At 49.5% G+C, this 57,671-nt stretch carries 55 protein-coding genes, 2 pseudogenes and 1 riboswitch (1 of these 58 running past the window's edge); of the genes and pseudogenes, 4 read left to right on the forward strand and 53 right to left on the reverse strand.

Going from position 1 to position 57,671, the window contains the following annotated elements; translation table 11 throughout:
- Window positions 1-96 precede the first annotated feature (96 nt).
- The 32 genes and pseudogenes from FFM82_RS02555 to dnaE form a co-directional block, all read right to left on the reverse strand.
- Window positions 97-315 (reverse strand): annotated as a pseudogene (locus FFM82_RS02555) (alcohol dehydrogenase catalytic domain-containing protein); the annotation flags it as partial.
- 208 nt (window positions 316-523) lie between these two features.
- Window positions 524-2,026: a S41 family peptidase gene (locus FFM82_RS02560; RefSeq protein WP_137644311.1), complete on the reverse strand. Its 1,503-nt coding sequence runs from the start codon at window positions 2,024-2,026 to the stop codon at window positions 524-526.
- Window positions 2,027-2,055: 29 nt separating this feature from the next.
- Window positions 2,056-2,277 carry a YozE family protein gene (locus FFM82_RS02565; protein WP_137644312.1) on the reverse strand — a complete coding sequence of 74 codons (222 nt, stop codon included), beginning with the start codon at window positions 2,275-2,277 and terminating at the stop codon, window positions 2,056-2,058.
- A gap of 10 nt (window positions 2,278-2,287) precedes the next feature.
- The gene (locus tag FFM82_RS02570) at window positions 2,288-2,932 is read right to left on the reverse strand and encodes a YpmS family protein (protein WP_137644313.1); all 645 of its coding nucleotides are present in this window, start codon (window positions 2,930-2,932) and stop codon (window positions 2,288-2,290) included.
- 22 nt (window positions 2,933-2,954) lie between these two features.
- Window positions 2,955-3,893, reverse strand: coding sequence for an SGNH/GDSL hydrolase family protein (locus tag FFM82_RS02575; protein WP_137644314.1), 939 nt, complete (start codon window positions 3,891-3,893; stop codon window positions 2,955-2,957).
- A 94-nt stretch (window positions 3,894-3,987) separates the two neighbouring features.
- Window positions 3,988-4,836 (reverse strand): DegV family protein, encoded by an 849-nt coding sequence (locus FFM82_RS02580; RefSeq protein ID WP_137644315.1) that lies wholly within the window; start codon window positions 4,834-4,836, stop codon window positions 3,988-3,990.
- 105 nt (window positions 4,837-4,941) lie between these two features.
- Window positions 4,942-5,430 (reverse strand): dihydrofolate reductase, encoded by a 489-nt coding sequence (locus tag FFM82_RS02585; protein ID WP_137644316.1) that lies wholly within the window; start codon window positions 5,428-5,430, stop codon window positions 4,942-4,944.
- A 114-nt stretch (window positions 5,431-5,544) separates the two neighbouring features.
- Entirely contained in the window at window positions 5,545-6,495 is a 951-nt protein-coding gene (locus tag FFM82_RS02590) for a thymidylate synthase (protein ID WP_137644317.1), read from the reverse strand.
- A gap of 11 nt (window positions 6,496-6,506) precedes the next feature.
- Window positions 6,507-8,405 carry an ABC-F family ATP-binding cassette domain-containing protein gene (locus FFM82_RS02595; RefSeq protein WP_137644318.1) on the reverse strand — a complete coding sequence of 633 codons (1,899 nt, stop codon included), beginning with the start codon at window positions 8,403-8,405 and terminating at the stop codon, window positions 6,507-6,509.
- Window positions 8,406-8,581: 176 nt separating this feature from the next.
- Window positions 8,582-9,049: a hypothetical protein gene (locus FFM82_RS02600; protein WP_137644319.1), complete on the reverse strand. Its 468-nt coding sequence runs from the start codon at window positions 9,047-9,049 to the stop codon at window positions 8,582-8,584.
- 56 nt (window positions 9,050-9,105) lie between these two features.
- Window positions 9,106-10,329: a CCA tRNA nucleotidyltransferase gene (locus tag FFM82_RS02605; protein WP_137644320.1), complete on the reverse strand. Its 1,224-nt coding sequence runs from the start codon at window positions 10,327-10,329 to the stop codon at window positions 9,106-9,108.
- Window positions 10,326-11,111: a 4-hydroxy-tetrahydrodipicolinate reductase gene (gene dapB, locus FFM82_RS02610; protein WP_137644321.1), complete on the reverse strand. Its 786-nt coding sequence runs from the start codon at window positions 11,109-11,111 to the stop codon at window positions 10,326-10,328. The genes FFM82_RS02605 and dapB overlap by 4 nt, the downstream gene beginning before the upstream one ends.
- Before the next feature lie 141 nt (window positions 11,112-11,252).
- Window positions 11,253-12,050 (reverse strand): Cof-type HAD-IIB family hydrolase, encoded by a 798-nt coding sequence (locus FFM82_RS02615; protein ID WP_137644322.1) that lies wholly within the window; start codon window positions 12,048-12,050, stop codon window positions 11,253-11,255.
- A gap of 55 nt (window positions 12,051-12,105) precedes the next feature.
- Window positions 12,106-13,374, reverse strand: coding sequence for a tetratricopeptide repeat protein (locus FFM82_RS02620; RefSeq protein WP_137644323.1), 1,269 nt, complete (start codon window positions 13,372-13,374; stop codon window positions 12,106-12,108).
- 180 nt (window positions 13,375-13,554) lie between these two features.
- The gene (hbs, locus tag FFM82_RS02625; protein WP_003640587.1) at window positions 13,555-13,830 is read right to left on the reverse strand and encodes a non-specific DNA-binding protein Hbs; all 276 of its coding nucleotides are present in this window, start codon (window positions 13,828-13,830) and stop codon (window positions 13,555-13,557) included.
- Between the two features lie 253 nt (window positions 13,831-14,083).
- On the reverse strand, window positions 14,084-15,394 hold the full coding sequence (gene der / locus FFM82_RS02635; RefSeq protein ID WP_137644325.1) for a ribosome biogenesis GTPase Der: 1,311 nt from the start codon (window positions 15,392-15,394) through the stop codon (window positions 14,084-14,086).
- Window positions 15,395-15,486: 92 nt separating this feature from the next.
- A complete protein-coding gene (gene rpsA / locus FFM82_RS02640; RefSeq protein WP_137644326.1) occupies window positions 15,487-16,773 on the reverse strand; it encodes a 30S ribosomal protein S1 in 1,287 nt (428 codons plus the stop codon).
- A gap of 90 nt (window positions 16,774-16,863) precedes the next feature.
- The gene (gene cmk, locus FFM82_RS02645; protein WP_137644327.1) at window positions 16,864-17,547 is read right to left on the reverse strand and encodes a (d)CMP kinase; all 684 of its coding nucleotides are present in this window, start codon (window positions 17,545-17,547) and stop codon (window positions 16,864-16,866) included.
- 32 nt (window positions 17,548-17,579) lie between these two features.
- Window positions 17,580-18,200 carry a LysM peptidoglycan-binding domain-containing protein gene (locus tag FFM82_RS02650; RefSeq protein ID WP_137644328.1) on the reverse strand — a complete coding sequence of 207 codons (621 nt, stop codon included), beginning with the start codon at window positions 18,198-18,200 and terminating at the stop codon, window positions 17,580-17,582.
- A 61-nt stretch (window positions 18,201-18,261) separates the two neighbouring features.
- Entirely contained in the window at window positions 18,262-19,701 is a 1,440-nt protein-coding gene (locus tag FFM82_RS02655) for a RecQ family ATP-dependent DNA helicase (protein WP_137644329.1), read from the reverse strand.
- Window positions 19,688-20,725 carry a YpbB family protein gene (locus FFM82_RS02660; RefSeq protein WP_137644330.1) on the reverse strand — a complete coding sequence of 346 codons (1,038 nt, stop codon included), beginning with the start codon at window positions 20,723-20,725 and terminating at the stop codon, window positions 19,688-19,690. Before FFM82_RS02660 ends, FFM82_RS02655 begins: the two co-directional genes overlap by 14 nt.
- Window positions 20,726-20,848: 123 nt before the next feature.
- Complete coding sequence (locus FFM82_RS02665) at window positions 20,849-21,433, reverse strand: ECF transporter S component (RefSeq protein WP_137644331.1); 585 nt, start codon at window positions 21,431-21,433, stop codon at window positions 20,849-20,851.
- A 125-nt stretch (window positions 21,434-21,558) separates the two neighbouring features.
- A riboswitch (FMN riboswitch) is annotated at window positions 21,559-21,679 on the reverse strand.
- A 55-nt stretch (window positions 21,680-21,734) separates the two neighbouring features.
- Window positions 21,735-22,451: a pseudouridine synthase gene (locus FFM82_RS02670; protein ID WP_137644332.1), complete on the reverse strand. Its 717-nt coding sequence runs from the start codon at window positions 22,449-22,451 to the stop codon at window positions 21,735-21,737.
- Window positions 22,451-23,059: an SMC-Scp complex subunit ScpB gene (gene scpB, locus FFM82_RS02675; RefSeq protein WP_137644333.1), complete on the reverse strand. Its 609-nt coding sequence runs from the start codon at window positions 23,057-23,059 to the stop codon at window positions 22,451-22,453. Before scpB ends, FFM82_RS02670 begins: the two co-directional genes overlap by 1 nt.
- Window positions 23,046-23,813: a segregation and condensation protein A gene (locus FFM82_RS02680; RefSeq protein ID WP_137644334.1), complete on the reverse strand. Its 768-nt coding sequence runs from the start codon at window positions 23,811-23,813 to the stop codon at window positions 23,046-23,048. Before FFM82_RS02680 ends, scpB begins: the two co-directional genes overlap by 14 nt.
- A complete protein-coding gene (locus FFM82_RS02685) occupies window positions 23,779-24,162 on the reverse strand; it encodes an N-acetyltransferase (RefSeq protein ID WP_137644335.1) in 384 nt (127 codons plus the stop codon). The genes FFM82_RS02680 and FFM82_RS02685 overlap by 35 nt, the downstream gene beginning before the upstream one ends.
- Before the next feature lie 14 nt (window positions 24,163-24,176).
- Window positions 24,177-25,067 carry a site-specific tyrosine recombinase XerD gene (xerD, locus tag FFM82_RS02690; RefSeq protein ID WP_137644427.1) on the reverse strand — a complete coding sequence of 297 codons (891 nt, stop codon included), beginning with the start codon at window positions 25,065-25,067 and terminating at the stop codon, window positions 24,177-24,179.
- A 7-nt stretch (window positions 25,068-25,074) separates the two neighbouring features.
- The gene (locus FFM82_RS02695) at window positions 25,075-25,962 is read right to left on the reverse strand and encodes a CvfB family protein (protein WP_137644336.1); all 888 of its coding nucleotides are present in this window, start codon (window positions 25,960-25,962) and stop codon (window positions 25,075-25,077) included.
- 19 nt (window positions 25,963-25,981) lie between these two features.
- Complete coding sequence (locus FFM82_RS02700; protein WP_137644337.1) at window positions 25,982-26,440, reverse strand: DUF441 domain-containing protein; 459 nt, start codon at window positions 26,438-26,440, stop codon at window positions 25,982-25,984.
- Between the two features lie 148 nt (window positions 26,441-26,588).
- A complete protein-coding gene (pyk, locus tag FFM82_RS02705) occupies window positions 26,589-28,349 on the reverse strand; it encodes a pyruvate kinase (protein WP_137644338.1) in 1,761 nt (586 codons plus the stop codon).
- A gap of 81 nt (window positions 28,350-28,430) precedes the next feature.
- A complete protein-coding gene (gene pfkA, locus FFM82_RS02710) occupies window positions 28,431-29,393 on the reverse strand; it encodes a 6-phosphofructokinase (RefSeq protein WP_137644339.1) in 963 nt (320 codons plus the stop codon).
- Between the two features lie 113 nt (window positions 29,394-29,506).
- Window positions 29,507-32,857, reverse strand: a complete 3,351-nt coding sequence (gene dnaE / locus FFM82_RS02715; RefSeq protein ID WP_137644340.1) for a DNA polymerase III subunit alpha — start codon at window positions 32,855-32,857, stop codon at window positions 29,507-29,509.
- Window positions 32,858-32,986: 129 nt separating this feature from the next.
- On the opposite strand from dnaE, the gene FFM82_RS02720 reads away from it, so the two are divergent.
- On the forward strand, window positions 32,987-33,187 hold the full coding sequence (locus FFM82_RS02720) for a YjzD family protein (RefSeq protein WP_137644341.1): 201 nt from the start codon (window positions 32,987-32,989) through the stop codon (window positions 33,185-33,187).
- A 55-nt stretch (window positions 33,188-33,242) separates the two neighbouring features.
- On the opposite strand, the gene clpB is transcribed toward FFM82_RS02720, so the two are convergent.
- The 4 genes from clpB to FFM82_RS02740 all read right to left on the reverse strand — a co-directional run bounded on the left by clpB (window position 33,243) and on the right by FFM82_RS02740 (window position 38,953).
- Entirely contained in the window at window positions 33,243-35,849 is a 2,607-nt protein-coding gene (gene clpB / locus FFM82_RS02725) for an ATP-dependent chaperone ClpB (RefSeq protein WP_137644342.1), read from the reverse strand.
- A 114-nt stretch (window positions 35,850-35,963) separates the two neighbouring features.
- Window positions 35,964-37,202 (reverse strand): peptidase T, encoded by a 1,239-nt coding sequence (gene pepT / locus FFM82_RS02730; RefSeq protein WP_137644343.1) that lies wholly within the window; start codon window positions 37,200-37,202, stop codon window positions 35,964-35,966.
- Between the two features lie 31 nt (window positions 37,203-37,233).
- Complete coding sequence (locus tag FFM82_RS02735; RefSeq protein WP_137644344.1) at window positions 37,234-38,259, reverse strand: Nif3-like dinuclear metal center hexameric protein; 1,026 nt, start codon at window positions 38,257-38,259, stop codon at window positions 37,234-37,236.
- The gene (locus FFM82_RS02740) at window positions 38,246-38,953 is read right to left on the reverse strand and encodes a tRNA (adenine(22)-N(1))-methyltransferase (RefSeq protein ID WP_137644345.1); all 708 of its coding nucleotides are present in this window, start codon (window positions 38,951-38,953) and stop codon (window positions 38,246-38,248) included. The genes FFM82_RS02735 and FFM82_RS02740 overlap by 14 nt, the downstream gene beginning before the upstream one ends.
- Before the next feature lie 198 nt (window positions 38,954-39,151).
- Here FFM82_RS02740 and FFM82_RS02745 point away from each other — a divergent pair, with 198 nt between their 5' ends.
- Together FFM82_RS02745 and FFM82_RS02750 are read left to right on the forward strand one after the other, a co-directional pair.
- Entirely contained in the window at window positions 39,152-40,342 is a 1,191-nt protein-coding gene (locus FFM82_RS02745; RefSeq protein ID WP_137644346.1) for an O-antigen ligase family protein, read from the forward strand.
- 69 nt (window positions 40,343-40,411) lie between these two features.
- Entirely contained in the window at window positions 40,412-41,272 is an 861-nt protein-coding gene (locus tag FFM82_RS02750) for a helix-turn-helix domain-containing protein (protein ID WP_170178187.1), read from the forward strand.
- A gap of 165 nt (window positions 41,273-41,437) precedes the next feature.
- Here the strand turns inward: FFM82_RS02750 and FFM82_RS02755 are convergent.
- From FFM82_RS02755 to rpsU, 14 genes and pseudogenes are all read right to left on the reverse strand, one after another.
- Window positions 41,438-42,058, reverse strand: a pseudogene (locus tag FFM82_RS02755) (anion permease); the annotation flags it as partial.
- Window positions 42,019-42,582 carry a tyrosine-type recombinase/integrase gene (locus tag FFM82_RS02760; protein WP_137644348.1) on the reverse strand — a complete coding sequence of 188 codons (564 nt, stop codon included), beginning with the start codon at window positions 42,580-42,582 and terminating at the stop codon, window positions 42,019-42,021. The pseudogene FFM82_RS02755 and the gene FFM82_RS02760, both read right to left, overlap by 40 nt.
- 172 nt (window positions 42,583-42,754) lie before the next feature.
- Window positions 42,755-43,150, reverse strand: a complete 396-nt coding sequence (locus FFM82_RS02765; protein ID WP_137644349.1) for a MarR family winged helix-turn-helix transcriptional regulator — start codon at window positions 43,148-43,150, stop codon at window positions 42,755-42,757.
- 440 nt (window positions 43,151-43,590) lie between these two features.
- The gene (gene rpoD, locus FFM82_RS02770; protein WP_137644350.1) at window positions 43,591-44,700 is read right to left on the reverse strand and encodes an RNA polymerase sigma factor RpoD; all 1,110 of its coding nucleotides are present in this window, start codon (window positions 44,698-44,700) and stop codon (window positions 43,591-43,593) included.
- An 11-nt stretch (window positions 44,701-44,711) separates the two neighbouring features.
- Window positions 44,712-46,565 carry a DNA primase gene (gene dnaG, locus FFM82_RS02775; RefSeq protein WP_137644428.1) on the reverse strand — a complete coding sequence of 618 codons (1,854 nt, stop codon included), beginning with the start codon at window positions 46,563-46,565 and terminating at the stop codon, window positions 44,712-44,714.
- Between the two features lie 243 nt (window positions 46,566-46,808).
- Window positions 46,809-48,893 carry a glycine--tRNA ligase subunit beta gene (gene glyS, locus FFM82_RS02780; protein ID WP_137644351.1) on the reverse strand — a complete coding sequence of 695 codons (2,085 nt, stop codon included), beginning with the start codon at window positions 48,891-48,893 and terminating at the stop codon, window positions 46,809-46,811.
- Window positions 48,893-49,792, reverse strand: coding sequence for a glycine--tRNA ligase subunit alpha (gene glyQ / locus FFM82_RS02785; RefSeq protein WP_137644352.1), 900 nt, complete (start codon window positions 49,790-49,792; stop codon window positions 48,893-48,895). Before glyQ ends, glyS begins: the two co-directional genes overlap by 1 nt.
- A 286-nt stretch (window positions 49,793-50,078) precedes the next feature.
- Complete coding sequence (recO, locus tag FFM82_RS02790; RefSeq protein ID WP_137644353.1) at window positions 50,079-50,861, reverse strand: DNA repair protein RecO; 783 nt, start codon at window positions 50,859-50,861, stop codon at window positions 50,079-50,081.
- Between the two features lie 18 nt (window positions 50,862-50,879).
- Window positions 50,880-51,788 (reverse strand): GTPase Era, encoded by a 909-nt coding sequence (gene era, locus FFM82_RS02795; protein WP_137644354.1) that lies wholly within the window; start codon window positions 51,786-51,788, stop codon window positions 50,880-50,882.
- Window positions 51,789-51,802: 14 nt separating this feature from the next.
- Window positions 51,803-52,216, reverse strand: a complete 414-nt coding sequence (locus tag FFM82_RS02800) for a diacylglycerol kinase family protein (protein WP_137644355.1) — start codon at window positions 52,214-52,216, stop codon at window positions 51,803-51,805.
- Entirely contained in the window at window positions 52,200-52,679 is a 480-nt protein-coding gene (ybeY, locus tag FFM82_RS02805; RefSeq protein ID WP_137644356.1) for an rRNA maturation RNase YbeY, read from the reverse strand. The genes FFM82_RS02800 and ybeY overlap by 17 nt, the downstream gene beginning before the upstream one ends.
- 11 nt (window positions 52,680-52,690) lie before the next feature.
- Complete coding sequence (locus FFM82_RS02810; protein WP_137644429.1) at window positions 52,691-53,626, reverse strand: PhoH family protein; 936 nt, start codon at window positions 53,624-53,626, stop codon at window positions 52,691-52,693.
- A 317-nt stretch (window positions 53,627-53,943) separates the two neighbouring features.
- The gene (locus tag FFM82_RS02815) at window positions 53,944-54,387 is read right to left on the reverse strand and encodes a GatB/YqeY domain-containing protein (RefSeq protein WP_137644357.1); all 444 of its coding nucleotides are present in this window, start codon (window positions 54,385-54,387) and stop codon (window positions 53,944-53,946) included.
- Window positions 54,388-54,430: 43 nt separating this feature from the next.
- Entirely contained in the window at window positions 54,431-54,619 is a 189-nt protein-coding gene (rpsU, locus tag FFM82_RS02820) for a 30S ribosomal protein S21 (RefSeq protein ID WP_003638914.1), read from the reverse strand.
- Window positions 54,620-54,849: 230 nt separating this feature from the next.
- Between rpsU and FFM82_RS02825 the strand changes: the two genes are divergently transcribed.
- Window positions 54,850-55,662, forward strand: a complete 813-nt coding sequence (locus FFM82_RS02825; protein WP_137644358.1) for a pyruvate, water dikinase regulatory protein — start codon at window positions 54,850-54,852, stop codon at window positions 55,660-55,662.
- 61 nt (window positions 55,663-55,723) lie between these two features.
- On the opposite strand, the gene FFM82_RS02830 is transcribed toward FFM82_RS02825, so the two are convergent.
- The 3 genes from FFM82_RS02830 to FFM82_RS02840 form a co-directional block, all read right to left on the reverse strand.
- Complete coding sequence (locus FFM82_RS02830) at window positions 55,724-56,446, reverse strand: SDR family oxidoreductase (RefSeq protein WP_137644359.1); 723 nt, start codon at window positions 56,444-56,446, stop codon at window positions 55,724-55,726.
- A 55-nt stretch (window positions 56,447-56,501) separates the two neighbouring features.
- Window positions 56,502-57,401 (reverse strand): deoxyribonuclease IV, encoded by a 900-nt coding sequence (locus FFM82_RS02835; RefSeq protein WP_137644360.1) that lies wholly within the window; start codon window positions 57,399-57,401, stop codon window positions 56,502-56,504.
- A gap of 92 nt (window positions 57,402-57,493) precedes the next feature.
- On the reverse strand, window positions 57,494-57,671 hold the 3' end of the coding sequence (locus FFM82_RS02840; protein ID WP_137644361.1) for an ABC transporter permease. 641 nt of this gene lie beyond the right edge of the window; the window shows 178 of its 819 coding nt (coding positions 642-819); its start codon lies beyond the right edge, outside the window; its stop codon occupies window positions 57,494-57,496.

Raw genomic sequence — 57,671 nt, forward strand, 5'->3', positions numbered from 1 at the left:
TGCTTGGCTTAAAGTCGTGTCCACCACGTTCCAGCCGCTTTAGGACCAACCGGCAAGGCGGAAAGTTTCCACTATCCGGGCTTGACTAATCGTAGGAAACGGGGCGATGACAAAATCACCCGGCTTAACGGTCGTAATGGCGTCACCCACTTCCTCAACGATCCCAATGGCTTCGTGCCCGTCGTTGACCGAATGGGGCGCCTTTTGATCGCCCTGCGCGTAGGACCAGAGATCCGACCCACAAACACAGGTCCGGACAATTTTAATAATCACGTCATCCGCGACCTTAAGGACGGGTTGAGCCACGTCTTCCACTTCAACTTAACCAGCTTTTTCAAACACTGCAGCTTTCATTTGAATCACCATCAATTGCTACCGTTACGGGTAAGCAACCGTTTCCTTTCATATCAAATTCACTACCATTATATCGTTAACTTAACTAAAAATAAACGGTCGACCCTTGCCGTATCAGGCCACAAAAAATGCCCGTACCGGGCAACCGGTATGAACATTTCAAATCAGCTTATTTAGTTTTAGCAATCAACTTCATCGCGGCGTCGTACGCCTTATCGTTGGCGTTGATTTTCCTAGCGAGTTCGGTCTCAATCGCGGCTAAGGTCTTCTTGTTGACCTTACCATCCGCCGTTAACTTAGCGTGTTTCTGGTAGGCTTTAACCGCTTTGGTCGTTGAAACTCCGAAGTAACCGTTGGGCTTAGCTTTCAAGTAACCGAGCGCCTGCAAGTACTGCTGGAAGGTCTTAACGTTGGCGTTGACCTTGTCCGCCTGCAAGTCGCTTAACTTGCTGACGATCGTCAAGCTGGCGTAACTTGGTTCGGTTGCTTTAACATCCGGCGTCAGCCCCTTCTTGTTGATCCAGTTACCATTTGGCGTTAACCACTTAGCCACCGTGATCTTCATTTCGGTCTTGTCGTTAAACGAGGTCACCGTTTGAACGGTCCCCTTACCGTACGACTGGGCGCCGACTAATTTGACGCCGGACGCTTGGTGGAGGGCCGCCGAGAAAATTTCGGCAGCCGATGCACTACCCCCATCGATCATGACAACCGTTGGCTTCGTAACCTTGTAGCCACCGTCATACTTCTTGCCGGCGACGTATTTCTCACTTGAGCCATCGCGGGATTGCACCTGCATGATGGTCTTACCGTTCTTAACGAACATTGACGACATCTTCAACGCCGCCGTCATCAACCCACCCGGATTACCGCGCATGTCGATGACCAACTTCTTAGCACCCTTTTTATCGAGCGCCTTTAAAGCGGTCTTAAATTCCTTGGCGGTGTTGGTCGAGAAGGTCGAGACCGTCACGTAACCGATCTTCTTATCACCACCAACCAGTTTGTAATCCACGGTCGTAACCGGAATCTTTGCCCGCTTGAGCTTAACGGTAAACGTCGACGAGCCGCGTTGAATCTTCAACTTAACGGTCGTGCCGATTTTCCCGCGCATCAGGTTGACCGCTTCGGTCAGCGTCTTACCTGCAACCGACTTGCCGTCGACCGCCTGGATAACGTCCTTTGGCTTTAAACCAGCCTTTTTAGCGGGAGTACCCGCAATCGGTGAGATGATTTGAACGTAATGGCCCGACTTTTGAACCTGGGCCCCAATACCGGAAAACGAGCTATCGATCGTATCGTTTAAACTTTCGGTCTCGCTCTTATCCATGTACTCGGAAAACTTGTCGCCCAGCGAATTAACCATCCCGTTGATGGCGCCGTTGGCAAGCTTATTCTGGTTAACCGGTTGATAATAATTATCACTAATGGTTTCGTAGACCGCCTGAATCTTTTTCATCGCCTGGTTAGTTTGTTGCATACTGGCCAACTGTTGGTTGACCGAGCGACCAATAAATAACCAGGTCCCGCCGACCCCCACGATTAGGGCCACGATAATTGAAATTAAGTAGGTCCACAAACCGACCCGTTTCTTAGGCCGGTGGGACTTTTTCTTCAAGTGCGGATTAACTTTCTTATCCGGATCTTGTGGTTGTTGCTGTTCCTCTGACATGCCGAACTTCCTCCCTACAACGCTATTATTTAGGCTTCACTAGCCAGGTATTCCTGCCACGCCTCGTCAAAAATCGTCATCGTAGGTAAGTAACCGGCGTTTAGTTCCAAGTACTGCGAAACCTCGTGGAAGTCCTTACTTTGTTTTGGAAACGATTGGTCAAAGAACGCGTTATTGGCAAACTCCGCGACCGCTTCGGTACTGTCGGGGTTGCGTTGGGTCATTAAATACTGATAAAACGTTTTGTGCATGCCTTCACCCCTAATTTGTACTTGGTACGTGCATCTTAAACTGGAACTGTTGATTTGGTAAGTCGACCTTATCGACGCTATAACGCACGTCGTGTTTACCAACTAACTTGTTCAAGTAGAGGTTAATGGTCTTCTGCTTAGCGTTCAACTGGACCCAGCTTGGAATCTTGTAATTGTTATTGATGTAATTAATCACAAAACTAATTGGCAACGACATCGTGCCGACCGATAATTTAGTTGCCTTTAACGAAATGTTGCCGTCATCGATAACGCTTGGCTGCATCGTGATCACAAACGACACGTTTTGTCCGAGCACCTGGGTCGTGCCCAGTAAGTACGCCGCCTGTTTGCGAACCACGAAGCGGTACTTCATATCCTGACCCTTTTGCAGGTCTGCTAAGTAATAGCTCGCCAACGCGTTCAACTGCTTAGTCGTCATATTAATCGGAATGCTGGCCGCATCGTTACGCTGGCTACTCTTCAAGCTCGTCGTCTCAGCTGGTGAGCGGAACACTTGGGTACCAACGTAGGCCCCGGTTCCTAAGATTAACGCAATTAAGACGATGGCAACCCACTTCCATAAGTTGATTGGGCCGGAACCCGGCCGCTTAGCCTTGTTCGGGTCGTCTTTTTGCTGATGCTGTGCTTCCCGCATTTAAAGTCCTCCTTCCATGAAATTATTTTAATAACCAAGCCGAATGGGCCATCATTGTCCGGTACAGTTTATTGCTGAAGACCCGGTAGCCCTTTTTGTTCGGGTGAAAATTATCCTCAGTTGAAATCAGGTTATTCGTCTTACTTTCAGCCGCCAGGGCCTTGTTGATGGCCGCCGTATTAGTCAAGCTCGTCAGCGTCGTGCTGGACGAGTCCTTCTTCAGTTGATTGAGCTGCGCCGCCGTCTTGTACTGACCGTGCGACATCGTTGTATTAATGTTCATAAAGTAAGTCTTGGCGTAGTGACTAACGGTCGTTTGCGTCTGGTCGTTCCACTGGCTCACGTAATCACTGATTGACGTGACGTTGGGAAAATTGACGAAAACTGGGTTATAAATACTGAAAACAAACACCGAGGCCGACCCGTTCAATTGATGCAAACGATCAAACAACTTGGTCAGTTTAGTCGCGTAGGTCGTTTGGGCCTTCGCCACGGTCGCGTTATTTTTCGCCGCGTTATTCGACGTGATCGACCCTTCCAAGGTCTGCAATAAGTCGTTCCCACCGACCGTGACCGTTAAAACGTCGGCCTTGGCGATTGATTGTTGTAGCGTCTTGGACTTATTGATACGGGCTAAAATTTGGTCACTACGGTCGCCGGCTTTTCCGGCGTTAGTGGTGGTCACTTTCAACCCCTGCTTTTTCGTTAAGGTCTGCTTAATTTGGCCGACGAAACCGCCCTCGGCCTTATCGCCGATGCCTTCCGTCAACGAATCACCGACGGCCACTAGGCTAACTTGCTTTTTATGCGCCGGCGTTTTTTTCTTAGTCGTCTTAGCCGCCGTGGGTGCGGACTGACTACTATCGTGTGGCGTAGCCAGGTAGTTCACGCCAAAAAAAACGGCACCCGCTAATACCGCGACAACGAGCACGACCTTCAACGCTTCCCATACTTTTGCCATTGGCAATGCTCCCTTCAAAAATAGTCGCGTTATTCATACTTGTACTAACCCCATTCAAAGAAAAAAGGGGCGCCGGTTTCGCGTCCCCCGTTAATTATTGGACTTGCGTGTGGTATTCGACCGCAAAGGCACCGGGACCACCGTGGGTTGCGATGATTGGAACCGTCGGCTGCACACTGACCGTTAAACTTGGTAAGGCTGCTTGCAAGCGGGCCTTATATTCTTCGACCCGTTCGGTACAGCCAACGTGCGAAATGGCAACTTCGACCACGTTAGGCGTGGCAATGATGTCATCCAACACCTTGTCAAAGAACTTATTGATGGCTTTAACCCCGCGGCCCTTCATTTTCACGTCAAGCGTTCCGTTATCCACTTCAAGTGCAATCTTCACGTTCAATAAGGTACTGATGGCACCGGTCAAGCGACTGACCCGGCCACCCGCAACCAAGTTATTCAGCGTCATCACACCCATAAACAACTTGGTATGCGCCTGGGTCGCGTGAATGGCGTCGATCACCGCCTGCTTTTCAGCACCACTTTGCGCTAACTTCGCCGCCGCCTTAACTTGGAAGGCTAACGCGCGGTCAGTCGTCTTCGCGTCGATCACGGTAACGTCGGTTTTCGAAATCGAAGCCGCCTGTTCCGCCGTGTGCACCGTTCCGGAAATTGCTTCCAACATGTTGATACAAATCACGCTGGCGCCATCCGCACCTAACTTATCGAACGTTTCGATAAACGTTCCCAGCGCCGGTTGACTGGTTTTTGGCAGCGACTTGGCGGTCGCCATTTTACTAATGAAGTCCTCACGGGTAATCGTTTCGTCCTCCACGTAAATCGTCCCATCGATCATGACGGTTAACGGAATCACGGTAATATCGTATTTTTGAACCTCTTCGTCCGTTAAATTTGCCGAAGAATCGGTCACAATCTTGATTTTCGTCATACTTTGCCACGCTTTCTTATAATCGCAACGTTTACTCAACCGTTACAATAAATTAATGCTTTCAGTATAGCAGAAAAAACCGCTACTTTCACGATTCATGGCGAATTAACACCGCTCAAAATCATCGAATTCAAACGGATAGGGGTTCTTTTCGTCACGGATGCCAACTTCGTGCTGGACACACTGCCAGTCCGAATAATCAATTGCTGGCATCCACGTATCGCCACTAAAAGTCGCCTGAATTCGGGTACGGTATAACCGGTCCGCGAACGGTAAGACCGCCGCAAAGACCGCCGCCCCGCCGATGACAAAACAGGTTTCGGTCGGCGTTTTAGCTGCCAGTGCCCGCAGTTCCGTCAGCGAATGTAGTTGCCGCACCCCGGCCGGTAAGTCGAGCTGTTGGTGTGACAACACCCAGTTCGTCCGTCGGGGTAACGGCCGTTTAAAGCCCGCAAAGGTTTTGCGGCCCATCACAACGGCGTGACCGGTCGTCAACGCTTTAAACCGTTTTAAATCAGCCGGTAGGTGCCACGGCAATTGGCCATCCGCCCCGATCAGGCCATTTTGGTCCTCCGCCCATATCAATGCAATCATGTCGGTCCCCCTAATTAATACGTTAAGCAACGTTATCGGTTTAACTTTATTATAGCGCGTTGGCCACCCAAAACGGGCAGCGAACGCCAAGGTTAAGAAAACCTTCAATCAATCCTAAATGGCAACTGGTGCTTTAATTGCTGGCGCCGGGTCGTAACCTTCTAACTTAATATCCGCCATTTGGTAATCAAAGATGCTAGCGTGGGCCCCACTTAGGACCAACTTAGGCGCTGGTTTCGGTTGCCGGGTCAGCTGTTCTTTAACTTGGTCAACGTGGTTACGGTAAACGTGCGCGTCACCAAGCGTATGCACAAATTCGCCGACTGCCAACCCGCATTCCTTAGCGATCAAGTGCGTGAGTAGAGCGTAGCTAGCAATGTTGAACGGCACGCCTAAGAAGACGTCACCGGAACGCTGGTAGAGCTGACACGATAGCTTGCCATCCGCGACGTAAAATTGAAACAAGGTGTGACACGGTGGTAACGCCATGTTCGGCACGTCTTCCGGATTCCAAGCCGAAACGATCAGTCGCCGCGAATCGGGCGTCGTTTTAATCATCTGAATAACGTTGGCAATTTGATCGATGGTTTGCCCATTCCGGGTCTGCCAGTGCCGCCACTGTGCGCCGTAGACGTCACCCAGGTTGCCGAACTTAGCCGCAAAGGCGTCGTCGTTCACGATTTGCTCGTCAAACCGCTGCATCGTCGCTTGGTAAACCGGCTTAAACGCCGGGTCGTCTAAGCGGCGGTGTTCAAAGTTGGTCATGTCCGGACCGTCGTAATCGCTAGACGTCACCCAGTTTTTGAACGCCCATTCATCCCAAATGTGATTCCGGTGTTTTAGCAAGTATTGAATATTCGTGTCACCGTGTAAGAACCACAGTAATTCACTCTTGATCAGGCCAAACGGGACCTTTTTCGTCGTCAGTAACGGAAAGCCTTCCGCTAAGTTAAAGCGCATTTGGTAGCCAAAAACGCTGTAGGTTCCGGTTCCGGTCCGGTCGTCCTTATAAGTTCCGTGGTCTAAAATCGTTCGTGCTAATTGTAAGTAAGCCTCTTCTAACATGCTTGCTCCTCTCAGGCTTCGGCAAACTGGCTGAGGTAATCCCAGCGGTCCATCTTAGCGTCAATTTCTTGTTCGGTTTTGGTGAGGTCCTTTTGTAGGTCGGCTAACTTGCCATAATCACTGGCGTTCGCCGCCATGGCCTCTTCAACTTCAGTTTTATGGGCATCGAGTTTTTCAATGACGCCCTCGATCTTGTCGTACTCTAACTGTTCGGCGTAGGTCAGCTTGACCTTCTTTTTCGGTGCGTCCGCCGCCGGTTTAGCCGCGTGCTGCGTCTTAGCCGGTTTGGCCGTATTTTCAGCCTTATCCGCCTGCTTTCGCGCCTTTAAGTAGCTCGAAAAACGACCGGCATAGCGTTCGATCTTGCCCTGACCATCAAAAATCAGGAGTTTGTCGCCGACCTTATCCAGGAAGTAGCGGTCATGGGAAACGGTAATGACCGTCCCGGCAAAATCACTCAGGTAGTTTTCTAAAACCGTCAAGGTCCCGATATCCAAGTCGTTGGTCGGTTCGTCGAGTAACAGGACGTTCGGTTGCTGCATCAGTAACTTCAGTAAGTATAACCGCCGCTGTTCACCACCGGATAGCTTGCGAATCAGGGTACCGTGCATCGAGCGTGGAAACAGGAATTCTTCCAATAACTCGGTGACTGAAACGTGCTCGCCCTGCTTATTCCGGACGGTCTCGCCGACTTCCTGCAAATAGTTAATGATCCGCTTATCGCCCGGAATCGGTTCGGTCTGTTGCGTATAGTAGGCCATCTTGACGGTCTCACCGATCGTGACCGTACCGGAATCCAACGGTAAACGACCGGCGATCACGTTCAGTAAACTCGATTTACCGGCACCGTTCATCCCGGTGATCCCGATGCGGTCGTTGGCCTGAATCAACAGCGAAAAGTCGTTTAAAATTTGGTGACCGTCAAATTTAAGGGATGCATTTTTTAACTCGATCACTTTTTTCCCCAACCGTTGTTGGCCTAACGAAATATCAACGTCGTGGTCGACTTGCAACGTGTTTAAGTTAGCTTTCAAATCGTTAAAGCGGTTGATGCGGCCCTGTTGCTTGGTACTACGGGCCGGGGCCCCGGCCCGCATCCACGCCAGTTCCTTTTTATAAAGCTGCTGTTGCTTATGTTCAGCGGTAATGTCGCGGGCGACCCGTTCGGCCTTCGCCTGAACGAAATCTTGATAGTTCCCGGTATACTTATAAAGTTCACCAAACGATAATTCAAACATTTGGTTAGCAACTTGATCCAGGAAGTACCGGTCGTGGGTCACCACGATCAAAGCGCCCTTGTAAGCTGCTAAATAGGATTCCAGCCACTCGATTGAATCAAAATCAAGGTGGTTGGTCGGTTCGTCCAGCAATAACAGATCCGGTGCCTGAATTAGGACTTGGGCTAACCCGACCCGCTTTTGCTGCCCACCGGACATTTGGCCGACAACTTGCGTCAGGTCAGTAATGTGCAGTTGGGTCAAAATGGTCTTAACGTCACTTTCAGCGGTCCAGGCGTCTTCCTGATTCATCCGCGCTTCCGCGTCAACGTAAGCTTGCTGGGTCGCCGGGTCTTCCGGCGCATCGGCGTAAGCCGCTAGCGTCTGTTCGTAGTGACGAATCGTACGAAAAACTTTTTGGCTACCGGCCAAAACGGCGTCGATCACCGTTAACTGTTCATCCAATTCCGGCCGTTGTTTTAAATAACCGATCGTGTAGTTTTTCGGCTTGACCAGTTCGCCGGCTTCCGGCGCGGTCACCCCTGCTAATACGTCTAGCAAGTTGGTCTTTCCGGACCCGTTGACCCCGATCACACCGATCCGGTCATGTTCGTTCACGATAAACGAAATATCGCGAAATAACGTCTTCTCACCGTATGTTCGGGTCAGATGTTCTGCTCTTAGCGTTTGCATTTTTTACAATCCACCCCTTTTAATCATTAAGTTCTATCTTAGCTAGAAAATGGTAAAAACACAATAGAAGCGCCGCTGGCTCCGCGGCTAAAATTTGGCTGGACACTAAAAAATCACACCGTCAGCATTTTTCATCCAACGGTGTGATTCAACTAGGCTTTTAATGAACGACGGGCTTAAACCGTCCCTGGACGGTCGTTATCCCCATAAATGTCGATAACGGTCCGGGAGTCGTCAACAACTAAGTGTAGACGCCCATCTTTAGAAATCGAGCTGGTTTGATAAACGTTATCGATACCATCAACGTCCTTAGCCTTAAATGGTAAGTAAACTTGTTCGCTTTCACGTTCATCACCAAACAAAATATCAATCTTTTCAATATCTTGATTCAAGGTAACCCGTTCAAACATCCCGCTAGTTACCGTTGATAATTCGGTTGAATCCGGATCGACCGCGTCGGCGTCCGGCTTAAATTCAGCCTTGAAGGATTTGCAAGGGTGAATAATCGTCATTTTACCACCCTTAATGCGGCCGTAACTGGTAGTGACCCGGCCGATCCACAAGTCAGAAATATCTTGATGGTCAACGACCCAGGTATCGCCATTCCGAAAATGAAATTTTAACGCTTCTAGTGCTCGTTCCATTCTAATCACCTCATTAAATTTGTTTCACCTTTATCGTACCAGATTCATAGAAAATATCAATCACTTTTTGAATCCGCTACCATCCGTGCAAAATCAAGTAATTCGGCTCGTTCATTTTTCACTTTTCCGTTGATAACGGCGGCTAAGCAGGCCGCCAAAATTTGACCCATTGCCGGTCCCGGTGTAACCAGGCCCGCGCGCAGTAAGTCCCCGCCGTTCACAGCTAATTCGTGCTTATCGTGAATCGGGAGTGCCGAGTAGGCTTGGTCCAGCTCAGCCTGTGATTGGCCGAAGCCCAGTAGCGTTGCGACCTGGTTAGCGGTTTTTAAAGCCGTGTGGCCAACGTCGAAGTTCTCACGGGCCGTCAGTCGTCCGTACGCTTTTAACGCCGCTAACGCGTGGCTAGCCGCCTCAACGTGCATAATCAACTCGTTGCTGGTTTTCCAAGCCTTTAATAGCCGACTAATTTGCTGCCGCTCGCGGCAGCCGGTCAGCCAAGCCATCAGCGTCCAAGCACTAGCCGTGTCGGGCAGTTGCCAATCCGGTAAGTCGCACAAGGTGACTAACGCTGCACGCTGGTCCGCCATTTTCGGCATGTAACGGTACAAGTCGGTCGCTAACAGCGCAGCTAGCCCGCGCTTAGGGGCTTGCCCCGTCAAAAGCTTTTCCCACTCGACCCGGGTTCGTTCGACCGCAATCTTACTTAATAAGGCCGCGTTATCCTGAATTGCCCGTTCAGTCGTGGATTCAATATCGAAGTCCAGTTGACTGGCAAAGCGGATCGCCCGCATCATCCGTAGTGCGTCTTCGTGAAAACGGTCTTCGGCCACGCCGACCGCCCGCAAGACACCGGCCTTCAAATCGGCAAGTCCGTCAAATAAATCAACGACTTCCCCGGAAGTCTTCATGGCCAGCGCGTTAATCGTAAAGTCGCGGCGCTGCAAGTCTTGTTGTAACGACCGGACAAAGGTGACCGAATCCGGCCGCCGGTAGTCCTGATAACTCGACTCAGTCCGAAAAGTCGTCGTTTCGTAACCGGTACCGTGGTCCAAAATCATCACGGTGCCGTGCTCGATCCCGGTATCAACGGTTCGCTTGAACAGCGCCTTGACCTCGGCCGGAAAGGCGCTGGTCGCGATGTCCACGTCGTGCAGCGGTTTGCCTAGAATCGTATCCCGCACGCAACCACCAACGAAGTAGGCTTCGTAACCGGCCGCGGTAATCGTGTCGAGCACCGGGCGGGCCGCCTCAAACTCTGGTGGTAACTGGGTCAAAATCATAGTAAGTGCTCCAAACCGACGAACAGTTCGTGGTATTGGTTAACCTTTTCAACCGCCACTTTAACCCCGGTCATAAACGAAATCCGGTCAAACGAATCTTGCCGAATCGTTAACCCTTCACCGGGGCCGCCAAACATGACTTCTTCGTGAGCGACTAAGCCGGGCAGCCGAACCGCGTGAATCCGCATGCCTTCATAATCGGCACCGCGGGCTCCCGGTAAGGTTTCGGTCGCCTTCGGGTTACCTTGTAGCTTCGGCTTGCGAACTTCAGCAATCTTTTTGGCCGTACTGATGGCCGTCCCACTTGGCGAGTCGATCTTATCATCGTGGTGCATTTCAATGATTTCAACGTCCGGGAAGTACTTGGCCGCCTGTTGGGCAAATTGCATCAGCAATACGGCGCTGATCCCAAAGTTCGGGGCGATCAGGCCGCCGACCTTTTTCTCCTTAGCCAATGCCTGTAAGTTCGAAACTTGTTCGTCAGTCATCCCGGTGGTCCCGATAACCGGTGAAATACCGTGATTCAACGCAAAGGTCGCGTTTTCGTAAACGGCAGTCGGTACCGTAAAGTCGATCCAAACGGTCGCGTTAGTATCGATGGCGTCCAGTGAATGGAACGCGGGCACGTCCTGACCCTTAAAGCGGTCGTCTTCATTTAAATTCTTATCCTGACTACGGGCGTCGTAAACCCCGACCAAGTTAAAATCCGGGGTATCGATCACCATTTGAGCAGCCGTACTACCCATCCGACCCTTATAGCCGGCAACAATTACGTTTACCACAAAAATTCCTCCTAAATAGTTCAATCTAATTATATTTTAACAGACCCGCGCAGGTTTCGGCACTATCACGTTGCCGATTAACCGAAATCTAGGCAAACAAAAAACGTTGGTCGCGTGGCCAACGTTTTTACGCACTATTTGTTAAATAAACAGGTCCAGCGTTGCCAAGACCCCGTCATGGTTATTATCAAGTGCCGTGACGTAGTTGGCCACCCGTTTAACTTCCGGAATCGCATTCAACATCGCGTAGCTGTATACCGCGTCACTCAGCATTTCGATGTCGTTGCCGTTGTCACCAAAGGCCGCCGTTTCGGCCTTACTGATCTGCCAATGGTCCTGTAAATAGGCTAAGCCCGCCGCCTTATTCACGTGCGGTGGAATGACGTCCAAACCATTACCACCACTGACGGTCGCCCGCAAGCGGCCGGCAAAGTGCTGATTAATGGCAGCTGCGTGGGCGTTGGCGTCGCCGTCTTCCCAGCTAAAATTAGCCTTATAAATATGGTCATCGACGTCCTTTAAATCGTTAACAATCGTGATGTCACTTAAAAAGTACCGCATCGTCGGGTCATCGTCTTGGGGCCGAATATAGCCACCGTGGCGCCCCGATAACGACCGCCGCGCCCCGATTAGCCCGGGCGTCGTATCAATGTACGTTAATAACTCGTGTAATAGCGGTAAGGCGATCAGGCTTTCATGCAGAACCTGCCCGCGACTATCCATGATCAGACCGCCATTTTCAGCGACGTAGGTCAAATCACCCTGGACCCCGTCAAACACGTCGACGCAGTGTTGGAGTTGATTCCCACTCGCCACGACAAAGTGTTGGCCCTGCGCACTTAGTTGATCCAACTGGGCTTGAAAACGCGGCTGGTCAAACTGCCGGTCATCGCGCAAAAAGGTGCCGTCAATATCACTGGCAAAGAGTTTAATTTGCATCGCATCCACTTCCTGACTATTAGTTATTAAGTTCATTGTATCAAACTAATAATGATTAGTAACCCTGGTCCTCGTAATCCTCCAACATCGCAACCATTTCGCCGTCTTCCGGTACGATCTCCAAGTAGTTCCGCAACGCGGCGACCGCCTGTTCGGCCATGCCCGCTTCACGGAAAAAGTAAATAGCGGGTTTCAGGAAGTCTTCATTATGCTCAAAGAACGGGTAGGCCGCCAAATAGTTTTCCTTAGCCGCCTTAAAGTTGTCCAATTGGTCATTGGAAACGGCCAGGTTCCAATAAAACTGCGGGTCAAATTCGTTACTTTGTAAGTATTGATCTAACAGATCCACGTTATCCTGGAAACGTTCGCGTTGCACTAATAAGTTCGAAAGTTCTAAGACGGTCGTTAAATTATCGGGATCGATACTTAATCCTTCCCGCAGGTACTTCTCGGCAAGCTCTTGATCGTCCAATTTCAGCGCTAAGCGGGCCGTTCGCAAGTAAAGCTGCTCGTTATACTGGTCAACGGCTAACCCTTCTTGCAGCGTCAATAATGCCGCGTCTAACTGATGGAGCTGTTCCTGAGCTTCTGCTAGGTACGGGTAGACCGAGGCGTACTGGGAATCCTGTTCCCGTAATTTATTGAACGTATCGATGGCCTTACGCGGTTCGTTTAATTGTAAATAGGTGAAGCCCAATTCAAAGCGACTGTCCGGTGTTAGCTTGGCGGGTTTGATTTGTTCCAGGTAACCAACGGCCTGTTCAAAGCGGCCGGCTTCGGCGTAGCTCACACCCAGTCGTTCCACCAAGTTAACCCGTGAAATTTCTAAATGCCCACGCTTGATCAGGTTCAAATAGAAATTAATGGCCTTATTATAGTTCCGAATTAAGAAATAAAACTCCGCCAGTGCAAACGCGACAATCGGTTCGTCGGGCGCCAATTTATAAGCCTCAATCAGCTTTTGCTCACTTACTTCGAATAATTCCTGGGTCTGGTACAGGTCGGCCTCCACTAACAAAGCCTGAACGTAGGCCGGCGAATCCGGCTTGACCTGGTGTAAGTAGTCTAACGCGAGGTCGGTGTCACCCTCGTCGATTGCGACGTCGGCTAAGCCGGTTTTCAAATCATCTTCGTCCGGATACTTTGCCAGTAATTTTTTATAAGTCCGCGCCGACTGCTTTAAAAAGCCCAGCCCGTAAAGTTCTTCAGCCAAACTGAACAGCGTGTCGTCATCGTCTTTTCGTAACGCCCACGCAAAGTGCTTCTTAGCCGTTTCCAACTGACCGCTGGAAAGCGCGGCCAACATTTTTTCTGAGTAAGACATACGCCACTCCTTCAATGTAAAGCGTTCAACGAATACTTGCTACTCGCTGAAGCGCCCACGTTTTAATAATTTCCGTTAACCGATCGTGGTTAATCCGATTAATAATCATACCGCAAAAGACACCAAAAAAGCCAGTATAACGTTTGCTATACCGGCTTAAAAGTTTGCACTTTAATGGAACTATTTAACTGCATCCTTTAAAGCTTTCCCCGGCTTAAACGCAGGTACTTTGCTTGCAGGAATTTGGATTTCATCACCAGTTTGTGGGTTACGGCCCTTACGAGCAGCACGTTCACGTACTTCGAAGTTACCAAATCCGATCAGTTGAACTTTTTCACCCTTTGCAAGAGTGTCTTGGATTGATGCAAAGACTGCGTCAACTGCAGCGGTTGCGTCTTTCTTAGTTAAGTTAGTTGCAGCAGCAACGTTGTTAACTAATTCAGCTTTGTTTGCCATGTTTGATTCACCTCCCCTTTACAGAGTGAAGATGTAGAAGTCTTTTTTAGTTTGACGTACATCCAGATGATCATTTTTGAGTGGTCCAAAAATGAGAGAAACGATGACAAGCACCATTTCTTCATCAAAGATAGCATAGGAATGCTGTAATGGCAAGCTTTTTTAGGGTTTTTGCCCAAAATCACCGAAATGAGCGATAATTATTTACAAGCGTTCTCAATTATGCTAAAATGCCGTCTTCACGCGGTTTAGCCTACTTTCGGCGCCGCTCGATCATGTGGATCGGTGTCCCGGTAAAACCAAAGGCGTTTCTAATTTGATTTTCCAAGAACCGCTCGTATGAAAAGTGCATCATATCTGGGTCGTTAACAAAAACGACGAAGGTCGGCGGCTGAATGGCCACCTGGGTCGCGTAGTAGACCCGCAGGCGCTTCCCGTTATCACTCGGCGTCGGGTTCATGGCAATGGCGTCCATAATCACGTCGTTTAAGACGGAAGACTGAATCCGCCGGGTGTGGTTGGTGTGGACCTTCTTGATCAGCGCGGGCAACTGGCCCAGCCGCTGAGTGGTCTTTGCCGAAACGAAGATGATCGGTGCGTAGCTCAGGTAAACAAACTGGTCACGGATGTAAGCTTCAAACTCCTGCATCGTGTGGTTATCTTTCTTAACCAAATCCCACTTGTTGACCACGATAATGATCGCCTTACCCGCTTCGTGGGCGTAACCTGCGACCCGCTTATCCTGCTCGCGAATCCCTTCTTCACCGTTGATAACGAAGAGGGCAACGTCACTATTATCAATCGCCTTTAACGCCCGCATCACACTATAGCGTTCGGTGTTTTCGTAGACCTTACCCTTTTTACGGATTCCGGCGGTATCGACCATGACGAACCGGTCCCCGTCCTCGTCGGTAAACTTCGTATCGATCGCATCCCGGGTCGTTCCGGCCACGTCCGACACAATCACCCGGTCTTCACCTAATAAAGCGTTCACGATGGAGGATTTACCAACATTGGGCCGACCAATTAAGCTAAAGCGAATCGTGCCGGGGTCGTCTTCACCGCTCTTATCCGGAAAGTTCTTAATCACGGCGTCGAGTAGGTCCCCAAGACCAATCCCGTGCGCTCCGGATAACGGGTACGGATCGCCAAAGCCAAGCGAGTAAAAGTCGTAGATTTCCGACCGCAACTCGGGATTATCAACCTTATTTACCGCGAGCACGACCGGTTTATTGGACCGGTATAAAATCTGGGCGACGTGTTCGTCAGCGTCGGTAACCCCTTCTTTGATGCTGACCAAATAAATGATCACGTCGGCCTCATCGATTGCGATTTCGGCCTGTTCCGTTATTTGCTTAATAAACGGTGCGTCTTCAATGTCGATCCCACCGGTATCAATTAAACTAAACGGCTGACCTAACCACTCACTATTCGCATAGATTCGGTCACGGGTGACCCCCGGCGTATCTTCGACGATTGAGATCCGGTCACCGGCAATCCGGTTAAAAATCGTTGACTTACCCACGTTTGGGCGCCCAACGATGGCGACAACTGGTTTTGCCATCTTAATTCCTCCCTTACTTCAAAAAATCATATTCATAAAAAAATATCCTTCAAGGCAAGCTTGAAGGGTATTTTTTCAACAGTCAATGATGACTAGTTGTCATCGTTGTGTTCGGCTTTCTTCAATTCGTTACCGATCAAATCACCTAACGTAAACCCACTTTGTTCTTCAGGCGCGTTAGCCGTTGAACGTTCGCTAGCAGTCCGGTTGTCGCGATTGTTGTTACGACGACGGTTGTTGCTTGGACGACGTTCTGCTTGGCCTTCTTCACCTTCAGCAGCTTGTGGCTTTTCTTCTAAGGCTTTGATTGATAAAGCTAAACGCTTTTCGTCAGGACGAACATCTAAGACCTTAACTTTAATTTCCTGACCAACCTTTAAAACGTCGTTAGGCGTTGCAATGTGTTGGTGTGAAATTTGAGAAATGTGAACTAAACCTTCAACGCCAGGGAAGACTTCAACGAAGGCCCCAAAGCTAGTCAAACGTTTAACTTTCCCATCAAGAACGGCACCCTGTGGCGCTTTTTCTTCAATACCATCCCAAGGTTCTGGTAAGGTCGCCTTGATTGATAATGAAACCCGTTCGCGGTCAGCGTCAACGGATAAAATCTTAACCTTAACTTCTTGGCCAACCTTCAAGACGTCGGCTGGCTTTTCAACCCGTTCGTATGAAATTTCTGAAACGTGAACTAACCCGTCAATGCCACCAAGGTCAACGAAGGCCCCAAAGTTGGTCAAACGAGCAACCTTACCTTCAACCGTTTCACCGGCAGTTAAGGTCTTCAACGCTTCTTCACGTTGTGCTTCACGTTGCTTTTCAACAACGGCACGGTGTGATAAAATCAGGCGATTTTCGCTTGGTTCAATTTCAATAATCTTAAGTTCAAGTTCCTTGCCCTTATAGGCGTTTAAATCTTCAACGTAATGATCATCAATCATTGAGGCAGGGATGAAGCCACGAACACCAGCGTCAACGACTAACCCACCCTTAACAACTTGCGTAACCGGGGCTTTGATCGTGTGACCCGCTTCGTATTCTTTTTCAACATCGTCCCAAACTTTGCGAGCTTCTAACCGACGATGTGACAGTAAGTAACTGCCGTTTTCTTTGTCGCTGCCAATCCGAGAAATGACAACCAAGTCTAAGACGTCACCAACTTTGGCAACTTCATTGACATCGTTAACCCGTTGCGTTGAGAGTTCTTTCAAAGGAACGACCCCTTCAACCCCGGTACCTTGGATACCAACAATAACTTGCTTGTCGTCGTCAATTGCTAAGACTTCACCCTTAACAACGTCACCGACGTTAACTTCTTCAACGCTGTTTAAGGCGTCCAAAAGTTCTTTTTTCTCATTTTGACTGTTTTCGTTTTCACTCATGCAAATTTCCTCCTGTCAACAATAACTCTAACCTATATCATAGCTGAAAATGATATGAAAAGCTAGCTAAAAGCATTAAGTTAATGCAATTTAGATTGTTGAACTTTGTTTTTTGATAATTTCTGCGATCGTTGTAACCACTTCTTCAATTGACATCGGGGTCGTATCGACCTCGATAGCGTCTTGCGCCTTCGTCAAAGGTGAGACCTTGCGCGTCGAATCTTTATGATCACGCAATTCGATTTCAGCCTGGAGCTGAGCCAAGGGCGTCTCGATGCCCTTTTTAATGTTTTCCGCGTAACGGCGCTTGGCCCGTTCCGCTGCCGACGCAACCAAGAAAATTTTGACCTGGGCGTGCGGTAAAACGGTGGTGCCAATGTCGCGACCGTCCATTACGATCCCACCGGCCGCAGCCATTTCGCGCTGCTGGTCGGTCAAGATGGTCCGGACTTGCGGTAAGGCCGCAATCGTGGAGACGTTATTGGTCACGTCCGGTTGACGAATGGCCATCGTAATATCCTGGTCGTTAGCAAAGACTAACTGATCGGGGTCTCCGGGTTTAAAGCCGATTTTTAACGACTGCATTGCCGCGGTAACCGCCGCTTCATCAGACAAATCGACGCCCCGCTGCATCGCCCAAAAGGTAACGGCCCGGTACATCGCACCGGTGTCGACGTAAATGTACCCAAAGCGCTTTGCAACGAGCTTAGCCACGGTGCTTTTACCCGCCGAAGCCGGCCCGTCAATGGCAACTTGTAGTGCTTGTTCAGCCATTAATCTTACCCTCACTATTTAAGATTCATGTTTTAACGGACACGTAACCGTTGTCCCGCCGAAATCGTTGCTCCCGACGACAAACCGTTTAATTCCAACAGTTTGTCCACCGAGATACCCGCATTAGTCGCGACCCGGTAAACACCCTGACCGGCTTCTACCGTGACGTACTTCTTTCCGGATTCTGATTCGGAAGAACTGCTGCTACTGCTACTACTGCTGTCCTCAGTGCTCGCAGCGTCCTTCGATTCGGAACTAGCAGCCGCTTTACTAGCTGATTTAGAACTAGCTAGTGCCAGACTACTACTCTTAGACGCAGCTTTTCGCTTAGCGGCGGCCTTGGATGAGCTTTTCGACAGCGCATCATCCGTGTCCGCGACAACGCTCGAAGACTTCTTAGAACTGGAACTCGCAACCTGTTCGGTTCGTTGCGGATTATTGAGCGAATTTTTTTTCACCAAAAAATACCCAATTGGTGCAATGGCGAGCAACAAAATTAAAACCACTAAAATGGTGGTTAACTTTGAATTACTAGTATCTTGTTTGCGTTTTTGAGTTCGCGATAAATTGCCCGAGTCGTCCCGATCGTCTTCAAAAGTTTTATCCCAAGGTTTATCATCTTGGGGTTTTTTATTATCATTTTTTTGACTCATAGGGGGTTCCTCCTCAAAAAACTTTCACCCAACATTGTACCATAACCCGAAATTCTTTTGTTTAAAAATTTAGTAAGAACAGCCGTTTTAACTGGATTTCCCAGTCTTCGACTTCCGAGGTTGTCGGCGCTGCTCCGCGTTTCAAGCCAAGTTGGTCAAGCGGTAAATCCGCTCCCGGCAGTTGACAACAAGTCAGCGAGTGTTCCGGGGCGTCTTCGCCGAAATAACTCAGCATGACCGCCCGCCGACAGGTGGTGCTGGTCACGTACCGTAATAACGCGGCCAGCTCACGCTGTCTTGCCGCGGCCCGGGCCACGAATTGCTCACTGACGCGTGCGGGGTCAATTCCCCGTTGCCAGTAATGGTCTAACACTTCACTGAGCGCGTCCTGGGCGGGTTGCTTGCGCGCAAACCGCTGCTGGTCTGCAGCAATTTCTGCCGGCGTGGCGCTCGTTAGGTCGTTTAGTGACTGCACGAGATGTTCATCGCCAGCAACGTACAAAATCACGGCTAAGGCCGGCTGACCATCGCGACCGGCCCGCCCGATTTCTTGAACGTAATCCGCCAAACTAGTCGGTAAATGGTAGTGAATGACCATCCGAATATCAGCTTTATTGATGCCCATTCCAAAGGCCGAGGTCGCACAGATAACGTCCAGCTGACCAGTCATAAACTGCTGCTGGATCTTGAAACGGTCTTCCGCAGACAGTCCGGCGTGGTAACCGGCGACCCGCAGTCCGGTCACGTCCCGCAACCACTCGGCAGTCAAATCGGTCTGGCGCTTAGAACTGAAGTAAACCACCACCGGACCGGCAACCGTTTCAATCAGTTGCCGCAAACGCGCCCGCTTCGCCGTTTCATCGCTTAGCGTCGCGACCGCCAAGTAAATATTCGGGCGGTTGACCGAATACAGGACCTGGTGGGCCGTTGGGACCCGTAACTGGCGGGTAATGTCGTCACGGATCCGGGCGGTCGCCGTTGCCGTCAGCATTAACGTGACCGGGTCCCCCAGTTGATTACGCAGCGTCCCGAGCGTTAAGTAATCCGGCCGAAAATCAGGGCCCCACGTTGAAATGCAGTGGGCCTCGTCAACGACAAACAGGGCCAGTTGTACCTGGCGTACGGCCGTGAGCACCGCCGGCTGATTCAACATTTCCGGTGAAACAAACAAAAAATCCAGTTGGTCCAGCCGGTTCAGAAGTTGCTGGCGGCTACCGTAATCCTGCTGTGAGGTTAACGCCGCGACCCGCTTTTCACCCTGATAATTCAACCGTGCGACCTGGTCTTGCATCAACGAAATTAGGGGCGAAACAACGACAACGAGACCGGGCAGCACGCTACCGACTAGCTGATAAATTAATGATTTCCCGGTACCGGTCGGCAACACCGCTAAAACGTCTTCACCGGCTAATAAGTGCTGAATCACGGCGAGTTGCCCAGGTCGAAACTCGTCAAACCCGTACTTTTGTTTTAATAAGTGATAAAGTTCAGCTTGTTGCATCGTGACACCTCATAATCTGGTAGAGCCGAAACTCGAAAAACGTTAATTGCGCGTTTACGGCTTGGGCCTCCGCAAATTGCCAATCCGCGACGTCTTGTCGCCCACCAAACCCGTCGCTAAGCTGTGTTAGAACGGCTGGCGATAGCACCCGCTTAAACGGAAACCGAGGCGTCAAAATGGCCGCTTCTAACAAGTGTTCGCGAACGGTGCTCGGTTTTAGGCGCCGGTTTTGTGCGATTTGGTTCAAATCCCCGGACTGGCTAAAATCGCGCACCGTCCGTTGGGCACTGGTACTGACCGGACTAGCCTTAACTAGCGGTGCCAGTAACCCGGCGAGTGGGTCCTTTGGGTGGCTTTGCAACCACGCGACCCACTGACACGTCAGGTCCTTACGAATCATCAGTAACTCGATCGGTTGCCGATCAAAGCGGACCCCCAGTTGGGCATCGGTCAGTCCCGGTTGCCGATAACCGGTTAAGCTTGCAACAAAAATCGCGGCCAGCTGCGGATCCAATTGACCCAAAAAGGCGTGCAGACCGGCGTACACGGCCGCGGCGACTTCCCGTGTCCGGGATTGTTGCCGCACCCAGGCCTTCACGCGCGCCTGCGTTTTGGGGTCAGTCGTGACCGGGTAATAACGGCGTTGCTGGTGAACCGCTTCCGACACGACTTGGAGTGCCAGTTGGGCTTCGGCCGCAAATTGGCGCACCGCCACCGTTTGAAACGCGCTTAACGCAACGGGGCGGTAAAGCGTCGTGGCCGCCACGCGTTGCTGGCCGTCCGGCGTTAGCTGTAAATAGCCCGGTTGTGGGCTGGCCAGGAACCCCTGATTTACTAACGCCTCAGCCGTAGCCAAAAAGCGCTCTAACGGCACCCCGTGCCAGCTATCTAGCTGGTCTAGGCAGCCGTAAGTTAACCCGGCAAATAGCGTTGACACCGTTCGCCGACCGCGCAAGACGTTAAAAATCGCCTTTGCGCGGCGGGGGGTCACACTGAATAGCCGGAGTAAATAGTCTTCAAACACGCTGATCCGCCCCCTTTCTTCAAATAGAATAGCACGGCACGCGCCGTCGTTTCAATTTTCAACCCAAAAAGGGCGTCGCTCATCAACTCCGTGAAAAGCAACGCCCTTATTTTTTAAATCATTTTAAATTCGGCTAGCCAGTTGGTTATGGCTGCCTAACCACTTCGCCAGACGTTCGTAGACTAACCAGAAGACCCCACCAACGAGAATCCCTTTGATCAGGTTAAATGGTACTACGACGAACAAGACAAACTTGTCGAGTGATAAATTCAGGTCAAATCCCATTACTTGCAAATAAAACGGTAAGACAAACGTTAAGTTGGCCAGCGACTCGATCACCGTCAACGCGATCGTTGATACCCCAATGGCTAGTGGCATCCGCCACTTAGCGTCACCCTTGAAGTACCGTAGGACCAGCGCGAAGAAAATAATCAAGCTGGCTGAGCCGAGAAAGCTCGCAAACGCCCCAATTAAACTGTAGATGGCAAAACCGGTCATCGCGGAATGAATCACTAATTTAATAACCGTGATTGTGAAGGCTCCACCAATCCCGTAAATCAGTAACCCAATCAAAATCGGAATATCCGAAAAGTCGATCTTCATCCAGGAAGCCATCGGTAAAATTGGAAACTCCACTAACGATAAAACGTATGAAACCGCGCCGAGTAAGGCAATGCCCACTAGTCGGCGTAACGTCGTTTGTTGCATAACGCACCCTCCTATGGGTCATCTTCAAAATGAACTTCTTGTCGCCGCCAAAAATAAAAAGCCGCTCGAAAAAACGTTTGAACGTCATCCGGGGCAGCCTTATTTGCAAGTTTATGACAAATAAGCTCGATCTTCTTTATACCAGACTTTAACTGTCGACTTTGGAATTGCACCAAATCACTACGTAAACGTAGGTCGCGGGTTTTTACCGCCGGTCGGGAATTACACCCTGCCCTGAAGATGAACCAAATATTTATTTTTACAGTTATATTATAAGCACAGCATTTTAAAAATGCAAGCGCTATCTTTCACCCTTTAACTTGCTAATTTCAATTGGTTTTAATTTTCGATACTCACCGGGCTGTAAACTTTGTAAATCTAAAACCCCATAGCGCTCGCGCTTTAGCTTGGTCACCGGGTGGCCGACCGCCGCCAACATTTTCTTAACTTGGTGGTTGTGGCCTTCGTGAATCGTGAGTTGAACTAATGCATTATTTTTTTTATGATCACTATCGAGTAAGTTTGATTTCGCCGGGGCGGTCTTACGACCATCAATTTCAACGCCCAACCGTAATTGGCGTAAATCGGCGTTGGTCGGGACGCCCTCGACCTTAGCTAAATAAGTCTTTTTAACTTCGTACTTGGGGTGGGTCAACCGGTTCGCTAAAGCCCCGTCGTTGGTCATGATCAACAAGCCCGACGTATCATAATCCAAACGACCGACCGGGTAAATCCGTTCCGGGACGTCCTCAAAAAAGTCCATGACCGTCTTGCGGCCCTTCTCATCGTGTACGGTCGTCACCACGCCGCGCGGTTTATAAAACAAGTAGTAAACTGGCTTTTCCGCGTGTAACGGTACACCGTCAACTTCAACGTGGTCGCTTAAATCAACCTTAACGCCCAGTTCCGTGACCGTTTTGCCGTTGACCTTAACGTGACCAGAAGTGATCAACACCTCGGACTTCCGGCGTGAGGCCACCCCGGCTTCCGCCATCACTTTTTGTAATCGTTCTGCCATTAATTATCCTCCTGGTCCTGTTGGGACCCCTTTAATTTATCTTGAAACGCCGTTAAGAATAGGTCGGTCTCCGGCGCCGGGTGCTCGGCATCGCTCAGCGCGGCTAAATCGATCGCCGGTAAGTCGTCGAGCGACTTTAAACCAAAGTAATCCAAGAAAAGCTCGGTCGTGCCGTATAAAATCGGCCGACCCGGTTCACTCAGGCGCCCGGTTTCCGTCACTAACTGGCGTAAAACTAGTTTTTGAATCGTCGAGCCGCTGTGAACCCCGCGGATTTCGTCGATTTCGATCCGCGTCAACGGTTGCCGGTAAGCAATGATGGCGAGGACTTCGAGTGACGCTTGCGATAAGCTCGTGGACAGTGGGGCTTCAAAGTAGCGCTTAACTACCCCGGCGACGTCGGCCTTAGTGGCTAAACGGTACGTGTTTTCGGTCGATAACACCGTCAGCGCGCAGTCCGCTTGGTCGGCGTACTTTTCCGCCAAGCTCGTCAGCATCGTCGTGATCGCCGGCTTGGCAAACCCGGTGGCGTGTTCAAGTTCCGCTACGGTCACCCCTTCGTCACCCGCCACGAAAAGTAAAGCTTCAATTTGTTCAATGTTCGTCATGTTTCTGTTCATCCCGTCTTAAGGTTAAATGGATCGGTCCCAGTGGATCAGCTTGTGCCAGCGAGACTTGCGCCTGTTTCGTTAATTCTAACACCGCCATGAAGGTCGTTACGAGCATCTCGTCACTAGCGGCCGGCGTAAAGAGGTCCGCAAATTCCAGGCCCGTCTGGCAAGCGGCTAACCGTTGCTTGATTTGGCCCATTCGTTGATCAATATTAATGTGTTCGGCGACGACCGTCTTAGTTAACGGCCGGGCCCGCCGACGCTTAGCAACTAATTGCCGAAAGGCCGCCTGTAAATCATCAACGGTAATACCAGCCGTTAACTTGGGCGTCGCCAAGTCTGCTGGTACCAGCATGGCTTCACGAGTGAAGTGCTGGTGCCGCTCCCGTTCCTTCAACCGCAACTCACCGGCAGCCTCCTGGTAAACTTTATAAGCCAGTAGTTCGGCCACCAACGAATCGCGTGGATCTTCGACTTCTTCTTCCTGCTCATCTTCCGGTTCCGGCTGGGGCAACAAATAGCGACTTTTAATCGTCATCAGGGTTGCCGCCATCACGAGGTAGTCACCCGCAATATCTAATTGTAAGGCCCGCATCGAGTGCAGGTAATCCAAGTATTGCTGGGTAATTTCCGCAATCGGAATATCATAAATGTCCATCTTATTTTGCCGAATCATGTGTAACAATAGGTCCAGGGGGCCCTCAAATTCAGAAATTTTAATGGTGATCGGTTGTTGTTGATTGTTTGTCACGGTTTCGCTCCCATTCGCCGATGATTGGCGCCATTTCTAAAGTCCCCATAATGCGTTTGCGCGGATACAGCGCCGCTAAGTCGTCTAGGACTTGGCGCTGGTTGGCCGCCGTCCGTTCCTCCGGCGACAACGAATCGTGGTGGACCAGGATAAAATCCGAACCGATCTCGATTCCGATAATGCCACTGAAATCACCGTCCGGCTGCCGCCACAACAATAATTCGCGGTCATCGGTCGCTTCATACCAGTGCATTTCGGTTTGTAAATGGTTGAGATCGCGAAAGTCCGGAATAAATGACAGTAGCCCCATCGCCACTTTTTCATAATCTTTTCGGTATTTAACTAGCAAATGACCCCTCCTAACTACGCCCGCGGGTGGTACTTATTATAAACTTCTGCCAGGCGTTTTTTCGTAATGTGGGTATAAATTTGAGTTGTCGAAATGTCCGCGTGACCCAGCAACTCCTGCACGACCCGTAAATCCGCCCCGTTTTCCAAAATATGGGTCGCAAACGAGTGGCGTAGCGTATGCGGTGTCACGTTTTTCTCGATTCCAGCCGCCTTCACGATGGCCTTTAAATTTTTCCAAACGCCTTGCCGCGTCAGTTGCCCGCCGTGGTTGTTTAGAAAAAGGTAGGGGTTGCGGCGCTTAGCCGAAGCCAACTTGGGACGAGCAGTCTTCAAGTAGCGGGTCACAAAATCGATGGCGACGTCGCCAATCGGAATAATGCGTTCCTTGTCACCCTTCCCAATCGTTTGAATCAAACCAAGGTCTAAGTGTAAGTCGTCCATTTTTAAACTAATGGTTTCACTGACCCGTAAACCAGTCGCGTACATCACTTCCAAAATCGTTCGGTCGCGTAAGCCCAACGGCGTATCCAACTTAGGTACCGCCAGTAACCGTTCCACTTCGTTAGCGGACAAAACTTGCGGTAAGTGGTGGGCACGCTTGGGCGTATCGATTTTAATCATCGGGTCGCTAGTCGTCACGTGCATTGAAACCAGGTACTGGAAAAACTTACGTAAGCTCGAAACACTGTGAATGATGGTATTCCGTGATTTCCCCGCCTCATCCATGAACTGAAGGTAATTCAATAACACGTAGCGGTCGACCTGCTCATAGTGGTGAATTTTCTGGGTCACCAAGTAGGTGCTAAAAGCCGTTAAATCCTGCGAATAACTCTTAATCGTATTCGTTACTAAGCCGCGCTCAACACGTAAAAAATGCAGGTAGTCAGCCAGCTGATCCTGCATTTCTTGATCAATCTTCGGCTGGTCCATTCTCGGCATCAACCAGTTTGATCATTCCAGTTTCTTGAGTAATCAAACGTTGTTTTAATAAATTCCCAACGGCCCGCTTAAACTGGGACTTACTGATCCCGAAAGCTTGCCGAATATCGGCGGGATCACTCTTGTCCCAAAACGGTAACTGGTGGTCCGCCTGGTGCTGGAGTGCGGCAAGCAGCATCTGTGCGTCGTCACCAATTTCTTCATAACCGCGGGGTTTTAATGACAAGTTCAGTTCGCCATCGCGCAAATGACCGATGACCCGCACTTTGAGGTGTTGACCTAAGCGCGGCTCCTGATTACGTTCCGACGGGTGGACGAAGCCCAGGTAGCCATCATCTGTAATAACGGAGGTCCCAGCCATCTTTAAGCGAAAGACGGTTGCGGCGCCGTCAGCGTTCTTAACCGTTTCACGGTCATACGGTTTCGCAATTGCCTGAAAATCTGTCATTTCAGCCAAGTTTGCCCACAACCGTTGCTTGCTGTCACGGGTTAACTTAACGTATAGGCGGTCACCCTTTTGAGGCCATAACCGGCTAATCGTCGGTAGTTCGTCTAGTGACACGACGATATCCTTATTTGGCAGACCAACGTCAACGAACACGCCCAAATCGTGACGGGTGCGGACGACCGTCCCCCAAACAAAGTGGTCGAACGAAATTTCGGGAACGTGCCGCGTTAGTTGTAACCGGTGATCCTCATTTTCATAAACGAAACCTTCGTATAATCTGCCAATGTGGAGCGGTTTCTCGGGTTCCTGCTTGTCGACTAACAGCGTCTGTCCTTCATACTGAACAAAGTACGCGTCATCATTTTCATCGGTGACCTTGGCAGTGACCACCGTTCCAATAAAACTATCCATTAATGTGTGCTCCTTTAGCTTACTGAATGCTCAAGTGTAACACTTGAATGATACAGTAAGTAATTCCGGCCGCGATAATCGGACCCGCGGCAATTCCTCGCAATAAGACAACGCCCATAATGGTACCAAAGACCAGCGCAACCGTGATTTCCGGCGTGGCCGATAACAGACCGACCCCGTGAAACGATAGCACTGATACCAGTACCCCGCACGCCACCGCGATCCAACCGACCGGCGATTTAAACGCGTGCAGTAGGTCCCGAAAGCCAATCTGGCCGGTCGCAATCGGGATCAGGATTGCCACGGTAATCACCGTGACCCCCCAATTGATTCCCTTTTGACCGATCGTTGTCAGTAATTTACTCGTATTCGGGATTAACTTAATTAGTAACACCACCGCCGTCGCGATTTGCAAGGATTGATTCTTGCCTAAAAACGCGACCACTAAAATGGCGCCTAAAAATAACCAGCTTTCCATACGACACCTCACGTGGTTCTTATTGTAACTGAAAACGCCCGAAATTACGAGGACTGCGGGCGATTCAGGCTGAAAAACTTCGTTACGCCCCCAGGCCACAAAAAAAGCCGCCGCTAAGCGACGACTTTTCGTTTCAATCAAATTGAAATTAAAGGGCGTTAGAAGCACCGCGGTAAACAATCCCACGACGTGAATCAACGGTGATCAATTGACCATCGGCAATCACAGTAGTGGCATCCTTAACACCAACGATAACTGGAATTCCCATTGAAATACCAACAACGGCAGCGTGTGAAGTTAACCCACCGTTTTCAACAACCAAGGCACTTGACTTTTCGATGGCTGGCAAATAATCCTTATCAGTCGTCTTAGTGACCAAAACGCCACCTTCAACGGCCTTGTCAATGGCTTCTTGTGCAGAAGTAGCAATGACAGCCTTACCAATAACCGTTTCGTCACCGACACCTTGACCATCGGCTAACTTAGAACCAATTAATTGGATCTTCATGATGTTAGTCGTACCGCGTTCGCCAACTGGCACACCGGCAGTGATCAAGATCAGGTCACCTTCCTTGGCAAAGCCAAGTTCAACGGCCTTTGAAGCGGCTAAGTCAAACATGTCATCAGTGGTTTCTGGTTTTTCAGCCACGATTGGTTGAACACCCCAGTTAACCATTAAGCCACGTTGAGTCCGTTCGTCAAACGTGATTGCTAAGATATCAGCATCCGGACGGTACTTCGAAATCATCTTGGCAGTGTAGCCAGATTCAGTCGCAGCAACAATCGTCTTGATACCTAAGTTCTTAGCAGCACGGGCGATCGCAATCCCGATGGTTTCAGTCACACTAGTCTTGTCGAAACGGTTTAATTGTAATGAACCGTTTTCGGCTAACGTGTTTTCAGCCTTTTGGTCGATCTTAGCCATCATGGCAACTGATTCAACTGGGTAAAGCCCGTTAGCACTTTCACCAGAAAGCATCGTTGCATCAGTACCGTCAAAGACAGCGTTGGCAACGTCAGAAGCTTCGGCACGCGTTGGGCGTGGGTTTTCTTGCATTGAATCCAACATTTGAGTAGCGGTGATAACTGGCATCCCTAAAGCATTGCACTTCTTGATTAAGGACTTTTGTACCAACGGAACGTTTTCTGCAGGAATTTCAACACCCATGTCACCACGAGCAATCATTAACCCGTCACAAACCTTAAGAATTTCATCGGCGTTGTCGATACCTTCTTGTGATTCGATCTTAGGGAAGATTTGAACGTGTTCCATGTGCTTTTCTTCAAGCAATTCACGAATATCTAAAACGTCTTGAGGCTTACGTACGAACGAAGCCGCGATGTAGTTGATTTCGTGATCCAAGCCAAAGCGAATATCGCTTGAGTCTTTTTCAGTGATCCCAGGTAAGTTGATGGAAACGCCAGGAGCGTTAACACCCTTACGTGAGCCTAAAACACCGGCGTTTTGGACAGTGGTAACCAATTCACGGTTAGCTTCGTCCTTTTCGTCGATCTTCATGTCTAATAAACCATCATCGAAGAGGACGTGACCGCCTACGTGAACGTCATCAAAGAGGCCATCGTAGGTAACGGCAACTTTATCATGAGTGGTTTCTAATGAATCATCCATGGTAATGCGTACCTTGTCACCGATCTTGTATTCAGACTTGCCGTCTTTTTGAACGGTCGTCCGAATTTCAGCACCCTTAGTATCAAGCATGATACCAACAGTCTTACCCGTAATCTTTTCTGCTTCATGAACCTTGTTTAAACGGTCCAAATGTTCAGCATGGTCACCATGTGAAAAGTTAAAGCGGAAAATATTTGCGCCGGCTTCGATTAATTTAACAATAGTGTCAGTATCGGTGCTGGCAGGACCAAGTGTTGAAACAATCTTGGTTTTCTTCATAAGAAAAATCTCTCCCTTGAAAGTTTTTTATAAAAAGACATTAACGTCATTTTTATCTAATGTTGGTGGTAAAGCGGTCACTTAGTTGAACGAAATGTCTTCGTTTAACTTGCTAAGTGATAATTCCGCCTTATGTTTCGAATTGAACAGATCAAGAATGTCATGGTTAACCAATTGGTTGTCTTGAATCCCAACGGCTAAGCCACCCTTACCGTCAAGTAAGAGTTCAACCGCGTAGGCCCCCATTTTGCTTGCGAGGACGCGGTCCTTAGCAGTTGGGCGACCACCACGTTGCATGTGACCAATCGTGTTGGCACGCGCATCAAAGTCACCGTATTGGGATAACTTTTCAACGAATTCGTCAGCACCCATAACCCCTTCAGCTAAGACCACGATGTTGCAACGGTGGCCGTTGGCACGGTTATGTTTGATCTTATTAGCAATGGTTTCCATGTCCCAGTCTAATTCAGGAATCACGATCGCATCGGCACCGACTGATAAGCCGGCCCACATTGCGACGTCCCCGGCACCACGACCCATAACTTCCACAACGAAAGTCCGGTCATGACTATGGGCCGTGTCATAAATCCGGTCGAGCGCTTCGACGTCGGTGTTAACCGCCGTATCGAAACCAATCGTAAAGTCCGTGTAAGGAATATCATTGTCGATCGTACCAGGAAGGCCAATCGTGTTGTAGCCGTGTTCAGTTAAACGTAAGGCACCGTGATAAGAGCCATCGCCACCGATAACGACTAAGGCATCGATACCGAATCGCTTCAGTTGTTCGATTCCCTTCAATTGACCTTCTTCATGAGCAAATTCTGGATAACGTGCAGAGTATAACAAGGTGCCACCTTGATTAACAACCCCGTCAAGATCCGCTGCTTCAATTTTATGAATGTCACCAGCAACCAACCCGGCAAAGCCGTAATTGATGCCGTATGCTTCTAACCCTTCAGCCATCGCTTTACGGGCAACGGCACGAACGGCCGCATTCATACCAGGAGCGTCGCCGCCACTGGTTAAAATACCAATGCGTTTCATTTTTTCACCTCAGGCAATAAATTGAGTTCGTAACTCCATAAGTGATTCTAACACTTTTGAAACCGAATGTCTGTTATTTTCGCAAATTAAATTCCCGTGAAAACGCCGTCATATCAAGGGCTGACGTTCTTCATGACCACGTTACCGCGACCTAATAACATTGTAAGCGCTCCAAACAAATTATCATCTTGCGCGACCCAGTACTGTGAATTTAGTTCAACCGTCCGGTGACTTTGTACGGCGTAGGTTAACACCGGATTAGGTCCCGGATAACGCTTGAGTAAAGCTAAAATTTTTTCCTGGGTCGCCGGACCGTCCACTTCCGGTTGCAACCGCAAGAATAACTGGCCAACTGGTTTAGGAAAGGTACTGGCTAAGCGCCAAGTATCCACGATGACTTGCAGTCCCCGCTGTTGCTCGACCTTACCGCTAATCAAGACGACTTGCTCCGTCTGCAACTGGTCACGCAGCCGTTCAAAGGTCGTGGGAAAGATCGTTAGGTCGATTTCTCCGGATAAGTCACTCCCGGTGGCAAACGCCATCGGTTGCCCGCGCTTAGTCCGAATCGTCCGGATCTTGGTAATGTAAACTAACACGCGTACCCTTTGCTCATTAACGAGCGTGCTGACCAGTTGCGTCCGCTGTTGCTGTGCCAGCCAATCGTAAGTTTCAACCGGATGACCGGAAACGTAGGCTCCCAAATACTCAACTTCCTTAGCCAAGCGTTCAGCAAGTGGTAACTCCGGTTGCCGCTTAATTTTCGGGGCTAACGAAGCGAACAAGCTGACACTCTGGCCGGCCAACTGCGCACTCGACAATAATTCCGGAACACTGGTCAGTAGTTCGGCCCGGTTCATCCCGAAGTGGTCAAAGGCGCCGGCGTAAATCAACGCCGTCATCAAATCATCCTTTAACCACTTGGGGTCCAACCGTTGCATGAACTGTTGCAGGCTCTTAAAGTTACCGTTAGCCTGCCGTTCAGCAATCACACTTTGCACGAAATCGCGACGCAGGCCCTTGATCGAACTCAATCCAAACACCAACTGCTGACCGTCCCAGTCAAAATATTGTCCGCTAACGTTAATATCCGGTGGCACGATCTTGACGTGGTGTTGTTTGGCTTCAGCCAAGTACTGTTTCAACTTAGTGCCATTTCCTAAAACTGAATTCATCAATGACGTAAAGAACGCCCCCGGAAAGTGGACTTTGAGGTAGGCCAATTCAAACGCCATCTTACTATAAGCTACCGCATGTGAGCGATTAAATCCATAATTTGCGAATTGCTCGATGTACTGATAGACCTGCACCGCCACGGCTTGGTCAAATCCCTTGGCGGTCGCACCGGCAATAAATTGTTGGCGCATCTGATCAATAACCGTCTTCTTTTTCTTACTCATCGCCCGCCGCAGTAAGTCGGCTTCCCCAAGCGTAAATCCGCCCATCACGGCCGCAACTTGCATGACCTGCTCTTGGTAGACCAAGATGCCGTAGGTCGGGCCCAAGATCGGTTCAAGCGCCGCGTCCGGATAGGTCACCGGCTCGGTTCCCTTTTTTCGGGCAATGAAATGATCGATATTTTCCATCGGCCCCGGTCGGTAAAGCGCGTTGACCGCTGCAACCAGTTCAAAATTGTCGGGATGTAGCTGCCGCAACACGTTGCGGATCCCCGCCGATTCAAACTGGAAGACACCGGTTGTATCACCGGCCTGAAATAGTTTCAGGGTTTCCGGATCATTCAAATTGATTTTCGTAATGGCAAGTGGTTGACCGGTCTGCCGTTGAACGTAGTGCAGTGCACTGGCCATCAGCGACAAGTTGCGCAACCCCAAAAAGTCCATCTTCAGTAGGCCGACCGCTTCGACCGTGTCCTTGGTGTACTGGGTCATCATCATCGTTTCACTCCCCGCTTGTAAGGGAACGATGGTGATCAACGGTTGCTGGCTCAACACGACCCCGGCCGCGTGGGTCGAATAATGCCGTGGTAACCCTTCCAGCCGTTGCGCGGTTTCAAATAGCAAGCGGTTTTTAGCCGAGTCCGCCACTAAGTTGCGTAACCGCTGTGAGCCCTTATAAGCCGCCGCAAGCGTAATGTGCAACTGGTTGGGAATTGCCGCACTCCAGTCGCGCATCTCAAACGTTGACAAGCCAAAGACCCGGCCAACGTCACGTAACGCCTGCTTAGCGGCTAACGTGCCAAAGGTGATGATCTGCGCGACCCGGTCGTGACCGTACTTATCATGAACGTAAGCTAACACCTGTTCGCGGCGGTTATCCGGTATGTCCAAGTCAATATCGGGCATGTTAGCCCGCTTAGCGTTCAAGAAACGTTCAAACAAGAGGTGGTACTCCAACGGGTCAACGTCCGTAATTTTTAACACGTAGGCGACCAACGCACCGGCCGCCGAACCCCGACCCGGTCCAGTTGTGATACCGTTTTGGTGGGCAAAGTTCATCACGTCCCAGACGATTAAAAAGTAGTCGTCAAAGCCCATTTGATCGATCACCTTAAGTTCGCGTGCCAACCGATCAACGTAGGGTTGGGAATCAACCTCTGGTCCCATTGCTTGCAAACGGTCTTGCAAGCCAGCCTCACAAAGCTGCCGTAAATACTGGTTGGCCGGCAGCTGATGCGGGGTTGGATATCTCGGTAACTGGGGCTGCTTAAAAACCAGCTCCACATGACAAGCTGCCGCAATCGTTGCCGTGGCGTCAACCGCCGCCGTTAAGCCTAACTGATCGTAGTCACGGGCAACGGCATCCAATGGTCGTAAATAGTGGGAACCGGCAATTCCTTGTAACTGTTCAGGCTGTTCGATTTGCTGTCCGCGGTCGATGGCCCGCAAAACCGACACGGCAAAGTAGTCGGTCGCTTGCACGTAATCAACCGGGTCCAAGGCCACCATTGGTAATTGATGGGCCCGGGCAAATTCGACAATCGTGGTCCGAATTGCTGGCGCCTGATCCAGCGATACGCCTAAATACAAACTTTCGGGATCAACCGCCGCCCGCAGTTGTTGTATCCAAGTCTGAGCCGCCTGCTGATCACCTTGTAGTAAGAGCGCTGCAAACTCACTATCCTTAGCCGGCGTCATCACAATTAAGTGGTGTAAATACGGTAAAATTGCCGTTAGCGTTAACGGCTCGGCACTGGTCGCCGTTTGTTTCATGGTCGATAAGCGCATCAAAGTTTGGTAACCCGCTAAGTCCTTGGCTAAAACGACTAAACTAAAGGTTTGCTCACCTAACTGACTACCGGTTAAATTTAAAGTAACCCCCAAAATCGGGGTCAGCTTCGCTTGGCGACACGCGTTGTAAAAATCGACGATCCCATACATCACGTCAACGTCGGTCAGCGCTAAGGCCGGGTACCCTAATTGCTTGGCAGTCGTGACTAGGTCGTCAACGCTACTGGTACTATTCAAAAGACTAAAGGTACTCATGACCTGTAAAGGGACGTACGCCATCCGATCCACTCCTTTCAAATATCACTTTGCATTTATTATACCAAACGGTTGTTCTTTAAGGCAGTGATAACCTAATTGGTTTTTTGGACCCGGTGTGCTAAAATAACTCTCATTGGGAGGTGTCGGAAGATGATGAAACAACTCACGATCATTGTTTGGGCCGTCTTATTCGGGGAAGTCATCGGTTATATCGGTGGTGCCCTTGAACAAATGACTTGGGACCCGGGCGAAATCGGAATCGTTGCCGCAATCTTTGCACTAATTGCTGTCAACGGTGTCACCTATATTACTAACCATTCCCTACCCGTAAAAGGTTCTGAAAATAAGTAATCGTATATAAAAGGCCGTGCTTATCATTCGTGATAAGCACGGCCTTTTTACGTTACTAGGCGTTAACCGTCTGGGACTGATTTTCAAAAACTAAGTGGTCATCGATCAAGTTAATGTCCACGGTCGTCTTCGGTGCGACCCGTCCAGCAATGATTTCCTTTGCTAAGGGTGTTTCAACGTGGTTCGTAATGAAACGCCGCAACGGCCGAGCACCGTAGGCCGGTTCGTAACCCTGCTTTGCGATCCACTGCTTAGCCGCGTCAGAAATCGTCAACGTAATTTCACGGTCTTGCAAGCGGGCCGATAAGCGGGCAATTAATTTAACGACAATTTGTTCAATCGCACTCAACTGTAACGGTGTGAACATGATGATATCGTCGATCCGGTTCAAAAATTCGGGCTTAAAGTGGGCCTGTACCAGTTGCATGACCTGATCATGAGTCGTCGCTGATAACTGACCATCATCGTTAACCCCCGCTAGTAATTGTTGCGAGCCAAGGTTGGACGTCATGATTAAAATCGTGTTCTTAAAGTCGACCGTCCGCCCCTGACCATCCGTCAAGCGACCGTCATCTAAAACTTGCAACAGAATATTGAAAACGTCCGGATGCGCCTTTTCGATTTCGTCGAATAGGACGATCGAATACGGATTACGACGAACAGCTTCCGTTAATTGGCCACCTTCTTCGTAGCCCACGTAACCAGGGGCCGCTCCTACTAACCGTGAAACCGACTCTTTCTCCATGTATTCACTCATATCGATTCGGACCATGTGATCATCCGCGTCGAATAAGTTTTCCGCCAGCGCCTTAGCCAGTTCGGTTTTCCCAACACCGGTCGGTCCAAGAAACATGAAGGAACCGAGCGGCCGGTTAGGATCCTGCAAACCGGCCCGTGACCGTAAAACGGCGTCGGCAACCGCCGTCACCGCCTGGTCCTGACCAACGACCCGCTCATGTAAGTGATCCGCCAAGTGCAGGAGTTTCTCCCGCTCGCCGGCAACTAACTTATTGACCGGAATCCCGGTCATCCGCGAAACCACGTTGGCAACCTGGTCCGGCGTAACCGACTCTTCAACTAGCCAATCTTCGTGATGGTCGTTGGCTTCCATGTCCTTTAGCTCGGCTTCCAGCTTGGGAATCGTCCCGTGTTGCAGTTTAGCCGCCGCCTCTAAGTCGTAGTTGTTCTCAGCCGTTTCCAAGTCGTGCTTGGCCTTATCCAGCGCCGACTTCTTATCACTCAACGCCTGCAAGCTCTTCTTTTCACTGTCCCAACGGTCGGCTAACGTCCGTTGTTTTTCCTTCGCGCTGGCCAGTTCTTGCTGTAAATCAGCCAGGCGCTTGACCGAGGCATCGTCGGTTTCAGTCTTTAAAGCCGCTTCTTCGACCTCCAAACGCATCAGTTGGCGGTTGACCTGGTCTAGTTCAGTCGGGTTGGAGTTCATTTCGACCCGGATCTCCGCCGACGCTTCGTCGATCAAGTCCAGCGCCTTATCGGGTAGGAAATGGTCGGTGATGTAACGGTCGGACAACTTGGCGGCCGCCACTAAGGCGTTGTCGTGAATGCGAACGCCGTGATGAATTTCAAAGCGTTCCTTCAATCCCCGCAAAATACTGATGGTATCGTCAACGGACGGTTCCGCCACCAGGACCTTCTGGAAACGACGTTCCAACGCCTTGTCCTTTTCCAAGTATTGGCGGTACTCATCGAGGGTCGTGGCCCCGATCAAATGGAGTTCACCACGCGCCAACATTGGCTTTAGCAAGTTACCGGCATCCATACTACCTTCCGTCTTACCCGCACCAACGATGTTATGGATTTCATCAATAAACATGATGATTTGCCCATCGCTCTTTTTAATTTCCTTTAAAACTGCTTTTAACCGTTCCTCAAATTCGCCCCGGTACTTGGCCCCGGCAATCAGGGCACCCATGTCTAATGAGAACAACGTCTTATCCTTTAAGTTATTCGGGACGTCACCGCGCACGATTCGCTGGGCCAGTCCTTCGACGATCGCCGTTTTACCGACACCCGGTTCACCAATCAGCACCGGATTATTTTTGGTTTTCCGTGACAGGATCCGAATCACGTCAAGAATTTCCTCATCCCGACCAATCACTGGATCCTGATTACCTTTACGCGCCTGCTTAACGAGGTCGACACCGTACTTCTCTAACGCCTGGTACTGGTCTTCCTGGTTCCGTGAAGTGACCCGTTGGCCGCCACGGATGCGTTCAACCGCATTTTTAACCTGCCCGGCCGTAGTACCAGCAGCCGTTAAATACTTCGTCAGCTGGTCACCAGTTTGGTCCATCAACGCTAAGGCGAGCGTATCGGTCGCTAAGAAATCGTCACCTAGCGACTGCCGTTTCGCGTCAGCGGCCTGCATCAACTGTGACAAGCTACTGCTAAAGCTTTGGCCGTACTGAACGTTACCACCACTGACGACACTGATATCATCGAGTTCGCGATCCAGTTCGACCTGCAATTTATCGAGGTCGACGCCGGCCTCGCTAAAAATCTGGCGCACAAGTTCACCCGGCTGGGTCAGAAATTTAAATAAGTGGGGCACCCCAATTTCTTGGTGGCGCCGCGTTTGGGCGATTCGTTGCGCTTCCGCTAAGGCTTGTTGTAAACTTTCGGTTAATTGTTCTGGATTCATCAATCGTACCCCCTCAAATCGGTTAGCAAAAAGGCAGCTAGATTAGCTGCCAATTGAGTTTGACCTTTGTTGACGATTGGATTATATAACGAATGGTCAAAGAAGGTCAAGGATTTAGTTTTGGTCGTAATTATCGGTAACGATTTGAAGGACCACGTCTACAGCTTGTTCCATGACCTGTTCCGAAACGTATTCGAACCGGCCGTGCATGTTTTCACCACCGGCAAACAGGTTCGGTGTTGGTAAGCCCATAAAGGAAATCTTAGAGCCATCGGTCCCACCACGGACTGGGAAGATCAGCGGTTTAATGCCTAACTTCAACATGGCTTGCTTAGCTAATTCAACCACACCCATGTCCTTCTCGATCACTTCACGCATGTTGTAGTACTGGTCCTTAACGTCCACTTGAACGTACTCGCCGCCCTGCGCCAAGTTAATTGCGTCAGCGTCAGCCACGAAGAGCCGTTTACGGGCTTCAAATTTCGCCCGGTCGTGATCACGGATAATGTAGGTCATCTTGGCACCGTCAACCGTCCCTTCCAAGGATAATAAGTGGAAGAAACCTTCACGGCCGGCCGTCTTTTCGGGTACGTCATGGGCCGGTAAACTAGCTTGGAAATCAACCGCTAATTGGAGCGCGTTGACCATCACGTCCTTTGCGGAGCCCGGGTGAACGTTGACCCCTTTGATATTCACGACTGCTTGGGCCGCGTTAAAGGTTTCGTATTCCAACTGACCAAGTGGCCCACCGTCAACGGTGTAAGCGTAATCGGCACCAAAAGCCGGAACGTTGAAATGGTCCGCCCCCGTCCCGATTTCTTCGTCGGGACCGAACGCAACCCGAATCTTGCCGTGCTTGACTTCTGGATGAGCCAACAAGTATTCAGCGACACTAAAGATTTCGGCGACCCCGGACTTATCGTCTGAGCCTAACAAGGTGGTCCCATCAGTTGTAATCAGTGTGTGGCCCTTGTAATTATGCAAGCTGGGAAAGACCTTTGGATCCAAGACGTAATCGCTGTCACCCAACTTAATGACCGATTCACCATCGTAATCGTTCACGATTTGAGGATTAACGTTTTCGGAATTAAAATCGGCGGTATCAATGTGCGAAATAAAACCGAGCGTCTTGACCGGTTTATCCGTATTGGCCGGAATGGTTGCAAAGACGTAGGCACTCTGTTCATCACGTTCCACGTCGCTCAATCCAAGCGCTTTCAATTTATCCATCAGCTGGTTTAAAAAAGCCGTTTCCCGTGGCGACGACGGAACGGTCGTTGACGCCTCGTCGGAACGCGTATTAACCTTAACGAAACTCAAAAAATCGGAAACTAAGTTTGGATATTTTGCCATGATAAATTACTTCCCTTCAACAATAATAATTTTAAATAAAGGTAAACGGATCCGTATTAAGCTGTGACGCCACAAATTCGACCGTCCAGCCATTCTCCGCCTGCCAATTTTTAAACAATTTAGTTAGTTGGTGCTTACAAATGCTTTCAATGTGATGACCGGGATCGACCACCGTTAACCCAGCCGCCAACATATCGTGACCGGTATGGTAATAAACATCACCCGTGACGTAGGCCTGTGCGCCAGCTGCTAAGGCGGCGTGATAAAACTTACCGCCGTCACCGCCGAGTACTGCCACCCGCTTAATTTCTTGTTGCGGATCCTGACAAACCAGTCGTAAGCCACCCACGTTAAAGACCTGCTTGCAATGTTCCGCAAACGCCCGCGCCGTCATCGACTGCGCTAAGTCACCCACGCGGCCCATCGTGTACTGGTGGCCACCAGTCAGTAATGGTTCCACTTGGTAGTCCCAAGTCCCGGCATCGACAAACTGATTGATGCCGGCCACTGCGGAACTAACCCGGTCCGCCAAAATATCGACCGTAAACTGCTCACCAGAGTTAACCGCGTAACGGTTGACCTTAGCCCCAAAGGAACGAGTCAAATATTCTTGCGCCGCTTCCACTTGAGCAGTTGGGACGGTCAAGGTCATTTTAACGGCCTGCTCACGGTAGCCCGGAACCAAGCCCTGCACGTTTTGTAACCCTAACGCAGCTGCCAACCAGTCATTCATGCCGCCCTCCGCACAGTCCAAGTTAGTATGCGCCGCGTAGACTAGAATGTGATGGGCCGCAATTTCAGCGTACATCGCCTTTTGGGGATCCGAGTAGTCTAAATTGTTGGCCGGCCGAAATATCACCGGGTGATGGGCAAATATCATATCGGCCCCGATCTCAACGGCTTCAGCCACGACTTCCGGCCGAACATCTAACGTGACTAAAACCTTGTGCACCGCCTGCTTCGGGTCACCGATTTGCAAACCGATCGGATCATTTTTCCAGCGTAACTTCAACGGCGCAAATTGTTCAAAGCGCCCGATCAATTCATTCGCTAACATCTGCTAAGACTCCTTTGATCAACTCAATTTTTTGATTAGCCGCCGCCAAGTGGGCTGTAGGACTGACCTTGGCGCGTTGCATTTGTGCGACCGCGTGCTGTGCGCGCTGAAGCTCGCGGCGCCACTTTGCCACGAAAACGGCCGACTTTTCCTGCAATAAATAGGGGCCAAATAAGACTTCCGCTGCCGAATAGCTGACCGGTGTGGTTGTGCGGTCCGCACAAATAATTTCGTAAGTATGACCATCTTCCGCGAGAATGCGTTCGGCACTAATGGCAAATTGGTTAGCCGCCAGCCATTCACGCACGGTCGCTTCACCAACGTTCGGTTCTAAGACTAGCCGTTGCACACCCTTAAGCTGGGCCACACCACTTTCTAAAATATGGCGAATCAAGGGCCCACCCATACCGGCAATCGTGACCGTATCAATCCGGTCATCCGGTTGAATCGCGGCCAGACCGTCCGCTAAACGGGCTTGCAAGACGTTTTCCAACCCTAAGCGGCTAATTTCACGTCGTGCATTTTCATAGGGACCCCGAACGACTTCCCCGGCAACGCCCCAGCTAATTTGTTGATTTAGCGCCAGATTAGCTGGTAAGTAAGCGTGGTCCGAACCAATGTCGGCCAGCCGGGCTCCCGGTTTGACAAACGACCCCACTACCGCTAATCGCCGTGATAATTGTTTAGCATCCACACACATAACCCCTAATCTCAAAATTGTTTAATTTAACTAACCACATTTTACCATGCTTCCGCTTTAAAGCGACTCGCCAGCCAAAAACTTTTTCAGTATTCTAAAGTTTTTTAAGATCTCCTTAACGGACACAATTTCTTAACTTTCAACTGTCAGACTTAGTTCTAAATTAGCGCACTTGCGAGAAAGTCTGATTAAATGAAAGCCAACCGTCAACCTAAACCCATCCTGCTCGGTCTGAACTTACTGGCCGTCCTCCCCCCGGTGGGGATCGCCCTATTAATTTATCTGAGTCGCTGGCAATGGCTCGAACTACTACGGCACCCACAGCGGCTTCGCCACGATCCCGTTTTATGGTTCTTTGGCGGTTTAATGGTGGTGACCGGGCTCAACTTAACTCGCCACAGTCCCCAAACCGTTTTGTTATCGTTAATCATGTTAGTTGTTGTACTCAATTTGTGGCTACTCTGCCGTTTTGCCAGTGATTCGATTTCCTTAAACACCTGTCGTGATTTAATTATTCGGTTTGGCTTGTATATTACAATAAGCGGCAATCTCTTTCATTGGATTAGTATGCCAGCCTGGCTCAAGTTTTTATCCGGCAACCTGTTGTGGGGCTACGCCGCTAACCAAAACCGGTTGTTCGGTTCGGCCTACAATCCAAACGACGCCTGTTGCTTAATGTTAATTGCCTTGGGCCTCGCGCTTGTCCGGAGAACGATCACTGCGCACGCTAAGCCAACAATTCACGAACTGGTTACCCTGACCATCCTCGGCATCGGAATCCTTCAAACACAATCACGAACCGGCATTGGTTTAATGGCCATCTTATTTGTCACCGTTTTATTTATCCGCTACCGGCGTCACCGCGTCTTGATTATCTTAATCGCCGGCGCTTGTTTAGCGCTCACCCTGACGCTCCTACCACGCCACGGTACCTTACTAGCGACCCTGGCGACCCGGCTTTCGATTTGGCACAATAGTTTTGCGGTCTTCACCCAGTCACCAATACTTGGTGTGACCTACTACGGCTTTAGCCACCAATACCAATTACTGACCGGAACCAGCGTACCGCACGCCCACGATATTTTTTTGATGCTGCTAGCCTCCTTTGGCCTCGTGGGTGGGGGCGGATTCACCATCCTGGCCATCCGCGGTGGTTGGCAGTTACGGCAAATCTGGCAGCGTTACCGGCCGGATAACGTGCAGTACCTGGTTGTCACGCTACCGTTGATTTTTGCGTACGGTATCACCGACTTCGTGCTTTCTTCGTTTCAAGTATTGGTCATCGTCCTGCTTCTATTCGCTTATTGGCAACGTGAAACGGTTCAGCAAAAAATCCGGCGATCCATTAAGAAAAATTCCAGTGAAAAAAAGGTTACTAGCTAAATTCGCGTATTTAACAAGTGTCGGGTAACTTTTACCGACCAATCAATTTGAATGTTTGGAGGCCTACTTATGATCCAGTCCCAGTTAAAATCCATATTAGAAGACCGTACCATTTCCAATGATGAATTTGCCAGTATGACCGGTATCAACCCGCAAACACTCACAAAATTATTATCGGGACGCGCTAAGAGCATTTCGTTCAGTAATCTCAATACGATTGCCCGCGTCCTGGACATGAATCTCGACGACTTATTCGTTGTGACCCCCGACCTTGATTTGGAACTGACGTTAACCACGCTCGATTGCGAAAAACAGTTCTTTTCGGGCACGATTCACTTCATCGACCACGATCAAAGTCTGATTACCGACCTATCGTTGACCGGCCGCTACCACCAGTCGGGACCGCTCTTTACCTTTACGATCAACGATGCCTTTGATAGTGAACTCGGTGCGGACGGTATCGCCGCACGCTTGGATGAGCTCCAACCACTCCCCGTCATGACGGCTACTAAACAGCACTTAATCAATTTACTAAACCGCTATCCCGAGCAACAAGCTTGGTTTGAACCCGAGGGCATGCCGCTGAGCGCTCAACCAACTGACACCGAGCTTGAACGTTACCTCCAAGTTGGTAACCTAATTGCACGCACCCAGTACGAGAAATTACACCGGCTACTCGAACCACTGGTCATGAATTTCCTGGCCGCCGTTTACCACGACTTCCCCGATTTTTTGGGCGATTCTCAGGCCACGGCCTTACCCTGGGGCGCTGCGGATACATTCCACGTCTTCAACTTCGTCCTCGCGGAAAGTCCGGAATCGCTGGCCAACAACGGGATCAAAAAGCGGCAAGAACAGTTGCGCCAACAGCACGCCTTTCCAGTCAGCTATACCAGTCTCGATGTGATTAGTTATTTTTCAAACGACTAACCACCGTTTAGCTTAGACTATCAGTGGGTTGTAATCCGTTGGTCAACGGTAGCCGATCCGTTTCCACTAAGCCAATCAATTTCACTGACACTGTAAAACTAATTATAGTAGCAATAAGGCCTCACCAACTATTTTCAAGCTGGTGAGGCCTTTAAATTGAATAACTTACCAGTAACCAATCACTTTTGTCCATAAGAGTCCGCCACCGAGCCAGATGACGTTGAACAGTACCCCAAAGATGGCGCTCAATTGCCACCAATCCTTAGAACTAACGTACCCAGTCGTGGATAACATAGCTGCCGGTCCCGCCGAATACGGGGTTGTTGAACAGAAAATTGAACCGGCCCAGCCAAGCATTAACCCGGCCATTAATTTCGGCACCCCAGCGCCCAGCGCGATTGACAAAAATCCGGCCAATAACGCTGAGATTTGGGTCGAAATGCTTGGAAACATGTAGTGTAAGTAAAAGTAAACTAAGAACAAGATCACCAGCACCCAAACCCAGTTAACGCCGGCTAACAGGTTGCCTAACGTTTTGGAGAACCACGGGAAAAAGCCGAGGGTGGTCAATTTCGCCGACATCAACATGATAATGGATAACCAAATCAGTAAGCTCCAAGCACCCTTTTGGGCCATCATGTCCTTCACACTAATGACCCCGGTTGCTAGTAAAATTGAAACTGCAATGAAACCGACCATCGTCGCGTCAATTCCAATTTTGGACCCGACCAACCATAGCACTAAGGCTAAAATGAAAACGGTTGCCATAATTTTCTCTGCAATTGTTGTTCAATATTATCTCGTTCGATGCCAATATAGCGTTTGGTCACCTGCTCACTGGAATGGTTAAAAATCATCATTAACCCCGCAATGTCATGGGTCTGTTGATAATAATGGTAACCAAACGTTTTCCGTAAAGTGTGGGTGCCGATATCTTCCCGTCCCAAGAAACGGCCGGCCGTTTGAAAAGCCCTGTAAACCCCGTTGACGGTAATGGCATTTTGACCACGACCACTCGGAAAGAGCGGTTCACAATCAAGCCGATTACGCGTATAGTGACTTAATTCCCGCCGTAAATTTTTTAAATACAACCAGCGTTTTTTTCCAGTCTTTTGTTCAACAATCATGACCCGGTCACGGTTACGCACTTGGCCTACGGTTAATTTCAAAATATCACTCATTCGCAGGCCGGTATTAATCCCAAATAAGACAATCATCCGGTTGCGCCGACCATGATTAGTGCGCGAAACGGCCCACAAAAAGTCTTCAATTTCGGTGGTCGTACGCAACGGTTCAACGTTATAATACATTTTGCTTCATCCCTCGACAATCGCGTTTTCCTAAAAATGACTGCGCCACTCATCACAACGACAATCGGTCTACGAATTATTTCACTTAAAACCAACCAGTTACCATGCCACTCTGCTGACACCGCTAAAAGAACAACCGGCACGTCATTGAACCCAGCGTGCCGGTTAATCCTTAATATTTGCGGTTTAGGTAGGTAATCTGGTCGGTAAATTCTTGAGCGGTCGGCGATTGCAAGGATGCCGTTAATTCCTTTGCCACCGTTGCCATCCGTGCCTGACCAGTTTCCGTCAGCGTCAAGCAGCGCAAACGCCGATCTGGTAAAACCGGTTCACTCTGGATCCAGTTTTCCTGCGTCAACGTCCCAATCGACTGAGCCAACGACCCCTTCGAAACGTCCAGCGCCTTAGCCACTTCTCCAATCGGTCTGGCCGGATTTTGAAGCACATAAATTAAAATCCGCAACTCGTTCAAACTAAGTCCGCTCTGACCGGACCAGTTATTCGTTACCCGTTTTAATAGCCGCTCCAACCGCATTACGTCCAAAATATAACCATAAGTGTTCTCCATGTGATGACACCCTCCTAACTCGTTTTTGCTTACGTCGTTGCAATCATCAGTTACTTCGCACGATTTTTGAAAAAATCGTGCGAACTGATTGCCGTTATAATTGGGTTTAGGCGAATAATCGGCTCATTTTTAACGTGAAATAACTTTCCGAATGCTCGTAATACCAGTCAGTCATACGCATAAAACTTTCAAAAAAAATGCGAATTATTTACCATAATCAATAGTTTACTGAACTAACAAACTCAATTACGATTTTAATTATTACATAATCTAGCAATTTATACAAACTTATCTTGTAAGCGACGCCAAGTCCGGTTAAATCAACTTAAAGACACAGCGTTAATCATTATTAAGCCATAATGATTAACCCATTACTAATGGTTTGTAATAATGAAACTAAAAAAGCCCACCGTTTCCGGTAGACTTTGACGAGCTTGTAACTATTCTAAGAAATCCTTTAATTGCTTACTACGTGATGGGTGACGTAACTTGCGTAACGCCTTGGCTTCAATTTGACGAATCCGTTCACGGGTGACACCGAAGACCTTACCAACTTCTTCCAAAGTCCGGGTCCGACCGTCATCCAGGCCAAACCGCAACCGTAAGACGTTTTCTTCCCGATCAGTCAACGTGTCCAAAACCCCTTCGAGTTGTTCCTTTAACAATTCGTAAGCGGCGGCGTCGGCTGGTGAAGTCGCGTCCTGGTCTTCAATGAAATCGCCTAAGTGCGAGTCGTCCTCTTCACCAATTGGGGTTTCCAATGAAACTGGTTCTTGCGCGATCTTCAAAATTTCCCGAACTTTTTCGGTCGGCATATCCATTTCGGCCCCAATTTCTTCGGGGGTTGGTTCACGCCCAAGGTCTTGCAATAACTGCCGTTGAATCCGAATCAACTTGTTGATGGTTTCAACCATGTGAACCGGAATCCGAATCGTCCGGGCCTGGTCGGCAATTGCCCGCGTAATCGCTTGCCGAATCCACCAAGTGGCGTAGGTTGAAAACTTGAACCCTTTGCGGTAATCAAATTTTTCCACGGCCTTCATCAAGCCCATGTTACCTTCTTGAATCAGGTCAAGAAATTGCATCCCACGGCCGACGTAACGCTTAGCGATTGAAACCACCAACCGTAAGTTAGCTTCGGCCAATTCTTGCTTAGCCGTTTCGTCACCCTGTTCGATCCGCAAGGCAAGCGCCACTTCTTCGTCGGCCGTTAGTAAATCGACCCGGCCAATTTCTTTAAGATACATCCGAACGGGGTCGTTAATCTTAATCCCCGAAGCGGAACCCGCGTTACTTAATTCCTTCTTGCTGACCTTTTTTACGCTCTTAACGGCGCGGGCATCGGGTTCACCCTTTTCATCGACAACGCTGATCCCAGCATCCTCGACTTTTTGTAATAACTTATCAATTCCGGTTGCATCCAATTTATAAGGCGCCGCCAGTTTATCGGACAATTCGTCGTATTGAATACTGCCCTTCTTCTTGTAGTCCTTGATCAGCGCTTTAACGGCCTTGTTGTATTCCGTTGTTGATGATTTTGCATTTGCCATGTAGGAGCCTCCTATAAGTTGTCAGCTTGTTGTACCTGCTGTTGTTGCCGGTATAACTCAATTAATGCCAAGGTTAGCTTTTGCACGAGATCGTGATTACCAATCTGCTTGGCCGCCGTTAATTCGGCTTTTTTACCATTAATTTGTTCAACGAGCGGTTGTTGATTCATGATGACGTTGACCAGGTCCGCAATTTCTTCTTTCGAAGTCGTCTCGGACACGTCCATAAACTCGAGTTCCGTCAAAACCGGTTGCAGACGGGCATCCGTCATAAAATCGGTAAAGTTAGCGAGCTCAAATTGATTATGGGTTTTAAAGTACGCCTCAGCGTAAACTAAAATCTGCTGATACGAATCATGAACGAAGTGAAAGCCGGCGATGGCCATCACCCGCAACCAAACGTCGTGGTCGTGCAGTAGGCGGTACAGTAGTAGCCGTTCCGCCTTTTCGACCCGACTAAGTGGACCAGCCTGACGGTTATTGTCGTCAACCGTTGGTGGCGGCGGTGTCGGTACTTCGGCTTGCCGTGGCACCCGGCGTACCGACTGCTGACCAATCAACGATTGAAGTTGTTGTTTCAAATCGTCCTTGGCGATGCCAAACTCCGCCACGAGTTGGTTCAAATATAAGTCCCGCTCCACGTTGGATCCTAGCGGCGCCAACTGCTTCAACACCGTTCCAATATAAGTCAACTGGTCCTGCGTATTTTGCAGGTTCAAACCGTGCCGCAAAAACTGCATTTCAAACGCGGTCGGCGTTTGCTTACCATCAGCAAAGACCTGCACAAACTTTTCCTGACCAGCGTGCCGTAAATATTCATCGGGGTCCATCCCGTCCGGCATTTGAATAACGCCTAGATTAAGCCGGCTGTTACCCGCCAATAGTTTCAGCGCCCGATCGGTAGCTTTCTGACCGGGTAAGTCGCTGTCGTAGGCGATGTACAGCTGGTCGGTGACCCGTTCCAACATATAAATCTGTTCGTTGGTCAGGCTGGTCCCCATTGAAGCGACCCCGTTTTGAATCCCGGCACGGTACGCCGCAATCACGTCCATGAAGCCTTCAAACAACACGATCGACTTCCGCTGCCGAACCGCTTTACGCGCAATGTCGAAATTAAACAACACGTTTCGCTTATTAAACAGCTTAGTTTCCGGACTATTCAAATACTTTGGTTCATCCGAGGACTTAGTCAAAATCCGCCCCGAAAAGGCGATCACCCGGCCACTTGCGTCCTTAATCGGAAAGAGCACCCTATCCACAAACCGGTCCCGTAGCGCGCCCTCCTGGTTTTCAATAAACAGCCCCGACTGCCGCAATAGTTGGTAGTCAACGTCGTGTTCCTTAAAAAAATCTAGCAACAACCGATTTTTTGGCGCGTAACCAATCCCAAAGGTTGCGATGGTCTGGTCATCCAGCCCGTGCTGGTGTAAATAGTCCAGCGCCGGCTCACCTAATTCCGTATTGACTAAAATATGTTGATACATCTTCGCACTGTCCGCGTAAAGGCTTAATAGGTCAGCTTGTTGCTGATCCTTAGGTGCCCGTGGCTGACTGGCAGCGGTATAGGCGCTCGGTAAGTCCACGTGTCCAAAATCCGCGACCTTGACCACGGCTTCCGGAAACGATAGATTTTCGAGGTCCATTATAAAGGAAAAAACGTTACCGCCGCGACCACAACTAAAACAGTGAAAGATTTGTTTCTGCTCATTGACGGAAAAGGACGGTGTCCGTTCTTCGTGGAACGGACAGAGGCCAAATAAGTTCTTACCCGCTTTTTTGAGTTGAACGTATTGCCCAACAAAATCCGCGATATTAACCGCGGAACGCACCTGATCAACTTTCTCCTCAGGAATCCGATTGGCCAAACTGCCACCCCATTTCTGTTCCAACCGCCAAAACAATCCGGCCCACAACTATCAAAAGTCGCACCTTGCGAACAGGATGCGACTATTAATGTGCGAACTTTTACAGAATATATAATAACACAAGCTTGACAGCAGTGCAATAATAAGTCACGCTTATTAGACATTTTTGTCAAGTTTGTTAAACCGAAAAAGGAAGTCCGGCAGTCACCCACCGAACTTCCCTTTATTATACGCGCCTTTGCGCTATTTCACGATTAATTGGTTCAAGTCACCCAAGACGCTAACCATCCGCGCAATAATCAGTAATTGCTTAATATGGTTATCACGTACGGCTTCGTCCTTACTCATGACCATCGTTTGTTCGAAGTAATCAACGATTAACGGCCGTAAGCTGGCTAAGGCCTTGAAACGGTCTTCCATGCTGGTCGTTGCCGTGACTTCCGTCCGTAGCTTTTGAACGGCATCGTAAAGGTGCTGTTCCGCGTCATTTTCGAATAAGCTTGGGTCAACGCTCAGCTCGTCAACGTCAACGTTCGCCTTCGCCGTGATCCGTAACAACCGGGTAAAGGCCTCGATTGTATCCTTAAAATCGGGATCATCCTGGTGCACGTTTAGAACGTCGGCGGCTTTGAACATCACCCGAATATCCTGGTCGCTGCCCTTAATGACCGTATCGACAATGTCGTAACGCAACTTCCGGTTACTGAACCACTGCTTGACACGGTCGGTTAAGAAGGCCGCAATTGGGGTCGTCTGTTCCGCAAAGTTCAGGTTGTAAGTTGCATCGTGGCTTTCCAATTCGTGTTGAATGGCTTGTTCGAACTTACGAATTGGGAAGTCCCAGCCTTGGTCACGCACAATCCGCACGATGCCGAAAGCTTGACGCCGCAAGGCAAACGGATCGTTGGAACCGCTAGGAGTCAACCCAACGGCAAAGAAACTACTGATCGAATCGATTTTATCAGCAACGGCTAACACCGCGCCGACCTTCGATTTTGGTAAATCACCGTCCGCACTGACCGGCATGTAGTGTTCCCGAATGGCTTGGCCAACTGCCGGGTCTTCACCCTTCAAGACGGCGTACTTTTCACCCATCACCCCTTGGAGTTCTGGAAATTCACCGACCATTCCGGTCACCAGGTCAAACTTATAAATTTGCGCAGCACGGTGTAATTGGTTCTTTTCCGTTTCCGTTAAACCAAACTGGTTCGCCAAGAAACCACTGATGTACATGACCCGCTGCATCTTTTCGTACATCGTCCCGATCTTATCGTGGAAGCTGACCTTCTTCAACCGTTCAACGTATTCCTGAATCGAGTGTTGCTGATCTTCATGGTAGAAGAACGCGGCGTCTTCCAACCGGGCGGTTAAGACTTTCTGGTTCCCGCGGGCAACGTTAGCTAAGTCGGCCGTATTCCCGTTCCGGACCGAAACGAAGTGTGGTAATAAGTTGTCCTGAGCATCGGTAACGTAGAAGAAACGTTGGTGATCACGCATCGACGTAATCAACACTTCGTCGGGAATCGTCAAATACTTAGTATCGAAATCACCGGCAAAGGCGGTTGGGTATTCAACCAAGTTGTTAACTTCTTCCAGCAAGTCTTCGTTGACCTTAATCTGCCAATCATGGTCCGTGGCTAAGGTCGCGATTTGTTCACGGATCTTGGCTTTACGCTTGGCGGCGTCGGCAATCACAAAAACGCTATCCAAGTCGGCTTCGTAATCAGTCGCCGTCTTAATGTCCACGTCATGCCCCAAGAACCGGTGGCCCCGGCTCGTCCGTCCCGCAGCAACGTCTAAAATCTGAATCGGGATAATTTTGTCGTCCAGTAATGAAACCAGCCAACGAATCGGCCGAATGTACTTGAAGGAGAACGTCGACCACTTCATCATCGTCGGAAAGTTCATCTTGGTAATGACGTCTTTAATGCCGGCTTTCAACACTTCGGCCGCCGTTTTTCCAGCCGTAAAGGTTTGCACGAAAACGTACGGGGTCCCCTTCACGTCTTTAAACACGATGTCATCGGTCGAGGCACCCTGACCCTTAGAAAAACCGATTGCGGCCTTGGTCCAGTTACCATCCGCGTCCTGTGCAATCTTCTTGGCAGGACCACGAACTTCCTTCTTCACGTCAGCCTGCTTGTCTTCCAAGCCCTGGACTTCAACGGTCAACCGCCGCGGCGTTGAGTACGTCTTAATGGCGTCAAAGGAAAGGCGGGCGTCCTTTAAGAAGGCCGTCATCCGTTCCTTTAACTGCAACACGCTCGGTGTAACGACGTGCGCCGGCATTTCTTCCAAACCAATTTCGAGTAAGTAAGTTTTAGCCATTATTTCGTTTCCTCCTGTGCGTGTTTTAATAACGGGAACCCCCGCTTTTCACGTTGGGCCACAAATTCCTTGGCAATCGACTTCGCCATGTTCCGGATCCGGTCAAGGTACCCGGCCCGTTCCGTCACGGAAACCATTCCGCGGGCGTCCATCAGGTTAAAGGTGTGGCTACATTTCAAGCAGTAGTCGTAAGCCGGGTGTACCAGGCCGTTAGCAATCTGCTTCTTAGCTTCCTTTTCGTATTCATCAAATAACATCAGTAATAAGTCTTCGTTGCTGTCTTCGAAAGCGTACTTGGAGTTTTCAAATTCGGGTTCCAAGAAGATATCCCCGTACTTGACACCGTCGCCCCATTCCAGGTCGAACACCGAGTTAACGTCCTGAATATAGCTCGACAAGCGTTCCAAACCGTACGTGATTTCAGAAGTGACCGGATCAACTTCCAAGCCACCAACTTGTTGGAAGTAGGTAAACTGACTGATTTCCATCCCGTCTAACCAAACTTCCCAACCAACCCCGGCACAACCCATTGACGGGTTCTCCCAGTTATCTTCCACGAAACGGATATCGTGTTCCAACGGGTTAATGCCTAATTGTTCCAAACTTTGTAAGTAGAGGTCCTGAATATTTTCTGGTGACGGCTTCATCACAACTTGGAATTGGTGGTGTTGGTATAACCGGTTCGGGTTTTCCCCGTAACGGCCATCCGCGGGCCGCCGTGAAGGTTCCACGTAAGCGGCGTTCCACGGTTCCGGTCCGATTGCCCGTAAGAAAGTATACGGACTCATGGTTCCGGCACCCTTTTCAGTATCGTAAGACTGCATCAACATGCAGCCTTGGTCTGACCAAAATTTCTGCAACGTCAAGATGATCTCTTGGACTGATAATTTTTTGCTCATTGTTTTCCTCCCAAAATTAGTGACTGAATGGTTAACGCCACAAAAAAAGTCCCCTGCCGTTTACTAAAAACGACATAGGGACGATTGATTTCGCGGTTCCACCCTACTTCTGAGTACCCTCAGCAGCTTGATTATGTGATCAAAAGCTCCGAGAATGCCAATTAATTTCGTTAACTGACCGCTTTTCACCACCGCGGCCTCACTGTGAGTCTACCGAAACTAACCCTTTCTCATCAACACTTAACTATTCAGTTCTTCATCATCATAGCCGAAGCGCCACAATTTGTCAATCCTGATTACGGGGCGGGAGCGGCTGGTACCAGCTTCCCATTTGATCAATAAACCGCTTCGACTTTAACCGTAAACCGACCGAATTATTATAAATTTCATCAAGGATTCGTCGCAACTGCTGGGCGGTGGTCGGCTTAACACTGATCGAATGGACCTTGGCTAAGTCCAGCACCGAAAAGCGGCGCAAGTAGTAAATCGCGGCCTGGCTAGCATGTAACCGGTGCGGGTCCAAGTGCCAATGCTGTTGGCACAACAAGCCGCCGTAACTTTCCGAGTAATCGAACGGTAAGTCGGTCCGGCCACAAACCGTACAGGCTCGCAACTCCGGGGCGACCCCGAACGCAGCTAATAACTGAATTTCGACCACGTTGGCGACGATTGCCGGCGCCACGTTTTGGTCGATCAATTGCAGGGCACTCGTCAGTTGCTGGTACCACCGCCCGACCGGTTGATTATCCGGATAAGCCACGTCGATCAGGTTCATCACGTAGGTGGCGTAAGCGTTCAACGCGATGTCCTGACTGATATTTTCAAAGTACTGGACTGTTTTAACACTATTGATGTAGGACAAGCCGTCGCGTAAATCACCAACGTACTCGCCCATCGTAAATGGCAATAATTCAGCCGCCATCTTAAAGCCCCGCCGGCGGGCACCGCGGATAAAGAACATCTTCTTGCCGTACTCGGCGGTCAAAAACTTGATCAACATGTCGCGTTCCCGATAATCGCGCCGAAACAGCAGGATGCCATTAAAATTTGAAATCGTTCGTTGGGGCACGTTATCACCTACACGTTATTAATAATCGTCCTGCCGGTAACCGTAGCTGGCAAGGAGGTCCTGCCGATCCTTCCAGTTTTCCTGTACCTTAACCCATAATTCCAAGTACACCTTATCACCCAGCAAATGTTCAATGTCGCGCCGGGCTAACGAACCGATCTTTTTCAGCATGCTACCACCCTTACCGATGATAATGCCCTTTTGGGTCGGCCGTTCAATAATAATAGTCGCCTGGATATGAATCTTTTGTTCATCCTGCCGTTTGATCGAATCGATGACTACGGCGGTTGAATGTGGCACTTCCTGGCGGGTCAATTCCAGCACCTTTTCCCGAATCAATTCGGAGATAATGAACCGTTCGGGGTGGTCAGTAATTTGATCGGAAGGATAGTACTGTGGGCCTTCCGGCAGTTGGGCCTTTAAAGTCGCCAATAATTCCGGTACGTTGTTACCCTCTAGTGCAGAAATTGGGTAAACTTCTTTCCAAGGTAACGCGTCCTTATACTGATCCATAATTTCCAATAAATGGTCCGGGTGCACCTGGTCAATTTTATTGATAACTAGATAAATCGGCTTTTTCACGTTTTTCAAGCGATCAATGATAAAGTTATCCCCAGCACCGCGCCGTTCATCCGCGTTGATCATAAATAAAACAGCGTCGACTTCACCTAACGTTGATAGGGCCGACTTGACCATAAAATCACCTAAGCGACTGTGGGGCTTATGAATCCCGGGCGTATCGATAAAGACCATCTGGGTATCAGCGGTCGTGTAAATCCCTTGAATCCGGTTACGCGTCGTCTGCGCCTTATCGGACATAATGGCCACCTTTTGACCAACGACCCGGTTTAACAAGGTCGATTTACCCACGTTTGGGCGACCAATAATCGCCACAAACCCGGAATGAAACGCAGTATTTTCTGCCATAAAACTTTTCCTTTCTAAAACCAAGCCCGCACTAACGGCCAGAGCTTGGGTACAAACAAAATTAACCCGACAAGTACGGCAAAGGCCGCCGCAAAGACTACGGCACCGGCCGCAATATCTTTGATTTTCTTCGCCAGCGGATGATAATGCGGCCCCGTAACCAAATCACAGAGGTTCTCAGCAATCGTATTATTGATTTCACATAGCATCACCATGAAAATGGCTAAACACAGCCATAGCCACTGGTCAGCCGAGAGTCCGACCCACCAGCCAAAGGCCAACGCCAGCGCCCCCACCACTAAGTGAGTCCGCATGTTGCGTTCTTCAATCACCACGGTTTTTAGCCCGTTCCAGGCGTGCAACCACGACTGCCAAAACGAATGATTCTTACCGACTTGCAGGCGATCTGGCCTATTTTTCGAGGCCATAGGCATCCAAAATTTGACGCTGGAGTCCAAACATTTCGGCCTCATCCGCTGGTTTCATATGGTCATAGCCGTTTAAATGTAAGAATCCGTGCACGACTAGGTAGCCCAACTCACGGGCCTCCGAATGGTTCAAAAAAGCCGCTTGTTCCGCAACTTTATCGACAGAAATCATGATGTCACCCAAATTCAACGGAATTTCGGCGGCTAATTCTGGATCCAGTAAAATCGGGTCCGCTTCGTCATCGTCGTGCATCGCAAAACTGATGACGTCGGTCGGCCGGTCAACCCCCCGGTACTGTTCGTTAATTTTTTGAATCTCCGGGTTATTCATTAACGTGACCGACACTTCGGTATCATCGCGCAATTGCAACGTCTTACCCGCCAGCGCGATCAAGTCACGTACTAATTGTAACTGTTCGGGCGTCGCGCCAGTTGTCGTTTGATCGTATAATTCTAAGTCCATAATTCCTCCGTTTAGCGCTGTTCGACCTGATCATAAGCCGTAATAATCTTAGCTACGACCGGGTTACGAACCACGTCATCCGCCGTAAACTTAACGAATGAAATGTTACGAATGTCCCCTAAAATGTGTTCAGCTTGAATCAACCCACTCTTAGTATTGCGGGGCAAGTCGATTTGGGAGATGTCGCCATTGACGATCATCTTGGCCCCAAAACCAAGCCGAGTTAAAAACATCTTCATTTGGGCGTTGGTCGTGTTTTGGGCTTCGTCCAAAATGACAAACGCCCGGTCAAGGGTCCGACCACGCATGTACGCTAACGGCGCAATTTCAATCACACCACGGTCCATCAACCGCTGGGTATGCTCCGCGCCGTAAATATCATACAACGCGTCGTAAATTGGCCGTAAGTACGGATCGACCTTTTCCTTTAAATCACCGGGTAAGAACCCCAAGCTTTCACCCGCTTCAACGGCGGGACGGGTCAAAATCAACTTTTCAACGTCACCGCGTTTTAACGCGGCAATCGCCATGACCACGGCCAAGTAGGTTTTCCCCGTCCCGGCTGGGCCAATCCCAAAAGTGATGTCACTGTTGCTGACGGCTTGTACGTACTGGCGTTGGCCGAAGTTTTTAACCCGAATCGGCCGCCCGCGATTATCCTTGATTAAGGTTTCCGCGTAGAGGTCCTTGAAATAGTCCAGGGTACCACGATTAGCCATCTTAATGGCACTAATCACGTCCGGCGCACCAATCTGAATTCCCTGCTTGATTAAGCTCGCAAGGTCATCCAAGACGGCGTGGGCCTTTTCGACCGCCACTTCATCGTCACTACTGATCGTCATCTGATCACCAAAAACGTGCAGGTTAACGTGCAGACCATCCTCCAGTAACCCTAAGTGCGCGTCTTCCGGACCGAGTAACGCCACGGACTGCGTTGGATCAGTCATTTGAAATTTTTGTTCATAGTTTGAGTTTTCAGTCAAAAACGTGAACCCCTTTATAAACAGATTTAGTTCCCATCACACTACGATGGTCCGTTAAAAGTGGGCGCTAGTAACGCTGTTTTAACGGGTATTTGTTAACTAATCATAGCATAAAAGCCGACCCGCGACCAGCAGCACTATTCGGCAATGGCGACTGGTTTTAAGTTAGGTTCAGCCAACCCAAAAAGCCGCAACAAAAATCACGACCCGCCTTTCATCTCCGAATTATAAAAGTTGAAACGTGCACCAAAAAAGCCGGGAGATAAACTCCCGGCTTCACGTTAATTCAATAATGATTTAACTGTTTGGTTGATCAGCTTACCGTCCGCCTGGCCTTTCAGCTTAGGCATTACGGCACCCATTACCTTGCCGAAGTCCGCCTTGCTGGTGGCGCCGACAGCTTGAATGGTATCCGCAACCACTTGTTGGACTTCTGCGTCCGACAACTGCTTGGGCATGTACTTCTCAACAATTGCGATCTCCGCTTTAACGCCGTCGACTAAGTCTTGACGCCCAGCATTTTCGAATTCGCTCAACGATTCACGGCGCTGCTTCAGTTCACGTGAGACCACGCTAACTTCTTCATCGGCTGATAAATCGTGGCCAGCGTTGATTTGTTCGTTCATCAACGCTGACTTGAGCATCCGGATAACGCTTAAGCTTTGTTTATCGCGTGCTTTCATCGCAGCTTTAAGATCACCATTGAGTGTTTCTGCTAAACTCATTGGCGCGCCCTCCTCGATAAAAGTGTTCGTAGTCACCTACTAATTACTTGAAACGACGACGGTTCTTACGCTTACGAGCTGCTTCAGATTTTAACTTCTTCTTCACACTTGGTTTTTCGTAGAATTCCCGTTTGCGGTATTCTTGTAAAGTACCACTTTTTGAAACGGTACGTTTAAAGCGACGAAGAGCATCATCAAGAGATTCGTTTTTACGAACGACTGTTTTTGCCATGTTAAATTCCCTCCCTCCGAGCTTACAATGTAACCGTCAAATTATGCATACTTACATAACGCAACTGTTCTAGTAAATTATACATAAATCCGAAAACGCCGTCAATAAGAGTTTTACGATTATTATAAATAATCTGGATAATCACCGTCATTATCCCTAGTTAATCGTTTTCAATCACCAGCCGCTATGCTACACTAAGGGCACCATTTAAGCGAATCGAGGCTAAATTTATGTCAGAAATTAAAATCTTCATTATTTCGGATGCGGTCGGTGAGACCGCCCATAACGTTGCCCAGGCCGCCGCGGCCCAGTTTACCGAATATGAGATTCATTATCAGCGCTTCCCGTTTGTGCGGACCGAGTCCCTGTTAAAAACGGTGTTAGCCCAGGCCCTTAAAGAAAACGCCGCCATTTTCCATACCTTCGTTGACCGTAAATTAAGTCAACGGATCAATTTGTTTTGTAAGGAAAACGACCTCCCGTGCTACGACGTCATGACGGCCGCTTTAGACACCTTGTCACAGGTGACCCACGTCCAACCGTCTAACAATCCTGGGATTGTCCACGCACTCAATACGAACTACTTTGACCGGATCAACGCCATCGAATTTGCGGTGACCTATGATGACGGCAAGAACCCCGCCGGCTTTTTAGAAGCCGACGTCGTCCTACTCGGGGTATCACGGACATCCAAGACGCCACTATCACTGTACTTGGCCAACCGGAACTTAAAGGTCGCTAACTTACCATTAGTTCCGAAAGCCCAAATCCCCGACGAAATTTGGCAAGTTGATCCGAATAAAATCTTTGGGCTCACTAACGATCCCGAGAAATTGAATAATATTCGCCGTCAACGGATGGTTCAGTACGGTTTGAACCCCGATACCATATATTCCAACACCGACAAAATTAAGGCCGAACTGGAATACGCCGACAAAATTTTTAAGAAAATCGGTTGCTTAGTCATTAACGTTGCCAATAAATCAATTGAGGAAACGGCCACCTTAATCACCGAGAGTCTGGGTAACGTGGATACCCACTAACCCGTTAAAATGAATTTACTTACACCGCTAGTTCCGGTTAACACCGGCTAGCGGTGTTTTTTTACAAACCAGCGCCACCATCCACTTGGAGCACCTGGCCGGTGATGAAATCGTTTTGCATCAAATAAAGGTAGGCCGACGCCACCTCAGCGACCGTTGCGACCCGTTTTAACGGCAAATTTTGAGCAACCGCTTGCGCTTGACGTTCCCGATGCGAATCACTGAGTCCGCGCCACAGCCCGGTCGGCGTCCAGGTTGGCGCCACGGCGTTAATCCGGTACGTCGGCGCCGCTTCAACGGCGACCCCGGCAACCAGGGTATTAATCGCCTGGTTACCGATAATGGCCCCGGACGCGTCGGACGGATGACCGCCCGAACCAGAAGTTAAAACGATTGACCCGCCCGGGTTTAAATGGTGAATGGCCAGCTGTACAAGTTGTAAATTGGCAAAAAATTTGGCTTCGACGGTTTCCCGAATTGCCGTCACCGAGTTTTCCAAAAAGCCCCCACCCATGGCACCACCTAAAAAGGATAGCACGTGATCAAAGGCCGCCGTCGTCGCCAAAAAGGCAGCTAACGCCCGTTCATTTTGGGCAGCTAACGCCTGACCGGTAACCGTCCCGAGTGTTGCCAATTCAGTCGTTGCCGTTGCGACGTGGTCGGCGGTGTGTCCGATAATCGTGACTTCAGCCCCGGCGGTCAGTAGTTGCCGGGCTACTTCGAACCCAAAGCCCGAAGTACCGCCAATAATTAATACCCGTTGTTGACGTAAGTTCATGTTCATTAGCCTCCTAAAAAATAAAAAACGGTAACCAGAGACTGATTACCGTTCAATTCTATTAATCATTTTGTGCTTCGATGTCATCGATCAAGTGCGGATTAAACTTACCGGCCCGTAACATTGCAATTTCATACTTATACGGTGGTAACTGGTGCTTTTTATCCTCACCAACGTACGGTGTTTCCAAGATTTTACTAATATCTGGCAGTTGCGGGTGGTGCGCAACGTAATTCAAGGCGTCAAAGCCAATCGTCCCCATGCCGATATTCGTGTGCCGGTCCTTGTGCGCCCCCTGCGGATTCTTAGAATCGTTCAGGTGAATCACCTTTAAGCGGTCTAAGCCGATAACGTGATCAAATTCGTTTAGGACGCCGTCAAAGTCGTCCTTAATGGCGTAGCCCGCGTCACTGGTATGGCAAGTGTCAAAGGTGACTGAAACCTTCTCGTTGTAGGTGACGCCGTCAATCATCTGCGCAATCTCTTCAAAGCTACGCCCGACTTCAGTTCCCTTACCCGCCATGGTTTCAATCGCAATTTGAATTTTCTGATCCGGCCGAATGACCGTATTCAAGCCCTTCACGATTTGGGCAATCGCAGCGTCGGCGCCAGCGCCAACGTGTGCACCGGGATGTAACGTTAGCTGGGTCGCACCCAGTGCTTCGGCCCGTTGAATTTCCTGATAAAGAAAATCGGTTGCAAATTCGAAGTAGCCCGGTTTCTTGGTATTACCAAGGTTAATGATGTATGGCGCGTGCACCACGATTTGCCGCAAATCATTGGCCTCAATGACCGGCTGGGCCGCTTCAATGTTTAAGTCTTCGATTGGCTTGCGGCGTGTATTTTGGGGCGCCCCGGTATAAACCATGAACGTATTGGCTCCATAACTCGCCGCTTCTTCCGCCGACCCCAAGAACATCTTGGGCGCTTTAAGTGAAACGTGTGATCCTAATCTAAGCATCGTTGATCCCATCCTTCTTCACAGTCTGTAAGTCCATTATACAAAAGAAAAGTGAATCACCAAAAGCGATTCACTTCTCAGTCGAACTTTATTTAAATCATATCCACGAACCGTGACCGGAACTTGTAGTGTAAGTGCGCCCCAATCAGCAAGAAGAACAACACGATCCCCCAGAAAATTAAGGTCAGGACCGGTTGACTCCAAAAATAGGTTTGTGAGCCTTGGTTAAACATCGATTCACGAAAGCCGTTGATCACGTAGAAGAACGGG

The sequence above is a fragment of the Lactiplantibacillus plajomi genome (assembly GCF_005405405.1).
Taxonomy (GTDB): Bacteria; Bacillota; Bacilli; order Lactobacillales; family Lactobacillaceae; genus Lactiplantibacillus; species Lactiplantibacillus plajomi.

Excerpts from the sequence above, each read along its gene's own strand:
- FFM82_RS02560 (WP_137644311.1), bottom strand. The coding sequence starts at position 2,026 with ATGTCAGAGGAACAGCAACAACCACAAGATCCGGATAAGAAAGTTAAT.
- FFM82_RS02565 (WP_137644312.1), bottom strand. The coding sequence starts at position 2,277 with ATGCACAAAACGTTTTATCAGTATTTAATGACCCAACGCAACCCCGAC.
- FFM82_RS02570 (WP_137644313.1), bottom strand. The coding sequence starts at position 2,932 with ATGCGGGAAGCACAGCATCAGCAAAAAGACGACCCGAACAAGGCTAAG.
- FFM82_RS02575 (WP_137644314.1), bottom strand. The coding sequence starts at position 3,893 with ATGGCAAAAGTATGGGAAGCGTTGAAGGTCGTGCTCGTTGTCGCGGTA.
- FFM82_RS02580 (WP_137644315.1), bottom strand. The coding sequence starts at position 4,836 with ATGACGAAAATCAAGATTGTGACCGATTCTTCGGCAAATTTAACGGAC.
- FFM82_RS02585 (WP_137644316.1), bottom strand. The coding sequence starts at position 5,430 with ATGATTGCATTGATATGGGCGGAGGACCAAAATGGCCTGATCGGGGCG.
- FFM82_RS02590 (WP_137644317.1), bottom strand. The coding sequence starts at position 6,495 with ATGTTAGAAGAGGCTTACTTACAATTAGCACGAACGATTTTAGACCAC.
- FFM82_RS02595 (WP_137644318.1), bottom strand. The coding sequence starts at position 8,405 with ATGCAAACGCTAAGAGCAGAACATCTGACCCGAACATACGGTGAGAAG.
- FFM82_RS02600 (WP_137644319.1), bottom strand. The coding sequence starts at position 9,049 with ATGGAACGAGCACTAGAAGCGTTAAAATTTCATTTTCGGAATGGCGAT.
- FFM82_RS02605 (WP_137644320.1), bottom strand. The coding sequence starts at position 10,329 with ATGATTTTGACCCAGTTACCACCAGAGTTTGAGGCGGCCCGCCCGGTG.
- FFM82_RS02615 (WP_137644322.1), bottom strand. The coding sequence starts at position 12,050 with ATGCAAATTAAACTCTTTGCCAGTGATATTGACGGCACCTTTTTGCGC.
- FFM82_RS02620 (WP_137644323.1), bottom strand. The coding sequence starts at position 13,374 with ATGTCTTACTCAGAAAAAATGTTGGCCGCGCTTTCCAGCGGTCAGTTG.
- hbs (WP_003640587.1), bottom strand. The coding sequence starts at position 13,830 with ATGGCAAACAAAGCTGAATTAGTTAACAACGTTGCTGCTGCAACTAAC.
- der (WP_137644325.1), bottom strand. The coding sequence starts at position 15,394 with ATGGCAAAACCAGTTGTCGCCATCGTTGGGCGCCCAAACGTGGGTAAG.
- rpsA (WP_137644326.1), bottom strand. The coding sequence starts at position 16,773 with ATGAGTGAAAACGAAAACAGTCAAAATGAGAAAAAAGAACTTTTGGAC.
- cmk (WP_137644327.1), bottom strand. The coding sequence starts at position 17,547 with ATGGCTGAACAAGCACTACAAGTTGCCATTGACGGGCCGGCTTCGGCG.
- FFM82_RS02650 (WP_137644328.1), bottom strand. The coding sequence starts at position 18,200 with ATGAGTCAAAAAAATGATAATAAAAAACCCCAAGATGATAAACCTTGG.
- FFM82_RS02655 (WP_137644329.1), bottom strand. The coding sequence starts at position 19,701 with ATGCAACAAGCTGAACTTTATCACTTATTAAAACAAAAGTACGGGTTT.
- FFM82_RS02665 (WP_137644331.1), bottom strand. The coding sequence starts at position 21,433 with ATGCAACAAACGACGTTACGCCGACTAGTGGGCATTGCCTTACTCGGC.
- FFM82_RS02670 (WP_137644332.1), bottom strand. The coding sequence starts at position 22,451 with ATGGCAGAACGATTACAAAAAGTGATGGCGGAAGCCGGGGTGGCCTCA.
- scpB (WP_137644333.1), bottom strand. The coding sequence starts at position 23,059 with ATGACGAACATTGAACAAATTGAAGCTTTACTTTTCGTGGCGGGTGAC.
- xerD (WP_137644427.1), bottom strand. The coding sequence starts at position 25,067 with ATGCAGGATCAGCTGGCTGACTACCTGCATTTTTTACGTGTTGAGCGC.
- FFM82_RS02695 (WP_137644336.1), bottom strand. The coding sequence starts at position 25,962 with ATGGATAGTTTTATTGGAACGGTGGTCACTGCCAAGGTCACCGATGAA.
- FFM82_RS02700 (WP_137644337.1), bottom strand. The coding sequence starts at position 26,440 with ATGGAAAGCTGGTTATTTTTAGGCGCCATTTTAGTGGTCGCGTTTTTA.
- pyk (WP_137644338.1), bottom strand. The coding sequence starts at position 28,349 with ATGAAGAAAACCAAGATTGTTTCAACACTTGGTCCTGCCAGCACCGAT.
- pfkA (WP_137644339.1), bottom strand. The coding sequence starts at position 29,393 with ATGAAACGCATTGGTATTTTAACCAGTGGCGGCGACGCTCCTGGTATG.
- dnaE (WP_137644340.1), bottom strand. The coding sequence starts at position 32,857 with ATGGCGTACGTCCCTTTACAGGTCATGAGTACCTTTAGTCTTTTGAAT.
- FFM82_RS02720 (WP_137644341.1), top strand. The coding sequence starts at position 32,987 with ATGATGAAACAACTCACGATCATTGTTTGGGCCGTCTTATTCGGGGAA.
- clpB (WP_137644342.1), bottom strand. The coding sequence starts at position 35,849 with ATGAATCCAGAACAATTAACCGAAAGTTTACAACAAGCCTTAGCGGAA.
- pepT (WP_137644343.1), bottom strand. The coding sequence starts at position 37,202 with ATGGCAAAATATCCAAACTTAGTTTCCGATTTTTTGAGTTTCGTTAAG.
- FFM82_RS02735 (WP_137644344.1), bottom strand. The coding sequence starts at position 38,259 with ATGTTAGCGAATGAATTGATCGGGCGCTTTGAACAATTTGCGCCGTTG.
- FFM82_RS02745 (WP_137644346.1), top strand. The coding sequence starts at position 39,152 with ATGAAAGCCAACCGTCAACCTAAACCCATCCTGCTCGGTCTGAACTTA.
- FFM82_RS02750 (WP_170178187.1), top strand. The coding sequence starts at position 40,412 with ATGATCCAGTCCCAGTTAAAATCCATATTAGAAGACCGTACCATTTCC.
- FFM82_RS02760 (WP_137644348.1), bottom strand. The coding sequence starts at position 42,582 with ATGTATTATAACGTTGAACCGTTGCGTACGACCACCGAAATTGAAGAC.
- FFM82_RS02765 (WP_137644349.1), bottom strand. The coding sequence starts at position 43,150 with ATGGAGAACACTTATGGTTATATTTTGGACGTAATGCGGTTGGAGCGG.
- rpoD (WP_137644350.1), bottom strand. The coding sequence starts at position 44,700 with ATGGCAAATGCAAAATCATCAACAACGGAATACAACAAGGCCGTTAAA.
- glyS (WP_137644351.1), bottom strand. The coding sequence starts at position 48,893 with ATGGCTAAAACTTACTTACTCGAAATTGGTTTGGAAGAAATGCCGGCG.
- glyQ (WP_137644352.1), bottom strand. The coding sequence starts at position 49,792 with ATGAGCAAAAAATTATCAGTCCAAGAGATCATCTTGACGTTGCAGAAA.
- era (WP_137644354.1), bottom strand. The coding sequence starts at position 51,788 with ATGGCAGAAAATACTGCGTTTCATTCCGGGTTTGTGGCGATTATTGGT.
- FFM82_RS02800 (WP_137644355.1), bottom strand. The coding sequence starts at position 52,216 with ATGGCCTCGAAAAATAGGCCAGATCGCCTGCAAGTCGGTAAGAATCAT.
- ybeY (WP_137644356.1), bottom strand. The coding sequence starts at position 52,679 with ATGGACTTAGAATTATACGATCAAACGACAACTGGCGCGACGCCCGAA.
- FFM82_RS02810 (WP_137644429.1), bottom strand. The coding sequence starts at position 53,626 with ATGACTGATCCAACGCAGTCCGTGGCGTTACTCGGTCCGGAAGACGCG.
- FFM82_RS02815 (WP_137644357.1), bottom strand. The coding sequence starts at position 54,387 with ATGAGTTTAGCAGAAACACTCAATGGTGATCTTAAAGCTGCGATGAAA.
- rpsU (WP_003638914.1), bottom strand. The coding sequence starts at position 54,619 with ATGGCAAAAACAGTCGTTCGTAAAAACGAATCTCTTGATGATGCTCTT.
- FFM82_RS02825 (WP_137644358.1), top strand. The coding sequence starts at position 54,850 with ATGTCAGAAATTAAAATCTTCATTATTTCGGATGCGGTCGGTGAGACC.
- FFM82_RS02830 (WP_137644359.1), bottom strand. The coding sequence starts at position 56,446 with ATGAACATGAACTTACGTCAACAACGGGTATTAATTATTGGCGGTACT.
- FFM82_RS02835 (WP_137644360.1), bottom strand. The coding sequence starts at position 57,401 with ATGCTTAGATTAGGATCACACGTTTCACTTAAAGCGCCCAAGATGTTC.